Source organism: Micromonospora sp. NPDC005171, assembly GCF_040608575.1.
In the GTDB taxonomy this organism is placed as follows: domain Bacteria; phylum Actinomycetota; class Actinomycetes; order Mycobacteriales; family Micromonosporaceae; genus Micromonospora.
In genome coordinates, this window is record NZ_JBEXIM010000014.1 from 1 (window position 1) to 57,671 (window position 57,671).

Below are 57,671 nucleotides of genomic sequence, written 5' to 3' on the forward strand. Positions count from 1 at the left end.
CTTTTCTGCGCACCTCCTCCCGCCACTCCGCGACCCCCTCACACCCCCCACCACCCGCCCCGCCGGCCGACGTGCGGGGCGGGCGGCGCGCTCGTGGGTGCGGCGCTCGGCTATGCCGGCGGCTCGACCGCGTCGACGAGAACCTCGAGCACGTGCCGGTACGGCTGGCCGGTGGCCCGGCTCATGCCCATCTCGCAGGTGCGGTTGCAGGAGGCGTACGCGTCGTGGTCACGCTGATTGATCTCGGCGGCCTGCGCCGCGGTGGCGCCGGCGGTGACCTCGGGATGCAGCAGCCCCCGGTCACCGGCGAAGGCGCAACACCCCCAGCTGTCCGGCACGGTGACGGTGTCGGCGACCGCCTGGGCCACCGTGCGCAGGTCGTCGGTGCCGCCCAGGTGCACTGTGGAGCAGGTGGGGTGCAGGGCCAGCGAGCCCAGTCGTCGGGGCTGCGGCAGCGCCGGCAGGAGGTGCTCGGCGGTGAAGGTCACGCTGTCGACGAAGCGCAGCGCGCCGTACCGGGCCTGGTCCTCCTCGGCCAGCGCGGCGGTCAGCTGCGTCAGCCCGTGTGTGCAGGAGGACGCGTCGCACACGACGGGCAGGCGACCCTCGTCGCTGGCCGCCCAGAGCGCGGCCAGGGTCCGCTCGGCCATCTCGCGGTGACCGGCGGGGTAACCCTTGGACTGCCACGGCGTTCCGCAGCACAGGCCCGCCGTGCCGGTCGGTACGACGAGCGGCACCCCCGCCAGTTCGCAGAGGCGCAGGAACGCCGCCGCCGAACCGCCGGACGGGCCGTCCTCGGGCGCGAAGAGGCTGCCGACGCAGGCCGCGAAGAACACCGCCTGGGCGTCCGGGGCGCTGCGGGGGGTCGGGCGGGGCGCGCCGGCGCGCGGCATGTCGTCGCTCCACAGCGGCACGAGTTCGGTGGCGCCGAGCCCACGGATCACCCCGGTGGCGGCGCGGGTCACCGGCGTCGGGACGGCGTGCGCCGCGGTCAGTCCCATCCGGACGCCCGTCACGGCGGCCTGCCAGTGCCGGGCGGCGGTGCGGGCGGTGCGTTGGGCGCGAGGGGTGTGCCGCTCGGCGCGCAGCCGCTTCATCGCCGCCCCCGTGTCGATGCCGACCGGGCAGGCGGTGACGCAGAGGCTGTCCGCGGCGCAGCTGTCCACAGCGGCGTACGCGTAGTCGGCGGTCAGCTCCCGGCGGCGCTCCTCGTCCCCGGCTGCGGTGGCGAGGGCGATCTGCCGTTGCAGGACGATGCGCTGCCGGGGGGTGGTGGTGACGTCGGCGGTAGGGCAGACCGGCTCGCAGTAGCCACACTCGACGCAGGCGTCCAGCTCCTCATCGACCGTCGGGACGGCCTTGAGCTGCCGCAGGTGCACTGTCGGGTCGTCGTTGAGCAGCACACCGGGGTTGAGGAGGCCGCTCGGGTCGCACAACCGCTTGAGCTCGCGCATCACGTCGTACAGCTCGTCGCCGTACTGCCGGCGGACGAAGGGCGCCATGGCCCGGCCGGTGCCGTGCTCCGCCTTGAGCGTTCCCCCCTCGGCCAGCACCAGGTCGACCATGTCGTCGGTGAACCGGGCGTAGCGGTCGATCTCGGCGGGGGTGTCGAAGGACTGGGTCAGCATGAAGTGCAGGTTGCCGTCGCGGGCGTGTCCGAAGATCACCGCGTCCGGGTAGCCGTGCCTGTCGAACAGGCGGATCAGCCCGTCGCAGGTGCCGGTCAGGCGCGGCATCGGCACCGCGACGTCCTCCAGCAGGGCCGTGGTGCCGGGCGGGCGGGCCCCGGCGACGGCGGTGTAGAGGCCCTTGCGCAGGTGCCAGAGCCTGGCCCGCTCGCGCGGGTCGCGGGTCAGCTCGGTGCCGGTGACGGCCGGCAGTCGGTCGAGCACGGGCTGGGCGTCGGCCAGCGTCTCGGCCAGCCGCTCCGCGCTGTCCTCGGCGAACTCGACAAGCAGCGCGGCGTGGCCGGTGACCGTCAGCCCGCGCAGGGTCTGGCTCGCACCCGGGTCGCGCTGACTGACCCGCAGCGCGGCCGCGTCGAGCAGTTCGGCGGTACGGGCGCCGGCGGCGAGCAGGGCCGGCAGCGCGTCGGTGGCGTCGGTGAGACCGGGCAGGATCAGCAGGCCGGTGGCGGCGTGGTCGTGGATCTCGACGGTACGGAAGACGGCCTCGGCCACGAAGCCGAGCGTGCCTTCGCTGCCGATCATCAGGTGGGCGAGCATCTCGACCGGGGTGCTGTGGTCGAGCAGCGAGTTCAGCCCGTACCCCATTGTGTTCTTCATGGCGAACAGCCGCTCGATGGTGGCGCGCGACCCCGGCGCCGAGCGCACCCGGTCGCGTAGTCGCAGCAGCCCGGCGTGCAGCTCGGGCTCGTCGGCCCGTAGCCGGTCGTCGGCGTCGCGGGCGCCGGAGTCGACGACGGTGCCGGACGGGAGCACGAAGCGCAGCGACTCCATGGTGCGGTACGCGTTGTCGGTGGTGCCGCAGGTCATCCCGCTGGAGTTGTTGGCCACCATGCCACCGACAGTGCACGCGGCCTCGCTGGCCGGGTCCGGGCCGAGCCGGCGCCGGTAGCGGGCCAGCCGGGCGTTGGCCTGCCGGATGGTCAGGCCCGGCTGGAGCCGGATGCGGCGGCCCTCGTCGAGGACCTCGGCGTGCCGCCAGTCGGTGCGGACGTCGACAAGCACTCCCGCGCCGCCGGCCTGCCCGGCGAGGCTGGTGCCGCCGCCGCGCAGGGTCAGCGCCACGCCGGCCTCCCGGGCGCCGGCCATCAACGCCCCCACCTCCGCGGCCGAGGCGGCGCGAACCACTGCCTGCGGCTCGAACAGGTACGGCGAGGCGTCGTGCGCCGCCGCCAGTCTCCGGGGCAGCTCATCGCTGGCCCGGCTCGGATCATCGAGGCGCGAGCGCAGCAGCTCGGCGACCTCGCGGGCGCGGACGCCGGCCGAGGTCGGCGTGGGTACGGCGGTGCTCATGGGCGGTCCTCCCGGGAGGGTGGTCAGTCGGCCACCGGAGACGCGGCGATCAGCAGTCGGTGGGGCGCGGTGCCGGCCGGCGCCGGAAGCCGCAGTGGCTGCCGGCCGGGGGTGATGCTGCCGAGCACGGAGGCGTGCCGCGCGCCGGTGCCCGAGCGCAGGGTGCCGGGCAGTCCGTGCATGGTCAGGTAGCCCAGCAGCGCGAAGGCGAGCGCCTCCTTGGCGTCCGACGCGATGCCCAGGTCGTCGCTGGACGACAGTTGGACGCCCGGCAGCTCGTCGGCGATCATGCGCATCAGCGTCGGGTTGTGTGCGCCGCCGCCGGAGACGACGAGCCTGGTGACGCCGTGGTCGCGGCAGGCGCCGGCCACCGTGACCGCCGTCAGCCGGGTGAGCGTGGCCAACACGTCCTGCGCGTCCGGTGTGGGCGCGTCGGCGAGGGCGGCGAGCAGGTAGGGCTTGTGGAACAGCTCCTTCCCGGTGCTCTTCGGGCCGGGCAGCCGGTAGTACGGCTCGTCGAGCAGCCGGCGCAGCAGGTCCGGGTTCACCTGTCCGGCGGCGGCCCCGCGCCCGTCCCGGTCGTACTCCTCGGTGCCCCCGCTGAAGTGGCGCGCGGCGGCGTCGAGGAGCGCGTTGGCCGGTCCGGTGTCGAAGGCGAGCGGGTCCGCGTCCGGCGCGACGATTGTGATGTTGGCGATTCCGCCGAGGTTCAGCGCGGCCGGGACGCCGGGCAGGCCGCCCAGCAGCAGCGCGTCGAAGAGGGCGACCAGGGGAGCGCCCTGGCCACCGGCGGCCACGTCGCGGCTGCGCAGGTCGGACACGACCGGAAGGCCGGTGGCCTCCGCGATCCAGGCCGGCTGACCCAGCTGGAGGGTGCCCCGAACCGTGCCAGCCTCGACCCAGTGGTGCATGGTCTGCCCGTGCGAGACGACCAGGTCGGCCTGGCCGTCGCACAGCTGGGCGAGGGCCCGCACGCCGGCCTCGGCGAAGGCCTGGCCGATGCCGGTGTCCAGCACGCAGATCGCCTCGGTGCTGGTCGGCGCGGGCGGCAGGGCGGCGGCGATCTGCGTGCGCAGCTCGGCGGGGTACGGGTGGCTGAGCCGGCCCAGCGGGCGCATCCGCACTGTCTCGCCGCTCAGGTCGAACTCGGCAGCGGCGGCTTCGATGCCGTCGTAGGAGGTTCCGGACATCAGGCCGATCACGCGCATCACGTCCTCCTTCACGCTCGGCCGGCGGGCGTCGCCGCCGCGTCGTCGTCGACCTCGTCGCGACGTCCATGGTCGTACGGCGTCTCCGGGGCCGGGTGGAACCGGCTCGACACCGCGCCGACGACGAGGGTGATCAGAACGCCGATCGGGACCAGCCACTGCGCGGCGATGGCGGTGGCGGTGGTGGTCCCCGCCGTCGTCACATCGATCTTGACGTAGCGGACGATGTAGGTCATCACCGCCACTGTGACGAGGAAGGCGATCACCGCGTCGACCTGGTTGGCCCGCTTGACGAGGCGGCCGAGCAGGAAGGCCCCGAGCAGCGCCCCGTAGGTGTAGCCGGCGATGGTCAGACCGGTCAGGTAGACGTTTCCGGTGCTGGAGCTGAACGCGCAGGCGAAGATCGCCATCAGCACCGCCCAGACCAGGGTCATCACCCGGGCGAGTCGGAGCATGGTGTCGTCGGACGGGACCTTGCGGAAGAAGCTGTGGATGAAGTCAGCGACTGTGGAGTTCGACATCGAGTTCAGCGCCGAGGACAGCGAACCCATCGCGGCGCCGAGGATGCCGGCCACCAGCAGACCCGAGATGCCCACCGGCAGGGCGTGCAGGATGAAGCTCGGGTAGAGGTTGTCGCTGCTCGCCAGGCCGAGCTCCTTGAAGGTCTGACCCTTGTTGTACGACCAGAGCAGCGCGCCGACCAGGGAGAAGGCGGCGAACTGGATCACCACGAAGATGCCCGAGGAGATCATCGCCTTCTGGCCCTCGCGCAGCGTGCGGGTGGACAGGATGCGCTGGACGATCAACTGGTCCGACCCGTGGCTGGCCATCGCGAAGATCGCGCCACCGATGATCGCGGTCGGCAGGGCGAACGGGCTGGTGAGCACGTGCGCGAGGGCGAAGTTGGTGTCGAAGAGCTGGAACTTGCCGGCGTCCAGCGCCTGCGAGTAGCCGTCGAAGCCGACGGCGTGGCTGAGCACCGCGATGGCCAGGATCGCCCCGCCGAGGTACAGCCCCATCTGGATGGCATCGGTCCAGATGACCGCCTTGATGCCACCGAGGTAGGTGTAGACGACGGTGATGAGCGTCAGCACGACGATGATGGCCTGATAACCGACATTCAGCCCGAACTCGTCGAGGAGGAGCTTGATGGGGATGGCCGAGGCGAACAGCCGCACGCCCTCGGCGAGCAGCCGGGTGAAGACGAACGTCACCGACGCAAGACCCTGCAGTTTCAGGCCAAACCGCTCACCGAGGTACTGGTAGGCGCTGACGAACCCACCCCGCTTGTAGAGCGGGATGAGCACCGCGGCCACGACGACCCGACCGATCACGTAGCCCAGGGCCAGCTCGACGTTGCCGAAGCCCTGACCGCTGTAGGCGCCGCCGGGAACACTGATCACGGTCAGAACGCTGGTCTCGGTGGCGACCACGGAGAACGAGACGGTCCACCAGGGCAGTCGACCCTCGCCCACGAAGTAGTCCTTGGCGGACTTCTGTTTACCGGACAGGCGTAGTCCGACGAAGGCGATCACCACGAGGTACAGCACGATCACGACGAGGTCGAGTTGACGCACGGCTCGCTCCCAACCAGCGGTTGTCAATAAGTGACGTGGACCCAGGGTAACGCGAAACTTTTTGCCACCGCCCGTCCGGGCTGGTTACGCTGTGGCTTCAGCATGCTGATACGGGGACTGTTCGCAGCTGCGCCCTCGGCCTGGCCGCGGTGGCGGGTCGCGAGGACGCGCTCGACGGCGAGCCGTCGCCGGCCACCGGGCGACCGGAGACCGCCCTCCCCGCCGGCCGGCGACTGCACACCAGCGAGAGGAACGAGCACCCCGTGGACCTCAGCACCCTCGGCACCGAGACCCGCAACGACAAGACCAGCGACCTCGACCGGATGTCTCCCACCGAGTTGCTTCTCGCGATGAACGACGAGGACCGGACCGTCGCCGACGCCGTCCGCCGAGCCGTGCCGGACATCGCGGCCGCCGTCGACGTCATCGTGGCGTCGCTCCGCCAGGGCGGACGGCTGATCTACCTCGGCGCCGGCACCAGCGGCCGGATCGGCATGCTCGACGCCGTCGAGATCCCACCCACCTTCGGTACGACGCCCGACCGGGTCGTCGGTCTGCTCGCCGGCGGGGCACGAGCCTTCGGCGTCGCCGTCGAGGGCGCGGAGGACGACCCGACCCGCGCCGTCGCCGATCTCGACGAGGTCGGCCTGACCGCCCGCGACACGGTGGTCGGCCTCGCCGCCAGCGGCCGTACTCCGTATGTGGTCGGCGGGTTGGATCACGCCCGCGCCCGTGGGGCGGCGACAGTCTCCGTGGCCTGCAACACCGACGCGGTGACCAGCCGGCACGCCGACGTCGCGATCGAGGTGCCCACCGGCCCCGAGGTGCTCACCGGCTCCACCCGGCTCAAGGCCGGCACCGCCGAGAAGCTGGTCTGCAACATGCTCTCGACCGCCACGATGGCCCGGCTCGGCAAGGTCTACGGCAATCTGATGGTGGACATGAACGCCACCAACGAGAAGCTCGTCGACCGGGCGCGGCGGATCGTCGCCGAGGCCGCCGACACCGACCTCGACACCGCCGCGCGGGCGCTCGCCGCGGCGCACGGGCACGCCAAGACGGCCATCGTGCTGCTGTTGGCGAACTGCACCGCCGAGGAGGCCGCAGCCCGGCTGCGCGCCGCCGACGACGACGTCCGGGCGGCCGTCGCGGCCTGACCCAGGGGTTCGCCGGGGCCGTGACCGGGTCGGGGCGAGGGTGAGCGGTGGCTCGTCACCCGGCTCGGGTCAGTCGTCCAGGTCGAACGCGAAGGTGCCCGCCTCGATGCGGTCGATGAGCTGGCTGACATCGTCGGCTTGCCGGATGGCGGTGTCCCACCCGCCGCTGGCGATGTCGACCAGCAGCACCGGGGCGGGGTCAATGCCCAGGTCGAGGACGAGCTGTTCTCTGGAACCGTCACCGCCGATGATTGCGATACCGGGGTGCGCGACGGTGGCCTGGTCCCACGCCTCGTGCAGCTCGAGCATCTCGCGTGGCGAATTGAGCCACACGTGGGCCTGGGTGGTCATCCAGCCCCGCCGGAACCACGACTCGCCTTGCAGGTAGGTGCGCCACGCCTCGGGCAGCGCCCGACCCAGGGCCTCCTCCGCGTCGGTGAACTCCTCGTCGTCGACCGGGCCCCGGTACTCGGCCTCCGCGATGATCGCGCCGACGATGTGGGCGTTGAATTCGTCAAGCTCCTCGGCGGGGACCCAGTACTCCAGCACATCGCGGCCACCGGCCTGCCGCACCTCGTAGCGGTCCAGGTAGGAACGTCGCACCTCGAACCGGGTCACGTAACCGACGCCTTTGGCGGGGACGTTCCACTCGCGGGCGATCTTCGTGGCGTACCAGCGGTTGAGCACGGGGTAGAAGATCGGCTGGTCGGGCAGGCGTGGTGGCCAAGCTCGCCAGCCGGCCGCCGCCACGAGGTCGAGTTCGGCCTGCCCGGTGGGCCGCCACAGCGTGGTCGTGTCGGAGTTGCCGATGGTCTGCTCCCTGTCAGTCCCGTTGATGGCGGCATGATGCCACCATCCGACATTCTGGTGGTACGGGTTTCCAGGGTGGGCGCCGCAGCTCCTGCCGGCGGCGATCGCCGTGCTGTCGGCACGGATTAGCTGTCGGTCAGCTCGCCTAGAGTGCGCCGCATGTACTTCGTCTGCCGGTGGCGCGAGGAATCGCCGTTCAGCGAGCGGGTGGTCACCGTGCCCGACACGACCGTGCTCGACTGGTTCCGTCGGGGCTGGCACCGCGACGACCCCCGAGGGTGTTGATCAGCAGGGGGTCTGGACCAGGAAGCCAGATCGACGAAGCGCCCCGTCCATGGCGGACGGGGCGCTTCGTGGTGTCAGCCGAGCTGTGCGCCCGGAACCGTTCGGTCCTCGTCCGTGTCGACGCCGGGGGAGCTGGCCAGCTCGATCCGGGGGGACCGATCCGGCGGGAGGTGGGCGAAGTCGGCGATGACGACGACATCCACCTCCCCGTCGATCATCGGCTGTTCGACGGTCTCCCACGAGGCCCGCATGATTCCTGCGAACCGGTAGGAGTGTCGACGAAGGTGACTGAGGCAGTTCGCTACGGCGCGCTCCGACGGCTCGATGTCGGCGGGAACCCAGATAACGGCGATTTCCATGATCTTCTCCTGATCAACGTCGTGGACGCGAGTGGGTGATCAGGAGTTGTTGGGGTGGGGGAGGGCCCCGCTCCACGGGACGGCCGGTGGCGCGCATGTCGACGGCGCTGATGGTGAGCCCTGGGCGCAGCGGCGAGGTGGGCGGCGGAGCTTCGGCTGTCGACGTGGGTGGGTCAGCGCCGCCGGAGCCGACGCCGGTCGGTGCCGAGGCGAGCGCCAGCACGAACGCCGGCGGCCCCGGTGCGGGACGGGCGGGCGGGGTCGCTGCCCGGTGACCGTGGTCATCGTCGCCCGCGTCTGCTTCGACGCCCGGCCGACGGACGTGCCGTGGCCGGCGTACCAGGGCATCGTCGCCGGTACACGCGTCGATGGTGCCGGCGACGGGCGCGGGGCGACGTGCGCGCCGGAGGACGCCGAGGCCGACGGCGCGGGTCTGGCCCGGGGCGACGACGATGGGGTACGGGCCGGCCGACGTGGCGGGGCGGGGCGGGGCGGGGCGGTGGAGGGTGGGGCCGACGGCAGCGGCACCGCAACGGTCGACGGCAGCGGCAGCGGGTCGGTCGACGGCGCCGAGCGCCACCGCGCCGAGCGCCACCGGGGGGAGGCTGTGCCTCAGCCGCATCAGACGGAGGCCGCCGGCAGCGGTGTCGCCAGTCCTGCCAGGTCCGGCTCACCGGTGCGGTGCCGCTGGCCGCGCAGTCGCCCCTCGCGCCCTGCCGTTCCCTCCATGTGCGGGTTCTTGCCCCGGGGAACCGAGGGCTAGACCTTCTGTCGATATGTCGGTTGAGCGATGTGGACAGACCGGGAGCGCACCCTGCCGGCTCACACCCGGGCCTCGGTGGGTGTCGGCGGGGCGTCGAGCGGCAGGTCACGCAGCCGGCGGATCGGCGTCGACAGGTAGATGATCGGGGACAGCACGGTGAGCGCCCCGAAGATCAGCAGGGTGGTACGGGCGCCGAGTGGCCCGGCCAGGATGCCGGCAAGCAGACCGCCGACGGGGATGGCACCCCAGGAGACGAACTTGACAGTGGCGATCACCCGGGACAGCAGCTCCGGCGGGCTGGCGAGCATCCGGTACGTGCGAGTGGTCACGCTGAGCACCACTGTGGAGCTGGCGAAGATGAGGTTCCCGACGGCGAACGCGAGGTAGGCGGCGGTGCCGGTGCCCAGCGGGATGATGAGCGCGCCGGCCACACCGACGAAGGCCGCGATGATCAGGCCGCGGGCGGTGCCGAACCGATCGGTGAAGCGAATCGTCAACGCCGCGCCGATGAGCGAGCCGAGGCCGTCGGCGGCAAGCAGCAGCCCGACCATGAACGGCGATGCGTGCAGTTCGCGCACCAGGTAGAACGGGAAGAGGGCCAGCATGGCGCCGTTGACGAAGTTCGTCGCGGTGGCGTCCCACATGGCCGGTCCGATGATCGGGTGTCGGAGCACGAAGTGCCAACCCTCGCGGATCATCGTGACCATCGGTGGCCGCTCGGTCGGTCGCTGCACCCGCCGGGCCGGCAGGGTGCGCAGCAGCATGGCGGAGAGCAGATAGCTGACGGCGTCCACGAACAGCGTCGGCACCGCACCCAGCAGCTGCACCGCGAGACCGCCCAGGGACGGCCCGCCCAGCGCGGTGGCGGCATGCGTGCCGGAGGTGAGGCTGTTGCGGGCCTGCAACTGCGCGGCCGGCACGATCTCCGGCAGGAAGGTCTGGTTCGCCACGTCGAACAGCACGTTGGCGAAGCTCACCACCAGGGCGACAGCTATCAGTTGGGCAACCGTCAGCGTGTCGAGCCACCAGGCCAGCGGGACCGACGCGATGGCGAGGGCCCGGACCAGATCCAGGGCGACCTGCATGCCGCGCAGCGGCACGCGCTGCACGATCACCCCCGCCGGCAAACTGATCAGCAGGTACGCCAGGTAGCCCGCCGCCGTGATCAGTCCCATCTCGAAGGCCGACGCGTCGAGCACGGTCAGCGCGGTGAGCGGGAGCGCCACCGCGCCGACCGCCGAGCCGAGGTGACTTGTCGTGCCGGCTGTCCACCACCGCCAGAACGTAGTAAGTCCCATAATGGAACTCACTATAGGGCGCGCGGGAGACGGCGTCGACCCCGCCGACGCGGGCCCGCTGCCTATCCCGCTCTGCGCACCATTTCGCCGATCCAGACAGGCGCGAACGGAGACGTGCAGCCGGGGGAGGTGGGGTAGTCCTTGAGCACCTCCAGGCGTTCGCCGATGTCGATCGCCCGGGCGCGGTGCGCGGCGTGCGCGATGCCGATCTGCGCCAGGCAATGGTTCATCGCCCACTGCAGGCGATCCGGCGCGTCCTTCATCTCGGTCTCGATCACATCGAGCAGCCCCGGGAGGTCGAGACTCTCGGGCTTCTTCGTCACGCGTTCGGTGGTCAGCGCCCAGCCGGCACTCGCGACCACGGGATTCGGGTCGGCGAACCAGGCCAGCCGCAGCTCTTCGGAGTGCGGGCTCTTCTTCACGACGTAGTTCACGAGCCAGTCGTGCACCTTCGGGGTGCGCGCCTCGCGCACCATGGCGTCCAACTCGTCCCGCCCGAACGCCCTGGGCCGGCAGATCAGGATCGCCAGCAGCCTCGCCGCGGTCTCGCCCGTCGCCCAGAGTTGGCACGCGAGGTCGTGCTGCGTCTTCAGCCGCTTCGCCAACGCCCGAAGCGCGCCGAGGTGCACAGCATGATCGTCGCCGTGTCTGGCGTTCACCTCACGTGCCTTCGGGTCCTCCAATCCGGCCAGCTCGGCCATCACCTCGGCCAGCGCCGTCGTAGCCATCGCAGCCTCCTGCCACATCGGGACCGGACGTTTCACACTCGCGTAACGGGTATCCAGGCGTACCAGTGCGACCGGCGGTGAATAGCTTCACGGAGTGAGGGGGCACCAATCATGCCTGATCCACAGCCCACCATCGTGCTCGTGCACGGCGCGTTCGCCGAGTCGGCGAGCTGGAACGGTGTGCTCGAGCGGCTGGGGGCCGCGTACGACTCGGTGGCTGTCGCGAACCCGCTGCGGAGCGTCGCGGGCGACGCCGCGTACGTGCGGGATGTCGTCCGTTGGATCGGCGGGCCGGTCGTCCTCGTCGGCCACTCGTACGGCGGCATGGTGATCACCCAGGCCGCCGCCGGCGACACCTCGGTGCGGGCCCTCGTGTACGTCAACGCCTTCGCCCCGGACACCGGTGAGTCGGCGATGACGCTGTCCGCGAAGTTCCCCGGCAGCACCCTCGCCGACACGCTGGTCCAGTACCCGGTGTCGACAGGTGGGAACGAGGTGGCGATCGGCCAGGACCAGTACCACGCGCAGTTCTGCGCGGACGCGTCGGACGACATGGCCGCGCTGATGGCCCGGACCCAACGGCCGATCACCGAGGAGGGCCTGGGTGGCAAGCTCACCGGCGACCCCGCCTGGCGATCGCTGCCCAGCTGGTTCGTGTTCGGGGACGCTGACAAGAACATCCCCGCCGAGGTGCACCGCTTCATGGCCGAGCGGGCCAACCCCCGGGGACAGCGCGAGGTCGTCGGCGGCTCGCACGCGATGACGGTGGCCCGGCCGAGCGAGGTCGCCGAGACGATCATCGAGGCGGTCCGGGGCGTGAGCTGACGGTCTGGACGGACAGCTGACGGTGGGCCGACGACGAGAGGTCGCCGGCCCACCCCTGCTGGCTAGCGAACCCGCAGCTGCTGGTGGACCGCCGCGGTCGGGGCGTGGACCGGGTCACCGGAGTAGGCGACGTGCACCGGGTACGTCCCGGAGGGCAGCCCGTCGGTCGGCAGCTCGACGACTGCAGCGCCGTCGCGGAGGGGGACCACCCGGGTAGCGCCGCCGAAGGTGACGGCGACCTCGCCGGTCACCTGCGGAGCCTTCCGGTGCGGAGACTGTGCCCGCACGTCGACAGTCAGCGTGAATGTGCCGCCGCGGACGACCGAGGCGGGCATGGCCTTCGTCTTCACCGCGACTCGTGTCGTGCCCGGAGGTGTCAGGGTGACCTGGGCCGAGCGCGACTTGGTCGGATCGACCACCGACGTCGCCGCGACGGTAAGCAATGACGCGGTCTCCGCGGCGGCGACCGAGAGCAGACCCTCCGCGGAGATGGTGGTGCCGGTGGAGGTCGCTCCCTGGACCGACCAGGTCACCGCCGGGCTCACACCCTCGTTTGTCGTCACCTGGGCGGTGAACTGCCTGGTCCAGTTCCAGCCCTTCGTCAGGTTCACCGTCGCGGGCGTCACCGACACGGAGTCGACCCCCGACCAGAGGTGGTCCCGGGCGAAGATCGTGAACAGCTGGCCCGCCGTCATCCCGTCGTGCGCTCCGGGGACCTGGGTCGTCGCGGCGGCGTACCCCCGGGCCCGGAAGTTGTCCGCAATGGCGTTCTGGGCGTTGAGATTGCCCTCGAAGACGCCGTTGCCGAGGAAGACGGAGAGGTCGTCGTCCCCGACAGCGCTCGCGATGGTGTCGTAGTCCTGGGCTGTGAGGGACGGATTGCCGGAGAAGTGTCCGTAGAACGCGAAGGTGGTCGGGTAGTTCTTGATGACGACGCCGCCGGTCATCCCGCCGTAGGAGAAACCGGCGTAGGCGCGCCCCGAGCGCTCGGTCGAGACGTTGTAGCTGCGCTCGATGAGGGGAAGGATCGTCTGGACCAGGTTGTTGGCCGCGTTGGTCTGGTTGTAGGAGGCGAAGCCGAGGCTGGTGCCCGTGAAGTGGTTGCCCATGGTGACGACCACGGTGGGCTCGATCTCGCCCCTGGCGGTCATGTTGTCCAGGATGTTCGGGACGTTCGCCGGGACCATGAAGTCGGTCTCGTCGCCGAAGATGCCGTGGGCGAGGTACGCGATTTTGTACGGCTCCGCGCGGTTGGGGTCGTAGTTGGCCGGCAGGTAGACGCCGAGGTAGTGGCCGCTGTCACCCAGGATCGTGGTGTACGGGACATACTGGACGGTGCCCCGCTTCGCGCGGTCGGCCACCGGCAACTCGTAGGCCGCACGCGCCTTCAGCACCGGGTCGTTCTGCTTCTTGGCGTACGGCACGTACACGGCATCGAGGACGTCGTTGTTCCTGACCCGGAACGACGACTCGCCCGGCGGCCGAGGGTTCGTCGAGGCGGGATCCCAGATGCGCTTGTTCTCCCAGCCCTGGGTCGGGTCCCAGACGCGGTACCAGTAGCTGAGACCTCCGGCGTGCAGCGGGACCGAAACCGACCAGTTCCCCTTCGGGTCCCTCGTCATGTCCCGGAGAAACTCGGTTCCTCCGGCGTGGTAGCGCCCCGGCTGCCACTCTTCCGGCTGGTAGCGGGTGGCCGCCCCGGTGTCGACGTCGAGCAGGGTCAGGTCCCCGGCAAGGCGGACCTGGGTGGCGTGGGGATTGCGGTAGACGAACGTGACGGTGTATCCGGTCGGTGAGTTGCGGTCCGCCTTCACTGTCGCGCCCTGCGCGAGCGCGGGCCTGCCGGCGGCGGCCGGTGCGGGGACCACGGCCCCCGCACCGAGTGCCGTGAACGTGAGGATCGTGATCGCAAGCCGGAGCCTGCGTCTTCCGGTCGTTTCCCTCATGCGCGAAGACTCCTTTGTGGTGGTGGCTCGTCGCGGTCTGGTTCGTACTGGGAGTCGAGGGCTCCGGTGGCAGCTAAATCGAATTAGCATCGGGAGTGTGGCTGGGTGCCCCTTTCGATGTCAAGGGTCTCCACGGTCGGGCTGATGCCCGCCTCGTTGGGTTCGCCACCTGCGGCCCTCGGGTTTTCCCAGCTGGCCGCCGATTCGATGGCAGGGTGATGGCCATGGACAGGAAGCACGTCGAGGATTGGCTTGCCGCCTACGAGCGGCTCTGGCGGACCCCGGGAACGGACGCGCTGGCCACGCTCTTCACCGAGGACGCGAGCTATCAGCAGGGGCCGTACTGGACGCCCGTCGTCGGCCTGCCGGCCATCGCCCGGATGTGGGAGAAGCAGCGCAAGGGCCCCGACGAGGTGTTCCAGCTGACCACGGAGATCGTCGCGGTCGAGGGGGACACCGCCGTGTCGCGCCAGGAGGTCCGCTACGGCGACCCGGTCGACCAGGAGTACCGCGACCTGTGGGTCATGCGGTTCGCCGACGACGGGCGGTGCCGGTCGTTCGAGGAGTGGCCGTTCTGGCCGGGACAGCAGCCGGCCGACCCGCCGGACGGCTCCTGACCGCGACGGGTTGCGACGGGTTGCGGCGGCGACGCCCCAGCTGCCGGGTAGGAGACCGGACCGACACGTCGTCGGGCCACTCGCGCTACTACCGTGAGCTGGGGCGTCACCGTGACGCGACGTCGACGCGTCAGGCCGGGGCAGCCGGGCAGCTCGCGCCGACCGGCGGTGTGGTTCTGGTGATGAGGTACCGCTCCACCTGGGAACGGGTGCACTCGGTCCGTGGGTAGCTGGCGTGGCCGGACCCCTCGTAGGTGACGAGGTGGCCCCGGCTGCCGAGCTGGCGCACCACCCGCTGGGCCCCGTCGTACGGGGTGGCCGGGTCGTACCGCCCGTTTAGCACCAGCAGCGGCGCGCTCGTCCGTACCCGCAGCTGATGTTGCGGGTTGTTCGCCGTCCAGCCCAGGCAGATCGCGGCGAAGCGGACGGCCAACGGGGAGGCCCGCAGGTGCGGTGCCGCGGCGCGGGACAGTTCCAGATATTGGTTCCACTCGGCAAACTCGTCGACCGGCAGTGACCAGTCCTGGCAGAACGCCGGTAGCGCGTACTCGGTCAGGTCCGTGTCGGGGTCGACCGGCACCATCGGAGAGGCGAGTGAGGCGGGCTCGCCCCGCTCCAGCGCCAGCAGCATGTTCGCGAGATCGGCCCAGGTCGCGTCGAAGAAGTTGACGAATGTCGCGAACCCGAGCTCGAACCAGCTCAGCCTGGCGCCGGTGCCTGCGTCGACAAGCGTGCCGGCATCGGCGCGGCGCATCAGTCGGTCGTAGAGCGCCGGCACGTCACGTCCGTGCAGCGCGCAGCGAGGGCTCCGCTCGCACCAGGTCACGAACTCGTGGAACAGCGCCTCGTTACTGGCCGCCCCGCTGCGGAAGTACTCCCTGACGCCCTGGCTGTGGTCCATCACGCTGTCCATGACCAGTGCGCGGACGCGGTCGGGAAACAATTCGGCGTAGGACTGCCCGATCAGTGTGCCGTAGGACCACTGGTAGAAGCTCAGCTGTCGCTCACCGAGTGCGGCCCGGATGGCGTCGGTGTCGCGCGCGACGCTGACACTGTCCAGGTGGTCGAACAGTGGGCCGCTGTGAGCGCGGCAGTCGTCGCGCAACTGGCGGTTGTAGGCGCGCAGCCGCTCGTACTCGGCCGCGTCGGCCGGTGTCAGGGAGGGGTGCCGGGCCAGCAACGCCGATGAGCAGCGCACCGGTGCGCTACGGACCGTGCCTCGGGGATCGAAGCCGACGATGTCGAAGCGGCGCAGCACGTCCGGCCCGAGCTGACTCTCGGCCGTCAGCGCCACGTCCACCCCGGACAGGCCGGGACCGCCGGGGTTGAAGACCAGGACCCCGATGCGGGCGGCCAGGTCGGTGGCGGGACGCCGGGCCAGGGCCAGCTGGAAGGTCTCCCCGCCCGGTCGGGCCCAGTCGACCGGGAGGCGCAGGGTGCCGCACCGCGTGCCCGGATCGTCCGGCTGTTCCGCGCACGCCTGCCAGTCGATCCGACCGTTCCAGTCGCCCGTGGTGTCCGCGGTGACCGGCCCGTTACCGCCGGCCGTGGTCGGCGTGGTGCCCGCGAGCGACGGTGGGGCGTTGAGCGAGAGGGTGACGAGGACCGCGACGACGGCCGAGAGGCTGCCGAGGAGCCGCCGGTGTCGACGGGCGACCCCGCGGGGATGCCAGAAGGTGGTTCTCTTCGTGGTCAACATTCGTCCAGCCTGCCGACGCCCGGTCCACGTCGGATCCATGCCGGTCCGCAGACGGCTGGCGCAGGGCATTCATCGGTAAGCCGCAAGCCGCTCGGACAGCACCGCGGCCTGCGGATGACCGAGCCGGTCGAGGATCGCCAACGCCTGTCGCCACAGGTCGACCGAGGTGTCGTGGTCGCCCACCGCCTGATGGGTGTCGCCGAGGCGGACGAGTGTGTCAGCCCTTCCGCACTGGTCCTGGACGTCGGAATAGAGCGCCAGAGCGCGCCGGTAGCAGTCCGCCGCGCTCGGGTGTTTCCCGAGGCCGTGATAGGCGAATCCGAGGCTGTCCCAGGTGTGGGCCGCGCCGAGCCGGTCCTCGGCCTCCTCGTAGAGCACGAGCGCCCGCTCGCAGTAGGTGATGGCGCTGGCGTGCTCGTCCAGCCGCGCGTGGCTCCAGCCGAGCGCGTTGAGCGCTGCCGCCTCGCCGAGCCGGTCGTCGCTGCTGCTGGCCAACGTCAGCGCCTGCATGGCGTGCGGCAGCGCCGCCCCGGCGTCGCCCTCGATGTCGCAGAGCCAGGCGAGGTGCAGGTGCGCGCTGGCCTGCCCCGGGCGGTCGCCGGCCTGGTCGTAAAGTGCCATCGCCCGCCGAAGGTGATGGTGGGCCGCACCGAACCGGCGATGCTGGATGTGCGCCAGCGCCAGGTCCCGGTGTGCCAGCGCCTCGGCCCGCGGATCACCGCGACGCTGCGCGACAGTGATCGCGGTGGCCTGTACGGCGGCCAGGTCGTGCCACTGTGACAGCCTGCTGATCAGGGGAGTGAGGGCCTGGGCGAGTTGCCCGGCACGGTCGTCGAAACGGTGCGTGACCGCGTCGTCGACGGCGGCCAGCAGCACCCGCTGTTCGATGGTGAACCAGGCCAGCGCGGCCCGGTGGTCGGCGAACGCCTCCGGCGGCCCATCGGCGGGCAGCTGCGGCGGATCGAGCGGCTGCCAACCGGTGTCGACAAGCCTCGCCGCGGCACTGGCGACGCGCAGGTAGTGGTCGAGCACGCGCCTCCGGACGGCCCTGTGGTCGGCCGGGCCGTCGAGCGCGTACGCCAGCTCCTCCCCGTACGCCCGGAGCAGATCGTGACAACGGAAGCGGTTGGGGGACCCCTCAACCAGCAGGTTCGCCCGGGTCAACTCGTCGAGTACCGGCCGGATCACGTGCGGCGGCGCCCCGGCGAGGCTGGCCGCCGCCGACGCGCCGACGTCGGCGGCGGGGTGCAGGCTGATCTGCCGAAACAGCCGGGCCGCGTCCGCGCTGAGCAGTTGGTACGACCAGGACAGCACCGTCCGTACGTCGGTGGCGGCATCGTCGGTGGCCAGGGCGGCGAGCCCGCCCCGACTCGCCGCCAGGTCGTCGGCGATGGCCTGGAGCGGAAACGTGGGCCGGGCGGCAGCTCGCGCGGCCACGATGGCCAGGGCCAGGGGCAACCGCGCGGTACGGCTGATCAGCTCGTCCACCGCTGCCGGCTGGGCGGCGGCTCGCTGCGCACCCAGCCGGCGTACCAGCAGCTGGCGCGCTTCGTCGTCGCTGGGCAGGTCCAGCGCGAGGGGATGGGCGCCCTCGGCGGCGATCAGGCCGGGCAGTGTGTGGCGACTCGTCACGATCACAGCGCAGCGGGTCGACCCCGGCAGCAGCGGCCGCACCTGTTCCGCGTCGCGGGCGTTGTCGAGCAGTACGAGCAGCCGTCGGTCCGCGGTCAGGCTGCGGAACAGGCCGAACTGGGCCACCGGCTCGGCGGGGATCTCCAGGGGTTTCACGCCCAGGGCGGGCAGGAGCGAGCGGACGACGACTGCCGATGGTGACGCCTCCTGCGTCGCGGCGCCGAATCCACCCAGGTCGACGTGGAGCTGCCCGTCGGGGAAGTGATGCAGGTTGTCGTGCGCCCAGCGCAACGCCAGCCAGCTCTTTCCGACGCCGCCCGTGCCGGTGATGACGACGGTGCCGGCCGAGCCGGGGTCACCGAGCAGGTGTGTGGTGAGCCGGGCCAGCTCAGCGGTCCGGCCGGCGAACAGGGCCGGTGGGGCCGGCAGCTCCCGCGGGACCACCCGCGGTGGGCATTGGTCCGGTGGCTGCGCCTCGGATGTCAGCAGCTCCCGCTCGGCCCGCAGGATGCGGGTGTGCAGGAGTTGGAGATCGGGACCGGGCTCGACTCCCACCTCGTCAGCGAGGAGCTGGCGTAGCTGCCGGTAGGTCGCGAGCGCGTCGGCGCGTCGGCCCGCCCGCGCCAGGGCCACCATCAGTTGCCCCCATGGGCGTTCGCGCAGCGGATCGTCGTCGACCTGGGTCCGGAGCGGTTCGATCAGCTCGTGATGGCGGCCGGCGCGCAGCTGGAGGTCCACGACCTCTTCCACCAGGCTCGACCGTTGCTCCTGGAGCCGCGCTCGGACGGAGAGCAGCACCCCCCACCCGGGGAGGCCCGCGAACGGCTCCCCCCGCCAGAGCGCCAACGCGGCCTCGAACGCCTCCTGGGCAGCTGACCAGTGACCCTGCCGGAGGGCGGAATACCCGCGCTGGGCCAGGTCGTCGAAGGCCACGCTGTCCATCGTCTGCGCGTCGAGGTCGAGGTGGTAGCCGGTGGGTCCGGCGAGGATGGCGGGGTCGGGGAAGCCCGGCGACCGCAACGCCCGGCGCAGAGCCCAGACATAGGTCTTCACGTTGCCGGCTGCCGTCTTCGGGGGACGCCCGTGCCACAGCTCGTCGACGAGTTGGTCGATGGACCACCCGGTGCCCGGCTGCGACATCAGGACGGCCAGGAGGCGCACCTGCATCGGCGTGCCGAGAGCCAGCCGTTCCCCGCAGGCCGACCGCACCTCGACCGGTCCGAGGAGTTGGTACCGCATCGATGCCAGCGCCCCCGCGGGGTCCATCGCCTCATCGTAGGGGCCTGGCCCATCCTGTTTCATCGGCTGGACGGCCGCGGCCCGTGCCCGTGTCCCGGTGGTGTGCTCCGTCACGGAGCTGGGCATGGTCAGGACGTTGGGGTGCCCCGAGGCGGCTGCTACAGTCGAGATCGTTGCGGTCGCAAATTTATCAGCGGCAACTACTTTGGGAAGGATGCCTCCGATGACCAAGCTCTCCGTCATCTACTACTCGTCCACCGGTACCCTCCACGCCATGGCCAAGCGCCTCGCCGAGGCCGGCGAGAAGGCTGGCGCCGAGGTGCGGCTGCGTCAGGTTCCGGAGCTCGCCCCGGCAGAGGCCATCGCCTCCAACGCCGCCTGGAGCCAGCACTTCGACGCCACGAAGAACGAGCCGAAGGCCACCGCCGACGACGTCGTCTGGGCGGACGCGGTGCTGTTCGGCACGCCCACCCGTTACGGCAACGTCGCCAGCCAGCTCAAGCAGTTCATCGACACCCTCGGCCCGCAGTGGGCGCAGGGGCTGCTCGCTGACAAGGTGTACGCCGGCTTCACCGCATCGATGACCGCGCACGGCGGCCAGGAGTCGACCCTTCTCGCGCTCTACAACACCGTCCACCACTTCGGCGGCCTGGTCGTCGCCCCGGGCTACACCGACCCGCTGAAGTTCGCCGACGGCAACCCCTACGGCGTCTCGCACGTCACCGGCGGGAGCAACGACGCCCCGCTGGGCGACGCGCAGTTCGCTGCCCTCGACCACATGGCCGAGCGGGTCGTCAAGATTGCCGGGAAGCTCAGCGCCTGAGCGCTGCCGCCGTGCCGGACGCCCGCGTCGACGCGGGTGCTCAGCTGGGCGAGGGCCGGTCTCCCGCGACGGGAGGCCGGCCCTCGGCGCGCCCTCACACTGCGATCGCCGCGATGGCGGCAAGCGGCCGATGCTCGTCGGTGCCGGGCCGCCGGCGGCGTTCGACCTCCCGGAAACCAGCCCGGGCGAGTCGCTCCGAGATCTCGTCGGGCGGCCAGCGGTAGGCGGTCATGACCTTGTGGTCGAAGGCCCCGACCTCCTCGGCGTCGAAGACGCCCAGGACCAACCGTCCGGCCGGGACCAGCACCCGCCGGAACTCCTTGAGTACGTCGTCGAGCTCCGGTGGCGGAAGATGAATCAACGAATACCAGGCCAGGATGCCGTCGATGGAGCCGTCGGCGACGTCGAGGCGTTCCATCGAACCGAGTTGGAACTCGACGCCCGGGTGGGCCGCCCGTGCATGGGCGATGAACTCGGGGACCAGATCCATCCCCATTGCGTCGACGCCCAGCTCACGAAGGTAACCGGTGAGGTGGCCGGGCCCGCAGCCCAGATCGAGCACCCGGCCGGGCCGGCTCGCCAGGTGTCGCCCGATGAGGGCGAAGTCGTCGGCGTCCACCTGCTGGCCGGTGCCGAAGAGCTCGATGTAGAGGTCCGCGACGGACGTGTAAGCCTGCCGTACCGTGTCCGTTTCCATCGCGGCACTATACGGGTCACCAGACCTTGCTCAAACCTCCTACCGTGACGGCCATGACACGTCGAGCCGCACTGGCCGGCATTTCTGCGTGCCTGCTCCTGCTGGGTTGCTCCGTCGGCGCGCCGACGGAGAACGAACCCAAACCTCAATCCGCCCCGGTGTCGACCGCCAGCGCCGATGCCACCACGACGGCGGAGGCGGTCGGCCTGCTGCGGGCGGGCACGGCGTTCGTCAATCAGACGAGCTATCGCAGCGACGTCGACATCGCCAGCCAGATCACGTCGCTGTCGCACACCGACAACGCCAACAAACGCCTGAACGCACGGGTTTCGGCCCCGGCTGGGGTCATCGAGATCCGGATGATCGACGATGACGTCTACCTGAAGACCGGTCTGTTCCGCGGCGTCGGCGACGTTTGGATGGTCCTCGACCCGGCCCGGGTGCCGTCGGACTTCGCCCTGAGCTTCGCGCCGGGCAAGAACGACTCCGGCGGCTCCGGCCGCCTCATCGACGCGATCGTCACCGCACAAGCCGACGGCCCCGAGATCTCCGGGACGATCGACGCGACCCGGATCGGCGCAGGTAACGGGATCAGCTTCCGCCCCGGTCCCGGTGGTGTCTTCCCGGACAGCGCGCGCCGGCACGCGTTCCGGGCGACGCTGGACACCGAGGGCCGGCTGGTCAGCTTCCTGATGCCGGAGGCCAGTGGGCTGCCGAACGCGTCCCTGCGCTACAGCGACTTCGGTACGACAGTCACTGTCGCTCGGCCGTCCGGAGCGGTCGCCGCCCCCGGCGCCCTCTACCCCCAGCTCGGCATGGGTGGGGGCAGTTAGCGGCGGTGGACTTGCCCTCTGCGGCTAATGCGATTAGCCTCTAGCTAATCGCATTAGCTTCCTTGGAGGACGTCGTGATCGAACACCTCGGCATTGCCGGCAACACCATCGCCTACGAGGTGACCGGGCAGGGCCCACTTGTCGTGCTGGCGCACGGCATGGGCGACAGCAGGCACTCCTACCGGTTCGTCGCGCCGGCCCTGGCCGCGGCCGGATACCGGGTCGCCAACGTCGACATCCGCGGCTGCGGCGACTCCAGCCTCGGCTGGGACGGCTACAGCCGCACCGACATCGCGAGCGATCTCGTCGCCGCCGTGCGCCACCTCGGCGGTCCGGCCGTGATCATCGGCCAGTCGATCAGCGGCGGTGCCGCGACCATCGCCGCCGCCAACGCGCCCGAGCTGATCGTCGGCGTCGTCGAGCTGGCGCCATTCACCCGCGCACAGTCCTTCGACCTCGGCGGGTTGGTGCGGGTGAAGCGGTTCCGAGCCGGCTACCTCCAGTTGGCGCAGGTGCTCGTGCGGGGCAGCCAGGCGAACTGGCGCAAGTATCTGGACGTGGCGATTCCCACCAAGCCCGCCGACTGGCACGACGAGCTGGCGCGCATCGAGGCCAAGATGAGTGAGCCCGGCCGGATGAAGGTCCTCCAGGCCATGGCCAAGACCAGCCCGGACGACGCCGGCCGGCAGCTGCCCAACGTGACCTGCCCGGTCCTGGTGATCCAGGGCAGCGCCGATCCCGACTGGGCCGACCCGCGGGCCGAGGGCGAACGCATCGTCGCCGACCTGCCACGAGGGCTCGGCGAGCTGGCTGTCATCGAGGGGGCGGGCCACTACGCGCACGTCCAGACGCCCGACAAGGTCCTCGCCCTCGCCCTGCCCTTCCTCACCCGGACGCTGACCAATGCCTAAGGCCCGGCTCACCCCGGCATCGGTCACCGAGGCCGCAGCCGCGCTGGTCGACGAGGTCGGCTTCGACAACCTCAGCATGGGCCTGCTCGCCGAACGGCTCGGGATCAAGACCCCCTCGCTCTACAAGCACGTCACCAGCCAGGCCGATCTGGCGCACCGGATCGCCATCCTGGCCATGACCGAGGCCGGCGACACCATCCGCGACGCCATTCAGGGCCGGTCCGGCGGCGATGCCCTCGCCGCCGGCGCGCAGGCGATGCGGGCCTACGTGCGGGAACACCCCGGCCGGTACACGGCCGCCAACGCCACCCGCCCGACCGGCCCCGACGATCCGTTCATCCCGGCCAGCGAGCGGGTGCTCGCCTCCTGGGCGGCAATGCTGAGCGGGTACGGGCTGGACCCCGGCCAGGAGATCCACGCCATGCGGACGCTGCGCAGCGTCCTGCACGGGTTCGCGACCCTGGAGGCGGCCGGTGGGTTCCAAATCGACGCGTCCGTCGACGACAGTTTCGACTGGTTGATCAAATTCATCGATCAGGGCCTTCGCGTCGGCGCCAACAGCGCCGTCGCCCGCTGAACCCGGGGCCACCTCCCCGATCCTCCATTGAGGATGACGTACGTGAAAGTCGTGCGCAGACACCGGCGGTGCGTCGGCCGACGCACGGGTCGCCTGATCGTGTCGCCGTCGTGCGACGATTTCCCACGTGGCAGAGACTGCGGCGACGCTGACCGAGATCCGCGCTCGGATCGACGAGCTGGATCGGGACCTGGTCGGGCTGCTCGCCCGGCGGGAGGCGCTGGTCCGGCAGGCCGCGCCGCTCAAGAGCGACGGCCAGGCGGTCCGTGCGCCAGACCGGGTGGCGCAGGTGGTGGCCCGGGCCCGCACGTTGGCCGTCGAGGCCGGCGCCGATCCGGACCTGATCGAACGGATCTACCGGGGCATGATCCAGGCCTTCATCGACATGGAGACCGACGAGCATCACCGCATCACCGGCGGGTCGGCGCCGGGGACGCGGTGATCGCCCGGGACGTGCCCGGTCAGGTCGCGGAGCGGCTCTCACCGTTTGGGCTCGCCACCGAGGGCGGCGCGTAGCCGAGCTCGTACGAGATCTTGTTGGCGGTCTCAAGGAGCAGCGGAAGGTTGCTCTTGAGCTGGTCGAGGCTTGCGATGACCTCGATCGCCGTGATCGAGGCGGCGGCGATGACCTGCCCCCGCGAATCCCTGATCGGCGCGGCCACGCACATCACGTAGGCGTCGTGCTCGCCGTTGTCCACGGCCCAGCCGCAGTCGTGGATGCGGGCAAGCTCGGCTTCCAGGGCGTCGTGGTCGGTGAATGTGGTGTCGGTGAATCTCTCGAAGACGACGTGGGAGAGCAGGCGGTCGCGTTCCTGCCGGGGAAGGTAGGCCAGGATCGTCTTGCCCACGGCGCTCGCGTAGATGGACACCGCGCGTCCGACCCGCGACGGCAGCTTGACGGCGTCGAACGCCGGACTGTCCACCTTGTCGATATAGATGATCTCGTCGCCGGTCAGTTGCGCCAGGTGTACGGTATGGCCGGTCTCGCGTTGCAGCGCACGCAGGTGTGCGGCGGCGGGCTGGCGGAGGTCCATCGAGCCGAGCGCGAGTTCGGACAACTCGATCAGGCCGCTGCCGAGCACGTAGGTGCCCGCGCCGGTCCGGCGGACGAAGCGCGCGGACTCCAGTGTCTGCAGGATGCGCAGGGCTGTGGACTTGTGGACGCCGAGCACGTCCGCAGCCTCCGTAAGGGACAGCGGGTGCTCCGCGGATCGACGAATGAGGTCGATCGCGCGGCGAATCGATTGCGCCAAGGCTGTGTCTCCCCTCGCGCGACGGGAAGCGCCGTCGCTGTCATTGCATATTATGCAATATAGATGACGCGATGCGCAATCGCCACTTGACACCGTTGCACATGACGCTACGATCGTTGCAATTTCATCGGCTTGACGTCAATTCGTAACAGTGGAGTAACGATGGGTAATAAGCGCGCTCATTTCGGCATCGCCCGGGCGACATTTGCCCTCGGCCTGGTCGCCACCCTCCTCACCGGCTGCGGCTCGGACGGCGATTCCGGCGACGGCGTCACCAAACTGACCTTCGCCGCCTCGACCTTCGGCGACCCCGGCCGCGGGCCCCTGTTGACGAAGTGGCTCGACGAGTTCAATCAGAGCCAAACCAAGATCCAGGTCTCGGCCGCCGCGGTGCCGTACCCGACCTTCGGCCAGACCGTGCTCACGCAGATGGGCAGCGGCAAGGGCCCCGACCTGGTCCGCTTCGACATGCCCGAGTTCGAGGCCGCCTCGGACGCCGGCCTCGTCGCGCCGCTGGACAAGCTCGTCGACGCCAGCAAGTACGACCTGCTCAAGCAGCCGGACCAGTTCATGGTCCACGACGGCGTCCGGCACGGCGTCATCTTCGAAGCGTCCAACTACGCGATGTTCTACAACGCGGACCTGATCCCGACGCCGCCGACCACCTACGAGCAGTTCACCTCCACTGCCAAGTCGCTGACCAAGGGTGACGTCTTCGGGCTGGCGTTCCGCCAGACGGAGGCCGAGGAGGCCGGTGTCTGGCAGGACATCTTCAACTACGTCTACGGCTTCGGCGGAGCGTGGTCCGACGGGAAGAACCTGACGATCAACTCGCCCGAGAACCTCAAGGGCCTGCAGGCGTTCAAGGACCTGTACGACGCGAACGTGATCCCACGCGGAGCGGACGCGGCGACGTTCCGGCGGATGTTCGCCGAGGGCAAGGTCGGGATGGAGCTCAACAACGGCGGCTACGTGACCGCCACCCGCGGCCAGAACGCGAAGCTGAACTTCAACGTCGCGCCCATCCCGTTCCCGGTCCGCAAGCAGGGCGCGATCCTCGCACCAATCGTGATCAACGAGGCGAGTGAGGGCAAGGACGAGGCCGGCACCTTCATCAAGTGGGCGCTCGAGCCGCAGAACCAGGTCAAGCTGCAGGAGATTCTCGGCGCGAGCAGCGTCGCCACCGCCACGCAGCGCAGCGCGGAGAAGCTCAAGGAGACCCCGTTCCTGACCGTCTTCGACGGGCTCACCGAGACCAGCCTGCCGCAGATCGTGCTGGGCTTCGAGGCCAAGACGCCGGACATCCGCAAGGTGGTCGTGCAGAACGTGGTCGCGGCACTGCAGGGCAAGGCCGACCTCAAGTCGGCACTGGATCGCGCCCAGCAACAGGCGACCGAACTGGTCCGCTGACCGCTCGACACAGCGACGCTGCCGGCGCGACGATCCGTGCGCCGGCAGCGTCCTTCCCCCAGAAGGATCGAACCCGATGACTGTGGTCGAGCAGACCGGAGCACCAGAGACAACACCCCAAGGCCGGCCCCGGCGTCGGCCCAGCCCGCTGGGTAGCAAGTGGACGCCGTACCTGTTCCTGGCACCCGCCGCCCTGTTCATCCTCGTCTTCCAGGCGGTACCCCTCGTCCAGGAGATCTACCTCAGCTTCACCAGGACGAGGCTGCTCAACCCCACCCGCAGTGAGTGGGTCGGGCTCGAGAACTTCAACGAGATCTTCGGCGACCCCGAGTTCCGCCGCACCCTGCTGATCACCGTCGTCTACGTGATCACCTGTGTCGTGGTCGCGATCGGCGCCGGGCTCGTCGTCGCGCTTTTGCTGAACAGGAAGTTTCGAGGCCGGGGCGTGGCACGGGCGCTGGTGACAGTGCCTTGGGCCGCCCCGGGCATCGCCGTCGCGCTCATCGCCACCTGGATGCTCAACGCGCAGTACGGCATCGTGAACCGCTTCCTCGACGCCGTGGGACTCGGTGTGCCCGGCGGCGCCATCCTGGACAGCCCGCGCTACGCGCTCCCGGCGGTGCTCGCCACGACCATCTGGCAACTGTTCCCGTTCACGTCAGTGGTGCTGCTCTCCGCCCTGCAGTCCGTTCCGCAGGACCTCAACGAGGCCGCGACCGTCGACGGCGCGGGACGATGGGCCACCTTCCGCGCCGTCACCTGGCAGGTCATCAAACCGACAGTGGGTCTGCTGGCCCTGCTGATGACGATCTGGTCGCTGCGGCGGTTCGAGCTGATCTGGCTGATGACCAAGGGCGGGCCGGTCGGTGCCACCGAGACGCTCGTCATCGACCTCTACTCGCAGGCGTTCGACTCGAAGGAACTCGGATCGGCGGCGGCCATCGGAATGGTCGGCGTCGTCATCTCACTCATCGTCATCATCGGCAGCCGCCTGGTCGCCCGTGCCGTGGAGAAGGGGGACGTCCGATGAGGCGGTTCCGTTTCGGTGTCACCGCACGGATCGTCGCCGTGCTCGTCGTGCTGGGCATCGCGGTGTTCCCGCTGTACTGGATGTTCGTCACGGCGCTGTCCAGCAACAGCGACCTCTTCGCCGATCGGCCCCGGCTCACGCCCGACCTCGGCCAGTTCGGGGTCTTCGTGGACGCGCTCGCCGAGGGCAAGGCGGCCGGTTGGCTGCTCAACAGCCTGATCATCGCCGTCGGCACGATGGTCCTCTCCGTGGGCCTGGGCATCCCGCTCGGTTACGCGCTGTCCCGGTTCTCGTTCGGGGGCAAGGCCGTGCTGACCGTCGTGCTGCTGTTCACGCAGATGCTTCCCGAGGCGCTCATGGTCGTCCCGCTGTTCGCGCTGTTCCGCCGTTTCGAACTGCTCGACTCGCTGACCGGCCTCGTCCTGGTGAACTCCGCCTTCGTCCTGCCGATCGTCGCGCTGATCCTCAAGGGCGCCATCGACGGCATCCCGAAGGAGTTGGAGGAAGCCGCGCGCGCCGACGGCGCCCGGCCCTTCACCACCCTGACCCGCATCAACGTGCCGCTCATCGCGCCGTCGATCGCGGCCACCGCTGTCATCGCCTTCTTCCACGCCTGGAACGAGTACGTGTTCGCGGTGACGTTCATCTTCAACCCCGATCTGCAACCCGCCTCCGTCGGCATCGCGAACTTCATCGGTGAGCTGGGTACCCCGATCCAGACGGTGATGGCTGTCGCCTTCCTGTTCACGCTGCCTGCCGTCGCCTTCTACCTGTTGGTGCAGAAGTACGTGGTGTCGGGCATGACCGCCGGTGCGGTGAAGGGTTGAGCCGAAAGATGAAGATCGTCTCTGTCGACACACTTGTCGTCGACTTCTACCGCACGAACCTCGTCATCGTGCGCGTCCACACCGACGAGGGGATCGTCGGGCTCGGCGAGGCCACCCTGGAGGGCAAGGAACGCGCCGTCCAGGGTGCCATCGCCGAGCTGGCCGAGGCGGTGGTGGGCCTGGATCCCACCAGCATCTCGAAGATCCTCTACGAGACCGCGCGGGACTGGTACTGGCGCGGCGGCCCGGTCGTCATGACGGCGTTGAGCTCGCTGGAGATGGCCCTGTGGGACATCTCGGCGCGCGAGCTCGGCGTGCCGGTCTCCCGGCTGCTCGGCGGTGCGACCCGGGACCGGGTCCGGGCGTACGCGAACGGTTGGTTCTCCGGCGCCGTCACACCTGAGGACTACGCGGCCGCCGCGCGCCGAACGGTGGAGTCCGGTTTCCGGGGCCTCAAGTGGGACCCGTTCGAGAACTACGACCTCACCATCACCACCGCGCAGTTGGACCGGGTGCTCGCCCAGATCGACGCCGTCCGCGGGGCGGTGGGCCGCGAGGTGGAGCTGTTCGTCGAGGGGCACGGCCGCTTCGACGTCCGCCACGCCGTCAAGGTGGCGAAGGAGATCGCCCAGTTCGACCCGGTGTGGTTCGAGGAGCCCTGCCCACCGGACAACCTCGACGCGCTCGTCGACATCCGTCGCGCGTCGCCGGTGCCGATCGCTGCGGGGGAGCGGTGGTACGGCCGGCAGGGCTTCGCGCCGGCGCTGGCCCGCCAGGCGGTCGACTTCGTCCAGCCCGACGTAACGCACGCCGGCGGCATCGCCGAGCTGGCCTTCATCTCCACGCTCGCCGCGACCAGCTACGTGGGCTTCGCGCCGCACAACCCGAGCGGTCCGCTCAGCACTGCCGCGACGCTGCAACTCGGGGCGACGCTGCCCAACTTCCGCTACCTGGAGATCATGGCGACCGACGTGCCGTGGCGTCCCGAGATCACCAACGAGCGGCTGGTGCTGACCGACGACGGCGACATCCTCATCCCCACCGGGATCGGCCTGGGCATCGAGGTGGATCTCGCCGCGATCGAGCAGCACCCGTTCACACCGCACCCGCTGCGGATGTTCCAGGACACCGTCTTCGACATCCGTCCCCGCGACGAGCGGTCCTTCTTCAACCTGGAGAGCGACTCATGACCGTGCCACGGCCCCGAGGGCTGGCCGCGGACGCGGACTGGGTCGGTACCGCCGCCGAGGCGTTGCCGGACGACGCCGGCAGCGTCCTCATCGGCCGGATCTGGGACCCGGCCGGCGACGGCCCCTCGCCGGTGACAGTTCGCGACGGCGAGGTCATCGACATCAGCCGCCGGTTCCCGACCGTCCGCGACATCTGCGAGTTGCCCGATCCCGCCGCGACGGTGGCCGGGCTCGACGGTCCGCGGGTGGGTGACTTCGGGGAGATACTGGCCAACACGGGGGCCGCGACCCGGGACCCTAGCCGTCCCTGGTTGCTCGCCCCGGTCGACCTCCAGGCGCTCAAGGCCGCCGGTGTCACCTTCCCGATCTCCATGATCGAACGGGTGATCGAGGAGCGGGCGCGGGGAGACCTGGCGCTGGCGGCGGACATCCGGCACCGGATGCTCGCCGACGTCGGTGTCGACCTGCACAGCCTGGAGGCGGGCTCGCCGGAGGCGGACCGGCTCAAGAGCCTGCTGGTCGCCGAGGGCATGTGGAGTCAGTACCTGGAGGTGGGGATCGGCCCGGACGCCGAGATCTTCACCAAGGGGCAGATCCTCTCCGCCGTCGGCACCGCCGTTCCGGTCGGCGTGCTCGCCGCGTCGACGTGGAACAACCCGGAGCCCGAGGTAACGCTCATCGTCCAGTCCAGCGGCCGGATCGTCGGCGCCACCCTCGGCAACGACGTGAACCTGCGGGACATCGAGGGCCGCTCGGCGCTCCTGCTTCCGCTGGCGAAGGACAACAACGCCTCCTGCGCCCTGGGCCCGCTGATCCGGCTCTTCGACGACCGGTTCGACATGGATCGGGTACGCCAACTCGAGGTGCGCCTGGAGGTTCGCGGCGTGGACGGCTTCCACCTGGAGGCGGTCTCCGAGATGACGCAGATGTCGCGTGAGCCGGAGGAGCTGGTCCGGCAGCTGATTGGGCCGCACCACCACTATCCCGACGGCGCCGCCCTGATGCTCGGCACCATGTTCGCGCCCATCCAGGACCGGGACCGCCCCGGAGAGGGCTTCACCCACAAGGTCGACGACGTGGTACGGATCAGCTGCCCGGCGCTCGGCACCCTGGTCAACCGGGTGCGGCACGCGGAGGAGTGCGAGCCCTGGCACTTCGGCGTCCGCGATCTGATGGGCAATCTGGTGAGGAGAGGACTGCTGTGAACGTGGTCATGACTGTCGATCCGCGCGACGGTGAGCGTCGCGCGACGGAACTCACCGAGACCGACGAGTCTCGGCTGGAGGTGATTGCTGGTCAGGCGTCCCCTGCGGCGCAGTGGCTGGCCGCCCGCGGCAGGCTCGGCCGCGCGGAGTTGCTGGACGCGATCGCCGCGTCGCTGGAGTCCCGTCGGGTGGACCTGGTCGCTGCCGCCGAGGCGGAGACCGGCCTGAGTCACGCGCGACTCGACGGGGAACTCACCCGGTCGGCGCTGCAGTTCCGGATGTTCGGCGAGGTGCTGCGCGACGGAGCGTACGTCGAGGCGACAATCGACCACGCCGCCGACACACCGCTCGGACGCGGTCCGGACCTGCGGCGGATGCTCGTACCCCTCGGGCCGGTGGCCGTCTTCGGGGCCAGCAACTTCCCGTTCGCCTTCTCGGTCGCCGGCGGTGACACGGCCGCGGCGCTCGCCGCCGGGTGTCCGACGATCCTGAAGGCGCACCCGTCGCACCCGCTGACCTCACACGCCTCCGCCGCCGCCATCGAGTCGGCCGTCCGGGACCTCGGCGGGCCCGAGGGTGTCGTCGCGACCGTGTACGGGGAACAGGCCGGCCGTGCGCTGGTGCGACACCCGGCGATCCGCGCGGCCGCCCTGACCGGCTCGGTCAACGCCGCCCGCGCCATCCAGGCGGCCATCGACGAACGGCCCGATCCCATTCCCCTGTACGCCGAACTGAGCAGCGTGAATCCGATCGTGGTCCTGTCCGACGCGGCCGCCGCCCGGACAGACCAGATCGCCGAAGGGCTGTTCGGCTCCTTCACGAACTCGGGCGGTCAGCTGTGCACCAAGCCCGGCCTGGCGTTCATCCCGTCGGATCCGGGTGGTGACCGCCTGCTCGACGCGCTGCGGGCCAGAGTCGACGCCTCGGGTGGCGCGGTCCTGCTCAACGAGCGGATCCGGGACGCGTACGAGAGCCGGGCCTCGGAGTTCGAGCGGGCCGGCGCCCGGGTCTCGGCGCGGCCCACTGTCGACCCCGGCGCGGGGTTCACCGTGGCGCCGACCCTCCTGGAGGTCGGGCTCGTCGGCCTGACCCCGGAGATCGCTGACGAGTGCTTCGGCCCGCTCCTGGTCGTGGTCCGGTACGACGACGCGGCCGATCTCGACGCCGCGCTGGCCACCGTCCCGCCGTCCCTGACCGGCACGCTGCACCGCGGTCCGGGCGATGACGCCGACGTCGTACGCCGGCTGGTCGACGTGCTCGCCGCCCGCGCGGGTCGCATCGTCTTCGACGGCTACCCCACCGGTGTCCGGGTGTCGTGGGCCCAGCACCACGGCGGACCCTGGCCGTCGACAAACGCCGTGCACACGTCGGTGGGCGCCACGTCGATCCGACGGTTCCTCCGCCCGCTGGCGTGGCAGGACGCCCCGGCCTGGGTCCTCCCCGAGGAGTTGCGCGACGAGTACACCACCATTTCCCGGCGAGTCGACGGGAGGTTGCGGCCAGCGGTCGCATAACCGCGTCTGCCGATCCCTCCCCGGGTGCGTTTCAAGGCCACCTGCGACTGGCGCGCGAATTCCTTGACGATATCGACCCGACAGTGAATTCGCGCGCCAGTCGCTCTGGCGCTGCTGAAGCGTGCCCGAATAGTTTTCGACGCAATTTTGCGCCCCGATTTACGGACCCATCTTGACCGTCAATGCAATTCATGGTTCTGTTTTCGACAGGGAACGATGTTAGCGCTCGCACAGCTGCATCGCTCGTTACTGGCATGCCCGTCGCGCTTCCCCGTCCCCTGCGGCCGGCACCGGCACGCCGGCTGATGCTCGCGCTGCTCGCCGCGAGTCCCTGAGCGCACCTGTCGACGCCCGGTTAACGACAGGCTCGACCCCGTACTCCCTGTGGTGGGGAAGCCCCGGCCGCGCAGCCCTGGTGAAGCCAGGGTGTGCGCGGCCGGGGCGCGTCCGGAATCGGCGGGCCGGTGGTTCGTCAGCCGATCACGGGGTCGTGTCGGTGGCGCGGAGCCGCAGCATGGTCCAGGACGCGGGCGGAAGAGTCAGCTGGACGCTGGCGTCGGCGCCGCGTGCCGTGCCGTTGGGGCGCGGCGCGGCGTGGTCCGGACCGTCGGCCGTGTTCTTGGCGTGCAGGTTGGTGCCGCCGACGGTGACGCACTCGATGACGTCGCCCACCTGGGCGCCGGCGACGTCGATGGTCACCTCGGCAGCGGTGTCGAGGACCCGGTTGACGAGGAAGACGGTCATCTCCCCGGTGGTGTCGTCCCAGGTGGAGACCGCGTCGACAGCGTCGATCTCACCGTATCGGTCGGTGGTCGTCGTGCTGCCCTCGCGCAGCACGTCCAGCACGGCACCCTGGGCGTGCCGGGCGGTGCGGGCGAAGGGATGGAAGATGGTCTGGCGCCAGGCCGAGCCGCCCGTCTCGGTCATGATCGGCGCGATGACGTTCACCAGTTGGGCCTGGCAGGCCGCGCTCACCCGGTCGCTGTGCCGCAGCAGGCTGATCAGCAGGCCGCCGACGACGACCGCGTCGGCCACGCTGTAGTGATCCTCCAGCAGTGGCGGCGCGACCGGCCAGTCCTCGCCGCTCGGCGGCGTGGACGGGGCGGCGGACTGGTACCAGACGTTCCACTCGTCGAACGCGATCATGATCTTCTTGGTCGACCGGCGGATCGCTCCCACCGAGTCGGCGATGGCCGTGACGGCGTCGATGTACCTGTCCATCTCCTCGGCCGAGGCGAGGAAGCTGGCCAGGTCGTCGTCGACCGGCTGGTAGTAGGCGTGCAACGAGATCAGGTCGACGTCGTCGTACGCCTCGGTCAGCACGTCCCGCTCCCAGCTGCCGAAGGTCGGCATACCGAGGTGCGAGGAACCGCAGGCGACGAGTTCGAGATCGGGATCGAAGCGGCGCATGGCCTTTGCGGTCTGCGCCGCGAGCCGCCCGTACTCGGTCGCGCTGCGCTGGCCCACCTGCCACGGGCCGTCCATCTCGTTGCCCAGGCACCACAGCCTGATCCCGTACGGGTCGACCGCGCCGTTGTCGCGGCGCTGGTCGGCGAGGTGGCTCCCACCGCGGTGATTGGCGTACTCGAGCAGGTCGACGGCCTCGGCGGTGCCACGGGTGCCGAGGTTGACCGCCATGATCGGATCCACGCCGGCCTTGCCGACCCACCGCATGAACTCGTCGAGCCCGAACGCGTTGGTCTCCAGGCTGTGCCAGGCGAGGTCGAGCCTCGCCGGTCGTTTCTCGACCGGGCCGACGCCGTCCTCCCAGCGGTAGGAGGAGACGAAGTTGCCGCCCGGATAGCGCACAGTGGTCACGCCCAGCTCGCGCACCAGCTCGAGGACGTCGCCCCGGAAGCCGTCGGCGTCGGCAGTCGGGTGCCCCGGCTCGTAGATTCCGTTGTAGACGCAGCGACCCAGGTGCTCCACGAACGAGCCGAAGAGCCGACGCGGCACCGGTGCGACGCGTCGGCGGGGGTCCACTGTCAGGCGGGCCGTGTTCACGACGTTCTCCGGCGCGCTGTCAGGGTGGGTGTTCAGGGCTGGCTCCCTTCGTGCAGGTCCGACGCGGACAGCTCTGCCCGAGCGCCGGGACCGAGGGGTGGTGGAGGCGGTGTGAGCTCTGGACAACGTGATCGACTTCGATTACGTTCTCGATCTATGTAAACGTTACCGATTACGTTTACGTAAGGGAACACGGCACCTGGATCAATGTCTGGCTGCACGGCCCCTGGGGGAGCCTGCCGCCCCGGCTGGCCGGGTGTCTCGCGCCCACGCGCTGCGTCGCCCACCGCTTCCCGGCTGTCGTCCGCAGCGCGGCCAGGCGCCGGTGGCGTCGTGACCGACGGGGCCGAACGACCAGCTTGTCGCGGTGATTGGGGTGACCGGGTGACCACTGTTGAGCCGGAGATCGAGGCGACCTACACCGATCCGACCGCGTCCGTCGACGAACGGGTGGCGGATCTGCTGGCCCGGATGACCCGCGAGGAGAAGCTCGCGCAACTGGGCAGCACGTGGGCGTTCGCCCTGCTGGAAGGCGGTCGGTTCGCGGCAGAGCGGGCCCGGCCGATCCTTCGGCACGGCCTGGGACACGTGACCCGCGTCGCGGGCGCGACCAGCCTGAAGGCGGCGCAGGTGGCGCGGGTCGCCAACGCGATCCAGCGCTTCCTGGTGACCGAGACCCGGCTGGGGATCCCGGCGATCGTGCACGAGGAGGTCTGCTCGGGGGTGATGGCCCGCGAGGCGACCATCTTCCCGCAGGCGATCGGCGTCGCGAGCACCTGGGCGCCGGAGCTCAACCAGCAGCTGGCGGACGCCGTTCGCGCACAGATGCGTGCCATGGGAAGCCACCAGGGGCTCTCGCCGGTGCTGGACGTGGTGCGCGACCCACGGTGGGGCCGGACGGAGGAGACCTACGGCGAGGATCCGTACCTGGTGTCCCGGATGGGAGTGGCGTTCGTCCGGGGACTCCAGGGCGCCGACCTGACCGACGGCGTCCTCGCCACCGCCAAGCACTTCGTCGGCTACGGGGCGTCCGAGGGCGGGTTGAACTGGGCGCCGGCCCAGCTGCCGCCGCGTCTGCTGCGCGAGGTGTACCTGTATCCGTTCGAGGCGGCGGTCCGCGACGGCGGGCTCCGGTCGGTGATGGCCGGCTACCACGAGCTCGACGGCGTCCCGTGCCATGCCAACCAGGAACTCCTCGCCGACGTCCTGCGCGGGCAGTGGGGGTTCACCGGCAGCGTGGTGTCCGACTACTTCGCCGTCAACGACCTGCACTCGTACCACCACTTCGCGCAGGACAAGCAGCAGGCCGCGACGGTGGCCCTCAACGCGGGCGTGGACGTCGAGCTTCCGGCGACGGACGCGTACGCGGATGCCCTCACCCGCGCCCTGGACGCCGGCGAGGTCAGCGAGGCCCGGCTCGACGAGGCGGTCGCACGGGTCCTTCGGCACAAGGTCGAACTCGGGCTCTTCGAGAACCCGTACGTCGACGAGGACGCGGCCGCGACGTCGGCGAACGCCGAGCGGCACCGGGACGTGGCGCTCCAGATCGCCCGCCGCAGTCTCGTCCTGCTCAAGAACGACGGCGTCCTGCCGCTGCTCGCGGGAGCCGGAACCGTGGCTCTCATCGGCCCGAACGCCGACGACGCCCGACACCTGCTCGGTGACTACTCGTTCGCGGCCCACATCGAGGCCCTGGTTGAGGCGCGCAAGAGGCGCGGTCTGCTCGGCGAGATGATGACGATCCCGGACGATCTGGAGATCGACGAGAGCACCGACGGTGTGCCCACGGTGCGCGACGAGCTCGCGGCGCGGCTGGGCGACCGGCTGCGCTTCGCCCCGGGCTGCGAGGTGCTCGATCCGTCGACGGAGGGGTTCGCCGAGGCGGTCGCGGTCGCCGCGGCGGCCGACGTCGCGGTGCTGGTCCTGGGGGACCGCTCGGGGCTGACGCCCGGGGCCACCACCGGCGAGTCACGGGACCGGTCCAGTCTGGACCTGCCGGGCGTGCAGGAAGAACTGGTCCGTGCCGTCGTCGCCACCGGCACACCCGTCGTGGCAGTGCTCGTCGCCGGCCGGCCCGTGGGCAGCGACTTCCTGCACGAGGAGTGCGCCGCGGTGCTGATGGCCTGGCTGCCGGGGGAGACCGGGGCGCAGGCGATCGCCGAGGTCCTCCTCGGGGAGGTGAACCCGAGCGGAAGGCTGCCGATCTCGTACCCGCGTGGCGTGGGCCAGATCCCCGTCTTCTACGGTCACAAGGTGTCCGGCGGACGGTCACACTGGCACGGCGACTACGTGGATTCGCCCGTCGCGCCGCGATACGTCTTCGGCCACGGCCTCGGGTACACCTCGTTCGTCATCGACGACGCCACTGTGGGAAGCGCCGAGGTCCGCGCCGGGGACAGCGTCGGTGTCGAGGTCACGGTCACCAACACCGGGCACCGGGCGGGGGAGCAGGTCGTGCAGCTCTACGTCCGCGACCCGCAGGCCACCATCACCCGACCGGTGCTGGAGTTGAAGGCCTTCGCCCGCGTCGAGGCCGCCGCCGGCCAGCGGGTGGCGGTGCGGTTCGCGCTTCCCACGGGTCAGCTCGGGTTCTACGACCGGAGCATGGCCTACGCGGTGGAGGCCGGGCAGATCGAGGTGTACGTCGGCTTCTCGGCTGCCGACCGTACCCACGCCGGCACCTTTGTCATCAGCGCGGACCCGGACCGGCCGGCGTCGAAGGTCTTTACCGGAACCGCCGAAGTTCGGCAGCTGTGATCGTTCACCCGGGTCAGAGAATGGTTCTTGACGGAGCGTGCCGCCCCGTTGTCAACGGGTAGCACCAGCGCGGAAATCGTGGCTCCACTCCGACCGCCGGGAGAGTCGTCGATTGCGTTATTCGCAACGGCATCCGGGGGTCGACCGCGCCCATGTGAGCATCCAGTTTGGACGTTCTTCTCGGCGGTCGGGTAAGGGCGAAGAGGTCTTGTGTTCGTAATGGTTCTCAGTTACGTTGGCAACATCCTGGAAACGTAACCGATAACGATTGCAGTCCAGAGAGAGCGGCATGATTGAAGTCAATGCGCCGGTAACCATGAGTGATGTCGCCCGAGCCGCCGGCGTTTCCACCGCCACCGTCTCGCGCGTCGTCAACGGGCACTACGGCGTCAGCGCTCGCACTGTCGCTCAGGTGCGCTCCGCCATCGAGCAGCTCGGCTACGAGTCGAGCCTGGTGGCCACCAGCCTCCGGCGCAGCCGCACAAACGTTCTGGGCCTGGTGGCACACAGCTTCCAGTCGTACACGGCAGAGGTGCTCAAGGGCGTGATGAAGGCGCTGAGCCGCTCGGGCTTCGATCTCATCATCTACGCCAACAGCGACCTCTACGGTTCGTACTCGGAGGGTTGGGAGCAGCGGCACCTGACCCGCCTGTCGGGCACCCTCACCGACGGGTGTATCGTCGTCACGCCCTGGGGTGACATCCGGAGCCGGACGCCGGTCGTGGCCATCGACCCGGTGCGGGGCTCGACGGCGCCCTCGGTGATGGCCGACAACCTCGCGGGCGCCACCACCGCGGTGGAGCACCTGCTCGGCCTGGGCCATCGGCGCATCGGGTTCATCGCCGGCCGCGACAGCCTGGCCTCGGCCTGGTCGCGGGAGGAGGGATACCGGGCCGCGCTGGCCACCGCCGGCGTTCCGGTCGATCCGGCGTTGATCGGCCGGGGGGATTTCAACCCCGAGTCGGCCACTCCGCTGGCGCGCGTCCTGCTGCAACGACCAGACCCGCCATCGGCGATCTTCGCGGCGAGCGACGGGATGGCCCTCAAGGTCCTGGAGGTCGCCAGGGAGTTGGGGTTCTCCGTGCCGGGGGACCTGTCCGTCGTCGGGTTCGACAACATCCCCGAGTCGGCGTCGACCCAGCCGGGTCTGACCACAGTGGACCAGTCGATGTATCAGCTCGGATACGAAGCCGCGCGGATGCTGAAGTCACTGGTGACCGGCGAGTGGGACGAGCCACGCCAGATCGTGCTTCCGACCAGCCTCGTCGTGCGCGGCTCGACGGCACCACCGAAGAGCGCGGCACGACCATGACATCCGTCCACGGGCGCGCAAGCCTGGTCGCTCCGAACAGAGCGATCAGGTCGGGTGTGGCCGTGGCAGCAGCTTGAAGGAGGTGCACGCACCACACGGCAGATCCACCGTTGAGTTGAGCCGGTCAGTCGGGTCGCATCCGCTGCCGGCACATGAAAGGGAGTGGAGTGTGACTACCGAACAGTATCACGGGCGCTTACGCCGTCTGGGCGTACGTCGGCGGCTCTCGGCGGCGTTCACCGCCGGGGTCATCGCCACCGCGGCGGTGCTCCTCGCGCCGCAACCGGCAGCGGCGGACACACCGTGGCTGGACGTCTCCCCGGACCGCTACGCCACGTTCGCTGTCCCGGCGTCGTACGTACAGGAGAACCTGGGCACCGTCTCGCAGGTCGTCGTCGAGGGAAACTTCGGCCCGTCCGCCAGTTGGGCGGAGTTCGGTCTGACCCGCCGGGGTGACGTGTGGTCGGGTGTTCTCGGCGCGCTGGAGCCCGGTCTGTACACCTACCAGGTCACCGCCGACGACACCAAGACCATCAAGGACCCGACGAACAGCACCGGTGTCGCGTCCAACCCACTGCTGAGCACCTTCCTCATCGCGGGTGACTCGGCCCGGTGGCTTGTCGACGCGCCGGCCGGCACCGGCGGGAAGATCGAGACGCTGACCTACCGGACCGGGAACGCGCAGCGCTCCGCCCTGGTCTGGACGCCACCGGGTTACGCGGCCACGGGCCCGAAGGGATACCCGGCGCTCTTCCTGCAGTCGGGTGACGGTATGGCAGCCACCGACTGGCTCGATCTCGGCCGATCCAAGCAGATCCTCGACAACCTCTCGGCCACCGGCGCCATGAGCCCGATGGTGGTGGTGATCAACAACGTCGACGCCTCGGACGACAGGGAGTTGAAGGACCTCCGGAAGGCGGTCACCGACACCTACCGGGTGCTTCGCGATCCGGCGCACCAGGCGATCGCGGGTGTGTCCGACGGCGGTGCGCAGGCGCTTCGGGCCGCGCTCACCAAGCCGGGTCAGTTCGGTTACGTCGGTGGGTTCTCCGGCACGTCGGCCCCGGCGATCGACCGGAAGGACGCCAAGGCGATCAACCGCAGCGTCAAGCTGCTGCGCCTGTACACCGGTAACGTCACCGATCCCGCGTACAACACCACCTACCGGCTGACGAAGGCGTTGGCCCGAGCCGACGTCAGGTTCGAGTTCGACGGGGTCAACCCGGACGGCGGCGCGACCTGGACCACCTGGCAGGAGAACCTCGTCGACTTCCTGCCGCGGGTGTTCCGGCACGTGGCGGACCACGGGCCGAGCCCCGGGCACCAGCCGCTCAAGCGGGAGTTCACCCCGCCACCGGCCGGCACCACCCCGACGCCCTTCGTCAGCGAGGGCGGGTTCGTCACCTTCGAGACGACCACTGACTTCACCGACGCTCAGCACGTCACGGTATGGGGGAACTGGGCGCCGGGCGGCAGCTGGTTGCGCCTGCCTCTGACCCGCGACGGCGACCGGTGGCGGGCGACGGTGGGCCCGCTGAAGCCCTGGTTCTACTACTACCGGCTGATCGTGGACCGGGTCGCGGTCAAGGACGCCTCGAACCCGACGAAAGTCACCTCCGAACCGATGTGGAGCACCTTCTTCATCCCGGGGCCGGGTGCTCGACTGCTGTCGGACGTGCCCGCCGGTCAGGGCGGGAAGGTCGAGAGCATGACCTACCCCAGCACGGTGGCCGGCCAGGACCGCACCGCGCTGGTGTGGACCCCACCGGGCTACGACCCGGGCCGGGCGCAGCCGTACCCGGTCCTCTATCTCCAGCACGGCAGTGGCCAGAGCTACACGGACTGGGTCGAGATGGGGCGCGCCAAGCAGATCCTCGACCATCAGTTCCTCGACGGCGACCTCACGCCGATGGTCGTCGTGATGGGCAACGGCAACTCGTCGAACTTCAACCGGGAACTGCGGGAGAACATCGTTCCGACGGCCCGTTCCCGTTACAACATCTCCAGCGATCCGTCCCAGCAGGCCCTCGCCGGCCTGTCGATGGGCGGCGGCCAGGCGTTGGGTGTGCTGCGCGCCTACCCGGGCGAGTTCGCCTACGTCGCGGCCCTGTCGGCCGGGTTCGGCAGCGGCACCGGCGTCGACGTGGCGGCGATCAACAACGGCACCAAGATGTTGCGCCTGTACGTCGGTGACCAGACCGACTTCGTGTACCCGAGCTTCATGGCGTCGCTGACCACGTTGAACAACCTCGGTATCCGCTACGAGTTCGACGGGGTCACCCCCGGGCCGCACGGCTGGGACGTGTGGCAGAAGAACCTCATCGACCTGGCGCCGCGTCTGTTCAAGCGCTAGGAGCCTTCGCCGGCGACGCCACCGGGAGCAGGGGTTCCTGCCCCGGTGGCGCTCGCCAGCGCATGGATGCTGTGCACCGCCATCGCCGAAGGGAACCATCTCAATGAAGAGAAGACGAATACTCGCCACGGTAGCCATGCTCGCTGTGGGAAGCGGCCTCGCCGCCTGCTCCTCCGACGAGGGCGGCAGCGACGCGAGCAATTGCACGAACACCATCACCAAGAAGGACCTGCCGGTCGTGACGATGTGGGGGTGGTACCCGAACACCCAACTCGTCGTCGACAACTTCAACAAGCTGCACGACGACGTGCAGGTCTGCTGGACCAACGTCGGGCAGGGCGGCGACGAGTACGACAAGTTCCAGACGGCCATCTCGGCGGGCACCGGCGCGCCCGACGTGATCATGGTCGAGGCGGACCGGATCCCGACCTTCCAGATCCAGGGCGCGCTCGTCGACATCAAGCAGTACGGCTACGACGCGGTCAAGGCCAACTACGGCGAGGGCGCCTGGAAGGACGTGTCGGTCGGCGACGCGGTCTACGGCGTCCCGGTCGACGGTGGCCCGATGGGCATGATCTACCGGAAGGACATCTTCGACAAGTACAAGATCACTCCGCCGAAGACCTGGGCCGAGTACGAGCAGGCCGCGCAGAAGGTGAAGGACGCCGGTGGTCCGCTGTTCGGGGATCTCGGCGCGAACGTCCCGGCGGTCCTGATGGCGCTGCAGATCCAGAAGGGCGCCTCGCCCTTCACCTATGACCCGGCGCAGCCGAAGGCGATCGGCGTGAAGCTCAACGACCAGGCGTCCAAGGACGTGCTGGACTACTGGGGCGGCCTTGCCAAGAAGGGCCTGGTCGGTACGCAGGACCAGTTCACCCCGGAGTACATCTCCGGCGTGATCAACGGCAACTACGCGACGTACATCTCGGCGGCGTGGGCGCCCGGCTACCTCACCGGCGCGGGCGTCGGTAAGGGGCAGGACACCGGCAAGTTCGCGGTGGCGCCGCTGCCGCAGTGGGACCCGGCCAACCCGGTGCAGGTGAACTGGGGAGGGTCGGCCTTCTCGGTGACCAAGCAGGCGAAGAAGCCGGAGCTGGCCGCGAAGGTCGCCTACGGTCTCTACGCCGACAAGGAGTCGCTCACCGACGGCTGGACCAACCAGATCATCTTCCCGTTGAACCTCACGGCGCTCAAGGACCCCGCGTTCGCCGACCTGAAGGTGGCGTTCTTCGACGGCCAGCAGGCGAACAAGGAGGTCTACCTCCCCGCCGCCGAGGCCTACAAGGGTGTCGCCTACGCGCCCTTCGGTCAGTACTACCTCGACGCCATGACGAAGCAGGTCAGCGAGGTCATCAAGGGCTCCGTCACGGGTTCGCAGGCTGCGGACAAGCTCCAGGAGGACGTGGCGAAGTACGCCAAGGAACAAGGTTTCACCGTTCAGTGACCGGATGGGTGGGCCGCGCCGGCACCGGCCGACCGGCCCACCCGCCACCCTCAGCGTCCACGTCCCGGAGACCAAGATGACATCCCTGACCGAGAAGCGCGCACCGCGTACTCAGCCTGAGACGCGCAAGATCCGTGGCAAGGTGCACCTCCGCGAACACCTGATGGGGTGGCTCTTCGTCGGGCCGTTCGGGGTCGTGTTCCTGGCGTTCCTCATCGCGCCGCTGGCGTACGCGTTGTACCTCAGTCTCTTCCAGAAGAAGCTGATCGGCGGCACCAGCTTCGTTCTCTTCGACAACTACGTGAAGGCGTTCACCGACCCGAGCTTCCTGTCCGGGGCGTGGTTCGTCATCCGGTTCTCGCTCGTCTCGATTCCGCTGCAGATCGTCCTCGCGCTCGTGATGGCCCTCATCCTGGACGCGGTGACCACAGTGTTCGCGCGCTTCTCCCGCCTCATGATCTTTCTTCCGTACGCGATCCCCACCGTCATCGGGGCAGTGATGTGGGGCTTCCTCTACAGCAAGGGCTTCGGCCCGCTCACCGACATCTTCGGGCTGTTCGGCGCCACCGCGCCCGACTTCCTGGGCAGCGACCTGATCTTCTATGGCCTGCTCAACGTCGTCACCTGGCAGTGGGCCGGCTACTACATGATCATCCTGTACGCGGCGTTGCAGGGCGTCGATCCGACGCTCTACGAGGCGGCCCGGATGGACGGCGCCGGGCGGTGGCAGATCGCGACGCGGATCAAGATCCCGCTGATCGCGCCCGCCCTGATCCTGATCCTGGTCTTCTCGCTCATCGGCACTCTGCAGTTCTTCAACGAACCGCAGATCCTGCGATACCTCGCCGCGGGCACCATCGGCGCGGACTTCACCCCGAACATGTACGCGTACCAACAGGCGTTCTCGCTCGCCAACTTCAACTACGGGTCTGCGATCTCCTTCGCCCTCGGCGGCATCGTGTTCATCTGCGTGTACGCCTTCCTGTTCTTCACCCGCAAGCGGAGGAGCTTCCTCTGATGACCGACCACACCAGCGTCCGCGCCGGCGCCCGCCGGCAGCAGCGCTATCTCCCTCTGCAGATCCTCCTCGGCTTCCTGGTGATCTATTTCCTCGTGCCGTTCTGGTGGGTCATCGTCAACAGCTCCAAGGACGCGCCGGGCCTGTTCGGTGGCGGCAACACCCTCTGGTTCACCGACCAGATCGACTACCTCGGCAACCTCCGGCAGCTCTTCACCTACGACGGTGGCATCTACCTGCGGTGGATCCTCAACTCCACCCTGTACGCCATCGCCGGCGGAATCGGCGCCACGGTCCTGTCGGTCATGGCCGGTTACGGGTTCGCCAAGTACCGGTTCGCCGCGCGGCGCTTCAGCTTCGCCGTCGTGCTCGGCGCGCTGATGGTGCCCGCCACCGCCCTGGTCATCCCGACCTTCATCATGTTCTCCCGGCTCGGCATGACGAACACGGTCTGGGCGGTGATCCTCCCGTCGCTGCTCAACCCGTTCGGCGTCTACCTGATGCACGTGTACGCACGCGACGCGGTGCCGGACGAACTCCTGGACGCGGCGAGGGTCGACGGCGCGGGGGAGGTGCGGACGTTCATCCAGATCGCTCTTCCCCTGATGCGCCCCGCGGTGGTCACCGTGCTGCTCCTGTCGGCCGTGGCGTCCTGGAACAACTACTTCCTGCCCCTGGCCATGCTCTCCGACAACCGGCTCTTCCCGGTGACCGTCGGCCTCGGTCTCTGGCAGGGGATCGCCTCCGCGAACAACTCGGGAGGCACCTCGCTGTGGAGCCTCATCATCCTGGGCTCGCTCGTGTCCGTGATCCCACTGGTCATCGCGTTCTTCAGCCTGCAACGACACTGGCGCGGCGGCCTGTCCGTCGGAGGTCTCCGGTAGGTCGCCCTCTCCACCAGCTCGGCGGGCGGATGAACAGAAAGGTGTACTGATGTCGACGACGAATCGACCGCTGAGAAGCGGGGAGTGGTTCGGTGCGGAAGGCCGCAACGGGTTCATCCATCGATCCTGGATGCGCAACCAGGGGTTCGCGGACGACGTCTTCGACGGTCGCCCGGTGATCGGCATCGCCACCACCTGGTCGGAGCTGACACCCTGCAACGCCCACCTGCGCGACCTGGCCGAATCGGTGAAGCGGGGCGTGTGGGAGAGCGGGGGCCTGCCGCTGGAGTTCCCGGCGATGAGCCTGGGCGAGCCGCTGATGCGACCCACGACGATGCTCTACCGAAACCTGCTGGCGATGGAGCTGGAGGAGTCGGTCCGCGCCAACCCGCTCGACGGGGTGGTCCTGCTCTCCGGCTGCGACAAGACCACACCCGGTCTGCTGATGGGAGCGGCGAGCGTCGACCTGCCGACCCTGATGCTGACCGGCGGCCCGATGCTCAATGGCAAGTTCCGCGGCCAGGACATCGGCTCCGGCACTGTCGTCTGGCGCTTCACCGAGGAGATGCGGGCCGGCCGGATGACCGCGGCCGACTGCTCCGAGGCGGAGGTCGGCATGTCCCGCAGCCGGGGCCACTGCATGACAATGGGTACGGCCTCCACGATGGCCTGTGTGACCGAGGCGCTGGGCGTGCAGCTGCCGGGGGCGGCCGCGGTGCCGGCGGTCGACTCCCGGCGGTACGCGCTCGCGCACGCCGCCGGACGCCGGATCGTCGCCATGGTCGAACAGGACCAACGGTTGTCCTCGGTGCTCACCAGGCAGGCCTTCGAGAACGCCGTCCGGGTCAACGCCGCGATCGGCGGCTCCACCAACGCCGTCGTGCACCTGCTCGCGATCGCCGGACGCCTCGGCGTCCCCCTGTCGTTGGAGGACTTCGACATCCTCACCGCCGACGTGCCCATGCTCGTCAACCTCATGCCGTCCGGGAAGTACCTGATGGAGGACTTCGCCTACGCGGGCGGCCTGCCGGTGGTGATGAAGGAGCTCGCCCCGCTGCTGCACATGGACCACATCACCGTCAGCGGCAGGAGCGTGGCGGAGAACGTCGACAGCGCCCAGTGCTGGAACCGGGACGTCATCGGCACCCTGGAGGAGCCGTTCCAGCCCGCCGGTTCGGGCACCGTCGTGCTGCGCGGTTCGCTCGCGCCGTCCGGGGCGGTGTTGAAGGTCTCCGCGGCCTCCGCCCACCTCCTCACGCACACCGGCCCGGCGCTCGTCTTCGACCGGATCGAGGACTACGTCGTCGCCGCCGACGACCCGGACCTCGACGTCACCCCCGACACGGTGATCGTCGTGCGCAACGCCGGACCACGGGGCTACCCGGGCTTCCCGGAGGTGGGTAACGTGCCGATGCCGCGACGGTTGCTCGCCGACGGCATCACGGACATGGTGCGGATCTCCGACGCGCGGATGAGCGGCACCGGCTACGGCACCTGCATCCTGCACGTGGCGCCGGAGGCGTCCGTGGGTGGCCCTCTCGCGCTGGTACGCACCGGTGACCTGGTCGCCGTCGACGTCCCGACGCGCCGCCTGGACCTCCTGGTCGACGACGCGGAACTGGCCCAGCGCCGCTCCGCCTGGCAACCGCCGAAGCCGGTGGCCGACCGGGGTTGGGTACGCCTGTACAGCGAGCACGTTCTGCAGGCAGACAGCGGCGCGGACCTCGACTTCCTCGTCGGTGGCAGCGGCAGCGCGGTGCCCCGTCACTCACACTGACGGCCACCGACGGACGAGGCCCACGAGGAACTGATTCCATGGAAGAACGGACGGCCCGCCAGTGCGAGTTCACGCAAAGGCCGCTGTGACAGCGGCCGACCGGCCACCGGTCATGGCCGACGTCGCTCGCCTGGCGGGCGTGTCACACCAGACGGTGTCCCGGGTCATCAACGGGGCACCGAGCATCAGGCGCGAGACGCGGGAGCGGGTCCTCGAGGCCATCCGACGACTCGACTACCGCCCCAACACGGCCGCCCGTGCGCTGGTGCGGGGACGGTCCGGGATGATCGGCATCATCGGCACGGCCAGGACGCTGTTCGGTCCGACGAGCATCCATCGCAGCGTCGAGGACGCCGCCCGCGCCGCTGGTTACTTCGCCACCTCGGTGAGCCTGTCCGAGGTGACGGTACGGGCGCTCAGCGACGCCACCGAACACCTCATGCGTGTGGGCGTGGAGGGCGTCGTGATGATTGCCGGCAACGACGAGGCTCTCGAGGTGGTGCGGATGACGCGCTCGAGTGTCCCCTTCGTCGTCGTGGAGGGGGATCTGTCCAGGGCCAGCGTGACCGTCGGCGTCGACCAGGTGCTCGGCGCCCGGATGGCCACCGACCACCTCCTCGAACTCGGACATCGAGAGATCGTGCACGTGAGCGGCCCGCTCAACTGGGCGGAGGCCCGCGCCCGCCTCGAAGGTTGGCGTCAGGCGATGAGTGCCGCGGGCCTACGCCCGCCGGAGCCGGTCGAGGGCGACTGGAGAGCGCACAGCGGCTACGCCGCCGGGCTGCGGATCGGTGCGATGCGCGGGACCACAGCGGTGTTCGCGGCCAACGACCAGATGGCCATCGGCGTGTTGCGCGCGCTGCACGAGCGCGGGCGGCGGGTGCCACAGGACATCTCCGTCGTCGGGTTCGACGACGTCCCCGAGGCGCCCTACCTCATCCCGCCGTTGACCACGATCCAGCAGGATTTCGGCGCGGTCGGTCGACGGGCCATCACCGCCGTCACCCAGGCCATCGACGACACGGTTCCGCAGCGCCTGCCGCTGGTCGTTCCCAAGCTCGTGGTGCGGCAGAGCACGGCACCGCCGATCGCAACCTGAACGCCGACGATCTGGGCTGGCTGACCGCCGACGGGCGGGAGCCCCAGCTGTGGCCGGGGCTCCCGCGCAGTCGAGTGCTCGGGGCGAACGGTTGTCAGAGGGTGAAGACGAGCGTGGAGATGCTGCGGGCGCCGACGTTGATGGTGGCCTGCCCGCCGTTCACGCTTGTCGGCTGGCTGGCCGCGTTGGCGTTCTGCGAGGTGAGGTAGTGCTCGGCCCGGCTGACGTTCTGCGGGGCCTGGATCACGGCGTTGTTGACCGCGCTGTTCGAGCGGTTGAGGATCACCAGGGTGATCTTCCCGTCTCCCTGGTAGGCCGTCACCTCCAGCGGCGAGGCTTTCGAGCTCTTCGTCAGGGCGACCCGCTGGTAGCCGGGGCGGACGTACTTCGCGTACTGCGAGAAGGCGTACCCCCGCTTGAGCGGAGCGCCCGCTGTGGTGCCGAACGCGGCTTCGCCGTCACCGATGAAGGAGTAGTAGCGCTTGCCGTACCACCAGATGTAGGCGTTCCAGTTGGCTTCCATCGACTTGTGCACGGTGCGCATGATGTCGTCGAGGGTCTCGTTCCAGACCGCCGCGTTGGCGGGGTTGCCCCAGATGTTGGAGCCGCCACCGTCGGCGGCGTGCAGGTTCCACTCGGTCATCCACACCGGTTTGTTGTGCTGCTCCGCCAGCGAGTACGGCCGCAGCCGGCCCGACTCCTCGGTGCCGTACAGGTGCCCGCCGATGTAGCCGATGTTGGTGCGGGCGGTAATTCGTATAACAATTTCTGTCAATGCGATCGACCGGGGACCAACCGTGCCGTCACCGGCCGCAGGCGCCGCACTGCCGGCGAGTGCGCAGGTGGTAGTCGCTGGAAGCGACGAGCAGACCCAACCCCATGACGAGGTACGCCGACATCGCCACCCACAGGAACGCGTCGGAGAACTCGCTGTGCGAGCCCGACGTCACCTGCACCATCCCCATGCCGAAGTAGGCCACGATGCCCGCGCCGAGCCCGAAGCCGGGCACCAGCAGCAGCGGACGAGGAATCGTGCGGCCGGCGAGCAGCGGCACCCACCCCGGCCACACCTCACCCCAGTGGTGCACCAGCGCCAGCGGCAGCAGCACCCCGGCCAGCACCAGACCGACCTCCAACCCGAGCAGGCTGGCGCTCTGGTCGACGCGGTCGAATCCCACCACGAACTGGGCAGCGAAGCGGGTCACCAGACCACCCACCGCGGCCCACGCGGCCCAGCGCGCCCACCGCGCGGGTGTCGAGCGTCGCGTACCAGGTCGGACGGTCCGGCAGCAGTCTGGGCAGTCGCCCCGGGTGCGCCGTTGATAGCGCGCGGTGGCCAGGCTGAGCACTGCCGCTCCGGTGACACAACCGAGCCGGCTGGCGAACGCCAGCGGGTCGAAGAACGGGCCGACGCTGAACAGCAGGAAGCCCACCAACTCCGGCAGCAGGATCGCGGCCGCCGCGACGAGCGACCCGGCGACCGTCCAGGCGAGCCCCGCGAGCGCGGGCCGCCAGGTCGCCACCCGGTCCAGGGCAACCGCCAGCCCGCCCGCCGCCGCGCACAACGCCACCGACCACCAGCCGGTGAAGCCGAGCAGGTCCAGCCCGAGCTGCCCGAACTCCGGTGCCTCGCCGACGGTCCAGACCAGACGCACGCCCCCGTATGCCACGGCCCAGCCGAGCACCGCGTACGTCAGGCCATGGAAGCCCCGACCGGCGATCGGTGTCATTGTCGATGTCGCCATGCGGCCGATCCTTCCGGCGTCGCAGGGCGGACAGGCCCCGCTGGGAGGGGAAGGCGCTCCCTCGCGGGAGGGAAGTGCCGGCCGCAGGGACGGCGATCAGAATCGGGACGGCTGTCGCTGTCGTGTCGCGACGCCCGTTGTGCCCATCGGGTGAGTCGATGGTCTTTTGTCGCCTGTGGAGCGACCGGGTGTGGTGTGGATCCCCGGCCTTCTATACCGTGGCACGGTCACGGGTGGTGACTTCCTCGACTGGGTTGTCCCGCGACGACATCGCGTACGCGTTGGATATGGGGGGTACGTCGTGACCATGGAATCGCCGACGACCGGCCGGCCGGAGGCCGGTGAGGCTGGTGCGCAGCAGAAAATCGACACGTCGGTGCCGCATTCGGCGCGGATCTGGAACTACTGGCTCGGTGGCAAGGACAACTTCGCGGTCGACCGCGAGGCCGGCGACCAGTATCGCCAGGTCTTCCCCGGTGTCGTCGACGTGGCCCGGGCCTCCCGGCAGTTCCTGGTCCGCTCGATCATGTTCCTCGCCGCCGACGCCGGCATCCGCCAGTTCCTCGACGTCGGCACCGGCCTGCCGACCGCCAACAACACCCACGAGGTGGCCCAGCGGATCGCGCCGGACGCGCGGATCGTCTACGTCGACAGCGACCCGCTGGTGCTGGTGCACGCTCGCGCGTTGCTGGTGGGCACGGCCGAGGGCAGGACCGCCTACATCGACGGGGACCTGCACGACCCGGGCGCGGTCATCGTCGAGGCCGGCAAGACGCTCGACTTCACGCAGCCGATCGGTCTCATCCTCAGCGGCGTCATGGGGCACATGCCCGACTACGAGTCGGCCCGGTCGATCACCAGGCAGTTGGTGGCGGCGCTGCCGAGCGGCAGCTACCTCTCGCTGAACGACGGCACGAGCCTGATCAGCGCCGAGATGCAGCAGGCACAGGACGACTACAACGACAGCGGGGCGACCCCGTACACCCTGCGCTCGCCCGACGAGATCGCCGGTTTCTTCGACGGCCTTGAGCTGGTCGAGCCCGGCGTCGTGCCGTGCCCGCAGTGGCGACCGGACGACGCGGTCGACACTCCGGCCGACATCGACGCCTTCGGCGGGGTGGGCCGCAAGCGCTGACGCTGTCTCCCGGCGGCGCTCGGCACCGGGCGGGTCGCCCTGCTGTCGAACGCCGCCGGACAGGACCGAGGGTCACCTCGACGGCATGTACCTCAGCGTCGAGAGCCGCGCCGGCCGACTAGACGGCACCGGACAGGTAGTCGCGGCGACGCTGCGGTTCGAACTTCTCGATCGCGTACCGCAGCATGACCCGTGGCATGACCCGGTAGCGGCGGGCGAGGAACTCCTCCTCCGCCGCTCTGTCCCGGTTGCCCACCTCGCGCAGCATCCAGCCCACCGCCTTCCGGACGAGGTCGTGCGGGTCGCGCAGCAGCCGGTCGCCGAGGCGGAACGTCCACTCGAAGTCACCGGCCCTGATGAAGGCGAAGGTCGCCATGATGGCGATGCGCCGCTCCCACATGAGGCTCGACTCGGCCAGCCGATCCAGGACGCTCCGGTCCCTGTCGATCAGCCAGGGGCCGACGATGTACGGCGCGGACGAGTCCACCAGGTCCCAGTTGTTGATCTGGCTGGTGTTGGCCAGGACGGTGTCAAAAATCTGCCCCCGCTCCCGCTCGTCGCCCTTGGCGAACTTTCGCACCAGGATGAGCAGCGAGGTCAACCGCTCCTCGTGCGCGCCGCCGGCGAGCAGCTCCGTCGTCTCAGCCAGCGAGAGGTCGCGCCAGTACCGGGCGGCCACCGTGCGCTGGTCGGGCACGGAGACACCGAGGGCCCGGTCGCCCTCGCCGTACCCACCAGGGACCATCTGGAGGAACCGGCTCGATGCCTCGGCTCGCCGAGGATCGGCGAGGCTCGCGAGTTCCCGACGCACGTCGGCGCTGGTGGCCATGACCGTGCACGCTACCCGGGGTCAGCCGGCGCGGCGTAGGCGTCCGAGCATTCCGTTGAGGTCCTGGACGAACAGGTCGTGGCGGAAGACGTGGCCACCCGGCACCTCGCGCCACTCGTGCGGGATGCTGGCTCGCGCCAGTGCCGCGCGGAACTCGCGCTGACCGGCGAGCACCTGGGTTTCGTTTGCGGTGTCGAACCAGTTGATCGAGTCGGGTGAGGTCCCGGCCGGGCCGTACCCGTCACCGGCGGCCTGGGCGGCTGACGACCCGGCGAGGGCGCCGGTGAACAACCCGGCGGCGGCCGCCGCCGAGGCACCGATGAGCCGGCGTCGGCTGATCGATGCGGGCGGGGGAACGTCGAACATTGCGGACTCCCTGGAGGTCAGAGGGTGGTCTCGTTGGGCAGGCCGAAGAAGTCGTGCCACTTCACGCCGCCGAGGAAGCTGGTGCCGGTGGAGAGGCCGACGTGGACGTCGTTGAGGTTGCCCTTGGTGAAGACGACGACGTCGTCAATGCCGTCGCCGTTGTAGTCGCCCAGGTAGGGGAACTCGCCGGGCAGGCAGAAGAAGTCGTTCCACTTGACGGTGGTGCCGACGAACGAGGTGCCGGTGGAGACGGCGGCGTAGACGTCGGCATCGGCGTTGCAGGTGAACGTGACGATGTCGTCGCGGCCGTCACCGTTGATGTCCCCGACGCGCGGCAGTTCGGTGCCGACCGCGAACAGGTCATGCCAGGTCTGCGCCGCCCCGAACACGGTTCCGGTGGACAGGGCGACGATGACGTCGGACGCCGCGACCGGCCCCTGGGTGAAGGTGATGATGTCGTCCCGGCCGTCGCCGTTCACGTCGCCGAGGGCCGGGTACTCACCGGCGATCGAGAAGTACTCGTGCCACTTGAGCGCTGTTCCGGCGAACGACGAACCGGCGGACAACGCGACGTACACGTCCCCGGCGCCGTCGTGGGTGAAGGCGATGATGTCGTCGCGACCGTCACCGTTGACGTCCCCCACCGCGGCGACCTCGGCGTTCGGCGCGAACCAGTCATGCCACTTGGTGGCGCCGGCGAACGACGACCCGTTCGACAGCGCCACGTAGACGTCGGCGAGGGTGCCGTGCGTGAACGCCACGATGTCGTCGCGCCCGTCGCCGTTGAAGTCCCCGGACAGCAGCGTCTCGTCGTTGAGCCCGAAGAAGTCGTTCCACTTCACCGACGTCCCGGCGAACGAGGAGCCGGTGGACGCCGACACGTACACGTCGTTGAGCGAGCCGCGGGTGAAGGCGACGATGTCGTCGCGGCCGTCGCCGGTGAAGTCCGTCGGCGACCCGGCCAGGTACCGGCCTCCCGAGCCGCCGGCGTTGACCAGGGAGATGTAGTAGTTCCAGTTCCAGTTCGGGCCGGGGTCGGTGTGGTCGTTGCCGGGCATCTCGTTGTGGCCCCTGATCGACGCGCGGGTCTTCGGCAGCCCGTACCTGTCGCAGAGGTAGCGGGTCAGCGCGGCGGACGACCGGTACATGGCGTCGGTGAACCAGGCCGGGTTGTCCACGAACCCCTCGTGTTCGATGCCCACCGAGTACGGGTTGGCCGAGCGTGCGTGGTAGGCCGTGTCGCCCTCGCGCACCATCTGAGTGATCTCGCCGTTGCTCGACTTCACCACGTAGTGCGCGCTGACCCCCGCCGACGGGTTCTGGAACCAGCTCACCGTGCCGGCGTACGACCCCTGGGTCACGTGCACCACCACAGTGGTTATCCGCGCCGACCGGCCGGCCTGGTAGTTGCCGCTGTAGGCGGGCACCCACCGGGCCAACGCGTACTCCGGCACCGCCGCCGCGATGTTCGCACCGGCGGCGCCTGCGGGGGCGACCCCCGCGTAGCGGCCGAGTTCGGGTCGGAGCGGTCGCGGCGCGACCGGTACCGGTCCGGCGGCGATACCGGTGCGCAGCAGGTCGTAGACGTGGTCGGCGTAGAGCCGGGCGGTCGAGGGGTCGACGGCTGCGCTGTAGCGCGCCACCACCGGATACCAGGCGGAGAGCCGGTCGCGTGCTCCGCCGGTCAACCCCTCGGCGTCGGCCAGGTCGCGGAGCACCGCCGCACCGCCACGGATGTTGGCGGCGGTGACCGAGCGCAGGCGGTCGACCGGTTCGCCGGTGAGCGTGGCCGCCCGCTCCAGGCTGTGCTGGGTGGGGTTGCTGACGAGGTGCATGACCCCGTACCCGTTGGCCTGACTGGGCAGGCCGCCGTGCCCGTCCAGCCGGGACTCACCGTAGCCGACGGCGACCAGCAGGTCCCGGGGCACGTCGAACTCGGCGGCGGCCCGGGTGAAGTCAGCGGTGATCGAGCCGGGTGCCGCGGGTCCGGCCGCGTCGGCCGGCGCGGCCGCGACCTGACCGGCAAGCGTCGCCGCCAGGAAGAGGGCGCACGTGCCCCTGGTCAGTCGCATGGGGTCTCCAATCCGCTGATCACAGCGTCGTCTCGCCGTTGAGGCCGAAGAAGTCGTGCCATCTGGTGGCGCCGAGGAAGCCGGTGCCGGTGGAGAGCGCCACGTGGACATCGTTGGTGGCGCCCTTGGTGAAGACGATGAGGTCGTCCCTGCCGTCCCCGTTGGCGTCGCCGAGGTAGGGGAACTCGCCGGCCAGGCAGAAGAAGTCGTGCCACTTCACTGTGGTTCCGGCGAAGCCGGTGCCGGTGGAGGTGGCGGCGTACACGTCGGCGTTGGGATCGCAGGTGAAGGTGACGATGTCGTCCCTGCCATCGCCATTGATGTCACCGACGCGGGGTAGTTCGGCGCCGACGGCGAACAGGTCGTGCCACTTCTGGGCGGCGCCGAAGGAACTGCCGCTCGACAGCGCGACGATGACGTCGCTGGCGGTGGCGGGGCCCTGGGTGAAGGTGATGAGGTCGTCGCGGCCGTCGCCGTTGACGTCACCGAGCGCGGGGAACTCGCCGTACGGGCTGAAGAACTCGTGCCACTTGAGGCCGGCGCCGAAGCCGGTGCCGGTGGAGAGCGCGACGTACACGTCGCCGGCGGGGTTGTGCGTGAACGCCACGATGTCGTCGCGTCCGTCGCCGTTGACGTCGCCCACCGCGCCGATCTCCGCGGCCGGGGCGAACCAGTCGTGCCACTTGAGGCCAGCACCGAACGAGGTGCCGGTGGAGAGCGCGACGTAGACGTCGCCGGTGTTGCTGTGAGCGAAGGTGACGACGTCGTCCCGGCCGTCGCCGTTGACGTCGCCGGTGGTGGCGGTCTCGCCACCGAGGGAGAAGAAATCGTTCCACTTCGCCGAGGTGCCGGCGTAGGAGCTGCCGGTGGACGTTCCCACGTAGACGTCGGCGAGGGCGTTCTGGGTGAAGGTGACGACGTCGTCGCGGCCGTCGCCGGTCACGTCGGTGTGGGATCCACCGGCGATGGCGTGGGTGCGGGCCGCCTCGTTGAGCTGGGTCCGGGCGGTCGCGGCTGCCTGGTCGTACCGGTCGGGGAAGCCGGACCGTTGGACGCACTGGGCGACCTGGCCGGCACTGTAACCGGGGTTGTCGCGGTCGCAGACGATGGCCCGGGTGACGTACTGGGTGCTGGCGTAGACCGGGTCCATGATCTGCTCCGGAGTGCCCCACCCGTAGTCCCAGCGCTGCTGGAACACCCCGAGCGACGACTTGTCGCCACACGGCAGGTTGTTCATGTGTGACTCGACCCAGCCCGCCTCGAACGCGGACAGCGTGACCTTGTCGTTGGCGTTGTACGCCCGGGCGACCCGGTAGACGACCAGGGTCACCGCCGGGTCGCGGTTCGCGGGGATGGAGGGGCAGGCCAGGGTGCCGACCGGGTCCGCGTGCGCCAGCGTGGCCGGGACCGTCGTGCCAGCGACGCCGAGGGCCATCAGCAGGGCCAGGAGAGTACGTCTCACGCTGCTCCTCGTCGGGTCGGGGATGGTCAGCTGGTGGCGTCAAAAGACCGCCACTGACCGGGAACCGAATGCTGAGAGTTTCTTCAGGGCGATGATGGCTGTCAATCTTCTATGAAGAATTCCTTCAATGCATCGTTCAGGGCGGGCAGGTATTGACAGTGGCGATTGCCGGCGGGTTTACTCGCCCGCAACCGCTGTTCATCCACACGGCACCGCCGTGACGAGTGCGACAGGAAGGGGCAGCCATGGGGGTACGTCGTCGCTCGTTGCTCGGCCGCGCCGCCGCGATCGGGGCTGCCAGCGCGGTCGGTTCCGTCGGCGCGATCCTGGCCACTGCCGCTCCAGCCCAGGCGGCGGTCTGGAAGAAGCGGCTGACCGGCGCGGACCTGGACACCAGTAGCCGATGGCGGGTGGCCGGCACCGATCTGGGCATCCCCTACGTGCTGGAGAACGGGTCGATCGGCTACCTCTTCGGCGACACCTTCGACACGCCGTGGCCCGAGGGCCCGCCCCTGCCGAACGACTGGCGGTCGCCGGTCATGTTGCGCTCCGCCGTCCACCCCGGCGCGCCGGGCGGAATCGTCTTCGACAGCGCCGCACGGGTCGCCGGCAACGGACGGGCACCGGAGCTGATGCACAACGGCCACCACGGCATCGGCATCGACGGTCTTCCCGAGGTGACTGTCATCCCCAACGACGGCATCAGCTTTCCGGAGACCGGTCGGCAGCTCATCTCCTACATGAGCATCGAGAACTGGAACTCCGCCGGCCCGGCCGGGCCGCAGTGGAAGTCCCGCTACGCGGGGCTGACCTTCTCCGACAACGGCAACGACTTCATCCGTACTCCGTTGAAATGGTGGAACAGCCCGGACAACAAGGACCCGTACCAGATGTGGACCATGCAACGCGACGGCGAGTACGTCTACGTCTTCTCGGTCCGGTCCGGGCGGCAGGACGGCCCGATGATGCTGCGACGCGTCCGGTGGGACCGGCTGTTCTACCCGGAGTCATATGAGGGCTGGGGCTGGAACGGCGCCAACTGGGGCTGGGGGAGACCCTGCACACCCATCCTCACCGGCCGCTTCGGCGAACCGTCGGTGCGCCGGCTGGCCGATGGAACCTGGGTGATGTCCTACCTCAACTGCCAGAACGGATGCCTGGTCACCCGGACCGCGTCCGGACCCGACCGGTCCTGGACGGCGGAGAAGGTTCAGCTGACCAGCTGGCAGGAGCCCGCCCTCTACGGTGGTTTCATCCATCCCTGGTCGAGCCGGAACGCCGACGACCTGCACCTGATGGTCTCCAAATGGACCCGCACCCCGGACGGCCGCAGCACCGCCTACCACGTCAGCCAGTTCACCGGCTCGGTGTGACACGGCCGCTGACGACCGTCGTCGCCCCCGACCCCGCTGGAGCTGATCCGCGGTGACGCAGGCCGCCACGCCCTCAGCAGGGTGTGAGCGGGTGGCTCAGAGGGTACGACCACGATTGCTGACGACCGCCCCGGGGCGGAGCTGCCGGCATCTGACGGGATGCCGGCCGTGCCGGAATGTTCCCATCCGGCCGACGCCGATCGAGGAGGGCGTACTGCGATGACGCAGCCGACGATGGATCCCGCCGACGCGTTGGCCGAGCTGGGCAGGGTCAGACTCGACGAGGTCAGCCTCGACGACATGCTGCTCCGGATCGCCGAACTCGCCAAAGGCAGCATTCCCGGGACGAGGGAGGTGACCGTCACTCTGGTTCGAGGTCAGGTCGGCTGGACCGGGGCATTCACCGGCGAACTCGCCCGTCAGCTGGACGAGTGGCAGTACGAGCAGCACCGGGGGCCCTGCCTGGATGCCTCCGCCAGCGGTGACACCATCTCGGTGCCGGACATGGCCACCGAAGATCGCTGGCCGGTATGGGCGGAGAGGGCTCGCGCCGCCGGTGTGCGGAGTTCCCTCTCCATCGGGCTTCCCGTCCAGGGGTCGGTGGTCGGGGCGCTCAACGTCTACAGCGATTCGGCGAACGCATTCGACCCGCCCTCGATCGCCAGCGCGGAGGGCTTCGCCGCGTACGCCGCGGTGGCACTGGCCAACGCGCACCTGTACGAGAACGCCGCCACGCTGGCCGGGCAGATGCAGCAGGCGATGCGGAACCGGGCCGTGATCGAGCAGGCCAAGGGGATCATCATGGGGAGCCGGCGGTGCTCGCCGGATGAGGCGTTCGCGCTGCTGTCGAAGATCTCCCAGGACACCAACCGGAAGGTGCGCGAGGTCGCCGAGGCCCTGGTCGCCCAGGCGGTGGGCAAGACCAAGGGGTGAGTGTCGCCCTGACTGCCGGGTTACCCGACAGGGCGCGGGGATGTGGCCGTGCCGCCTAGGGTCGAGCGGCGACGGAGCGGCCGAGGGGTTGAGGTGTCTGTGCCGCGCGGCGGGGGCGCTGCGGAGCCACGTCGCTTCCTGGCGGGCCGGTTGGTGTCGGCACGTCGTCGCGTTCGAGGTGCCGCAGCACCCCGGCGACGCCAAGGACACGGCTGGCGAACGGCGAGAGGGCGCGAAGCGTCAGCCGACCGCCCGCTTCGGCGGCCAGCCGTCCGGAGGTGAGCAGGGCGCCGATGCCGTGCGCGCCGATGAAGCGGAGCGCCGACAGGTCCACCGCGATCAGCGGCGTCGGGGCGCGGCACAGGAACTCCACCAGTTCGGTCAACAGGTGGGCATTGCTCAGGTCGATCTCGCCGGCAACGCTGATCACGCTGACGGCGCCGTCGTGGCTCAACGTCAGCGACATGATCGGTTCGCCGAGGCTGCTGTGCTGATCCTCAGGGGCGCCGTGCGGCTGCGGCCGGAGCAGGGGGATCTGGTCGGTCACATGCTGCCTCCGGCCTCGACGAGGGTGGCCGATCCGCCGCGCGTGCACGGCAGGGTTGACCACTGGAGGGCGCATGTCTTGACCCGAGCACCAGCGTACCCACCCCGGACGGTGGCAAACCAGGCGGTCGTCCGGAACGAGGTCCGACGACGATTCGCGGGTGTGGGTGCCTGACCGGTGGGTAGGGCCGAATCATGCTGAAGCGAGCGGTGTGGCAGGGAGTGGTGGCGGGGCTGGCCGGCGCGGCGGTGATGACGGGCGCGGAGAAGATCGAACAGCGGATGACCGGTCGGCCCGACTCCTACGTGCCGGCCCGGGTGCTGGCCAGGCTGACCGGCCTGCCGGAATCCTCCGGTCAGCAGCCCCGGTGGCAGAACCTGGCGATGCACTACGGCCAGGGCGCGCTGGTCGGCGTACTGCGCAGCGTCATGGCGCAGGCCGGGCTGCGCGGCGTGTGGGCTTCAGCGATGTTCACGGCGGTGCGCTTGACCAACGACCAGATCCTGGAGAACGCCACAGGTGTGGGGGCGCCTCCGCTCACCTGGCCCCGCCCAGAACTCGCCATCGACATGCTGCACAAGTCCATCTACGCGTTCTCCACCGGAGCAGTGGCCGACGCGCTCGCCGCCCGCGACGGGGCGGGTCCCGGGCAGCGGCACGCGGCGCTCCGCCCCGGACGCCACGCGGACGTCGGCCCGCTGCCCGAGGCAGCAGCCCGTCGGGCATAGCCGACGAGGGCTGACGAGGGCCGGGAAGCTGCGTGCGGGGCGGCGGAGTGCTTAGCTGCATGGATGATCACACCCGTTCCCCTCGGTACCTGGCCGACGCCGCTGGAGGCCGCGCCCCGACTCGCCGCCCGGCTGGGCCTGGCCGAGCTCTGGTTGAAGCGAGACGACCTCAGCGGCCTCGGCGGGGGCGGCAACAAGATCCGCAAGCTGCGGTACACCTGCGCGCAGGCGATCGTCGCCGGCGCCAGCACGGTCATCACCTCGGGGGCGCCGCAGAGCAACCACGCCCGGCTCACCGCAGCCGCCGCCGCGCGGCTCGGCCTCTCCTGCGTGCTGGTGCTCGCCGGCCCGCCCCCGGAGAGCCCGCGAGGCAACCTGCTGCTCGACGGGCTCGCCGGGGCGGAGATCGTCTGGGCCGGGGACCGTCCGCTCGCCGAGGCGG

The 57,671-nt window shown here is 70.0% G+C and carries 46 protein-coding genes and 2 pseudogenes (1 of these 48 running past the window's edge); 27 read left to right on the forward strand and 21 right to left on the reverse strand.

The features are described from left to right. Positions 1 to 110: 110 nt before the first annotated feature. The 3 genes from ABZU74_RS18520 to ABZU74_RS18530 are packed head-to-tail and all read right to left on the reverse strand — an operon-like array spanning position 111 to position 5,763. Complete coding sequence (locus tag ABZU74_RS18520; RefSeq protein WP_355425030.1) at positions 111 to 2,978, reverse strand: FAD-binding and (Fe-S)-binding domain-containing protein; 2,868 nt, start codon at positions 2,976 to 2,978, stop codon at positions 111 to 113. A gap of 23 nt (positions 2,979 to 3,001) precedes the next feature. Continuing rightward, a complete protein-coding gene (locus tag ABZU74_RS18525) occupies positions 3,002 to 4,186 on the reverse strand; it encodes an anhydro-N-acetylmuramic acid kinase (protein ID WP_355425033.1) in 1,185 nt (394 codons plus the stop codon). Between the two features lie 11 nt (positions 4,187 to 4,197). Then, entirely contained in the window at positions 4,198 to 5,763 is a 1,566-nt protein-coding gene (locus ABZU74_RS18530; protein WP_355425036.1) for a sodium:solute symporter, read from the reverse strand. Between the two features lie 149 nt (positions 5,764 to 5,912). Here ABZU74_RS18530 and murQ point away from each other — a divergent pair, with 149 nt between their 5' ends. Further along, entirely contained in the window at positions 5,913 to 6,920 is a 1,008-nt protein-coding gene (gene murQ, locus ABZU74_RS18535) for an N-acetylmuramic acid 6-phosphate etherase (protein ID WP_355425039.1), read from the forward strand. A 483-nt stretch (positions 6,921 to 7,403) separates the two neighbouring features. Here the strand turns inward: murQ and ABZU74_RS18540 are convergent. The 5 genes and pseudogenes from ABZU74_RS18540 to ABZU74_RS18560 form a co-directional block, all read right to left on the reverse strand. Further along, positions 7,404 to 7,730, reverse strand: a pseudogene (locus ABZU74_RS18540) (ADP-ribosylation/crystallin J1); the annotation flags it as partial. 359 nt (positions 7,731 to 8,089) lie between these two features. After that, complete coding sequence (locus ABZU74_RS18545; protein ID WP_355425042.1) at positions 8,090 to 8,374, reverse strand: hypothetical protein; 285 nt, start codon at positions 8,372 to 8,374, stop codon at positions 8,090 to 8,092. 13 nt (positions 8,375 to 8,387) lie between these two features. Next, a complete protein-coding gene (locus ABZU74_RS18550) occupies positions 8,388 to 8,969 on the reverse strand; it encodes a hypothetical protein (RefSeq protein WP_355425045.1) in 582 nt (193 codons plus the stop codon). A 227-nt stretch (positions 8,970 to 9,196) separates the two neighbouring features. Continuing rightward, a complete protein-coding gene (locus ABZU74_RS18555; RefSeq protein WP_355425048.1) occupies positions 9,197 to 10,435 on the reverse strand; it encodes an MFS transporter in 1,239 nt (412 codons plus the stop codon). 62 nt (positions 10,436 to 10,497) lie between these two features. Next, positions 10,498 to 11,163: a DNA alkylation repair protein gene (locus tag ABZU74_RS18560; protein WP_355425051.1), complete on the reverse strand. Its 666-nt coding sequence runs from the start codon at positions 11,161 to 11,163 to the stop codon at positions 10,498 to 10,500. Positions 11,164 to 11,274: 111 nt separating this feature from the next. Between ABZU74_RS18560 and ABZU74_RS18565 the strand changes: the two genes are divergently transcribed. Continuing rightward, positions 11,275 to 11,988 carry an alpha/beta hydrolase gene (locus ABZU74_RS18565; RefSeq protein ID WP_355425054.1) on the forward strand — a complete coding sequence of 238 codons (714 nt, stop codon included), beginning with the start codon at positions 11,275 to 11,277 and terminating at the stop codon, positions 11,986 to 11,988. Positions 11,989 to 12,050: 62 nt separating this feature from the next. Here ABZU74_RS18565 and ABZU74_RS18570 read toward each other — a convergent pair whose 3' ends face one another. Continuing rightward, positions 12,051 to 13,856, reverse strand: a complete 1,806-nt coding sequence (locus ABZU74_RS18570) for an Ig-like domain repeat protein (RefSeq protein ID WP_355425057.1) — start codon at positions 13,854 to 13,856, stop codon at positions 12,051 to 12,053. A gap of 302 nt (positions 13,857 to 14,158) precedes the next feature. On the opposite strand from ABZU74_RS18570, the gene ABZU74_RS18575 reads away from it, so the two are divergent. Then, a complete protein-coding gene (locus ABZU74_RS18575; RefSeq protein ID WP_355425059.1) occupies positions 14,159 to 14,551 on the forward strand; it encodes a nuclear transport factor 2 family protein in 393 nt (130 codons plus the stop codon). 130 nt (positions 14,552 to 14,681) lie between these two features. Here the strand turns inward: ABZU74_RS18575 and ABZU74_RS18580 are convergent, their stop codons facing one another. Both ABZU74_RS18580 and ABZU74_RS18585 read right to left on the reverse strand, forming a co-directional pair. Further along, positions 14,682 to 16,250, reverse strand: coding sequence for an alpha/beta hydrolase (locus ABZU74_RS18580; protein WP_355425062.1), 1,569 nt, complete (start codon positions 16,248 to 16,250; stop codon positions 14,682 to 14,684). A 69-nt stretch (positions 16,251 to 16,319) separates the two neighbouring features. Next, a complete protein-coding gene (locus tag ABZU74_RS18585; RefSeq protein ID WP_355425065.1) occupies positions 16,320 to 19,148 on the reverse strand; it encodes a BTAD domain-containing putative transcriptional regulator in 2,829 nt (942 codons plus the stop codon). A gap of 196 nt (positions 19,149 to 19,344) precedes the next feature. On the opposite strand from ABZU74_RS18585, the gene wrbA reads away from it, so the two are divergent. Further along, positions 19,345 to 19,944 carry an NAD(P)H:quinone oxidoreductase gene (gene wrbA, locus ABZU74_RS18590; RefSeq protein ID WP_196923813.1) on the forward strand — a complete coding sequence of 200 codons (600 nt, stop codon included), beginning with the start codon at positions 19,345 to 19,347 and terminating at the stop codon, positions 19,942 to 19,944. Between the two features lie 94 nt (positions 19,945 to 20,038). Here wrbA and ABZU74_RS18595 read toward each other — a convergent pair whose 3' ends face one another. After that, the gene (locus ABZU74_RS18595; RefSeq protein ID WP_355425069.1) at positions 20,039 to 20,641 is read right to left on the reverse strand and encodes a class I SAM-dependent methyltransferase; all 603 of its coding nucleotides are present in this window, start codon (positions 20,639 to 20,641) and stop codon (positions 20,039 to 20,041) included. A gap of 53 nt (positions 20,642 to 20,694) precedes the next feature. Between ABZU74_RS18595 and ABZU74_RS18600 the strand changes: the two genes are divergently transcribed. The 4 genes from ABZU74_RS18600 (at position 20,695) to ABZU74_RS18615 (ending at position 23,404) form a co-directional block, all read left to right on the forward strand. After that, positions 20,695 to 21,474, forward strand: a complete 780-nt coding sequence (locus ABZU74_RS18600; protein WP_355425071.1) for a hypothetical protein — start codon at positions 20,695 to 20,697, stop codon at positions 21,472 to 21,474. A 74-nt stretch (positions 21,475 to 21,548) separates the two neighbouring features. Next, positions 21,549 to 22,385, forward strand: a complete 837-nt coding sequence (locus ABZU74_RS18605; protein ID WP_355425073.1) for an alpha/beta hydrolase — start codon at positions 21,549 to 21,551, stop codon at positions 22,383 to 22,385. Continuing rightward, positions 22,378 to 22,962 carry a WHG domain-containing protein gene (locus tag ABZU74_RS18610; protein ID WP_355425076.1) on the forward strand — a complete coding sequence of 195 codons (585 nt, stop codon included), beginning with the start codon at positions 22,378 to 22,380 and terminating at the stop codon, positions 22,960 to 22,962. The genes ABZU74_RS18605 and ABZU74_RS18610 overlap by 8 nt, the downstream gene beginning before the upstream one ends. A gap of 127 nt (positions 22,963 to 23,089) precedes the next feature. Then, positions 23,090 to 23,404, forward strand: a complete 315-nt coding sequence (locus ABZU74_RS18615) for a chorismate mutase (protein ID WP_355425079.1) — start codon at positions 23,090 to 23,092, stop codon at positions 23,402 to 23,404. A 19-nt stretch (positions 23,405 to 23,423) separates the two neighbouring features. Here ABZU74_RS18615 and ABZU74_RS18620 read toward each other — a convergent pair whose 3' ends face one another. Then, positions 23,424 to 24,308 (reverse strand): IclR family transcriptional regulator, encoded by an 885-nt coding sequence (locus tag ABZU74_RS18620; RefSeq protein ID WP_355425081.1) that lies wholly within the window; start codon positions 24,306 to 24,308, stop codon positions 23,424 to 23,426. 69 nt (positions 24,309 to 24,377) lie between these two features. Between ABZU74_RS18620 and ABZU74_RS18625 the strand changes: the two genes are divergently transcribed. From ABZU74_RS18625 to ABZU74_RS18650, 6 genes are all read left to right on the forward strand, one after another. Next, positions 24,378 to 25,625: a sugar ABC transporter substrate-binding protein gene (locus ABZU74_RS18625; RefSeq protein WP_355425084.1), complete on the forward strand. Its 1,248-nt coding sequence runs from the start codon at positions 24,378 to 24,380 to the stop codon at positions 25,623 to 25,625. Positions 25,626 to 25,701: 76 nt separating this feature from the next. After that, positions 25,702 to 26,655, forward strand: a complete 954-nt coding sequence (locus tag ABZU74_RS18630; RefSeq protein WP_355425087.1) for a sugar ABC transporter permease — start codon at positions 25,702 to 25,704, stop codon at positions 26,653 to 26,655. Then, a complete protein-coding gene (locus ABZU74_RS18635; RefSeq protein ID WP_355425090.1) occupies positions 26,652 to 27,482 on the forward strand; it encodes a carbohydrate ABC transporter permease in 831 nt (276 codons plus the stop codon). The genes ABZU74_RS18630 and ABZU74_RS18635 overlap by 4 nt, the downstream gene beginning before the upstream one ends. Before the next feature lie 8 nt (positions 27,483 to 27,490). Then, the gene (locus ABZU74_RS18640; RefSeq protein WP_355425093.1) at positions 27,491 to 28,672 is read left to right on the forward strand and encodes a mandelate racemase/muconate lactonizing enzyme family protein; all 1,182 of its coding nucleotides are present in this window, start codon (positions 27,491 to 27,493) and stop codon (positions 28,670 to 28,672) included. Next, on the forward strand, positions 28,669 to 29,877 hold the full coding sequence (locus ABZU74_RS18645; RefSeq protein ID WP_355425096.1) for a fumarylacetoacetate hydrolase family protein: 1,209 nt from the start codon (positions 28,669 to 28,671) through the stop codon (positions 29,875 to 29,877). Before ABZU74_RS18640 ends, ABZU74_RS18645 begins: the two co-directional genes overlap by 4 nt. Continuing rightward, positions 29,874 to 31,391: an aldehyde dehydrogenase family protein gene (locus tag ABZU74_RS18650; RefSeq protein ID WP_355425099.1), complete on the forward strand. Its 1,518-nt coding sequence runs from the start codon at positions 29,874 to 29,876 to the stop codon at positions 31,389 to 31,391. Before ABZU74_RS18645 ends, ABZU74_RS18650 begins: the two co-directional genes overlap by 4 nt. A 480-nt stretch (positions 31,392 to 31,871) precedes the next feature. On the opposite strand, the gene ABZU74_RS18655 is transcribed toward ABZU74_RS18650, so the two are convergent. Continuing rightward, on the reverse strand, positions 31,872 to 33,395 hold the full coding sequence (locus ABZU74_RS18655; protein ID WP_355425102.1) for an alpha-N-arabinofuranosidase: 1,524 nt from the start codon (positions 33,393 to 33,395) through the stop codon (positions 31,872 to 31,874). 384 nt (positions 33,396 to 33,779) lie between these two features. Between ABZU74_RS18655 and ABZU74_RS18660 the strand changes: the two genes are divergently transcribed. The 8 genes from ABZU74_RS18660 to ABZU74_RS18695 all read left to right on the forward strand — a co-directional run bounded on the left by ABZU74_RS18660 (position 33,780) and on the right by ABZU74_RS18695 (position 46,039). Continuing rightward, the gene (locus ABZU74_RS18660; RefSeq protein WP_355425105.1) at positions 33,780 to 36,152 is read left to right on the forward strand and encodes a glycoside hydrolase family 3 N-terminal domain-containing protein; all 2,373 of its coding nucleotides are present in this window, start codon (positions 33,780 to 33,782) and stop codon (positions 36,150 to 36,152) included. Positions 36,153 to 36,441: 289 nt separating this feature from the next. After that, positions 36,442 to 37,464, forward strand: a complete 1,023-nt coding sequence (locus tag ABZU74_RS18665) for a LacI family DNA-binding transcriptional regulator (RefSeq protein WP_355425109.1) — start codon at positions 36,442 to 36,444, stop codon at positions 37,462 to 37,464. Positions 37,465 to 37,633: 169 nt separating this feature from the next. Continuing rightward, entirely contained in the window at positions 37,634 to 39,817 is a 2,184-nt protein-coding gene (locus ABZU74_RS18670; protein ID WP_355425111.1) for an alpha/beta hydrolase-fold protein, read from the forward strand. A 103-nt stretch (positions 39,818 to 39,920) separates the two neighbouring features. After that, positions 39,921 to 41,261, forward strand: a complete 1,341-nt coding sequence (locus ABZU74_RS18675; protein ID WP_355425114.1) for an extracellular solute-binding protein — start codon at positions 39,921 to 39,923, stop codon at positions 41,259 to 41,261. Between the two features lie 76 nt (positions 41,262 to 41,337). Continuing rightward, the gene (locus tag ABZU74_RS18680; RefSeq protein WP_355425117.1) at positions 41,338 to 42,279 is read left to right on the forward strand and encodes a sugar ABC transporter permease; all 942 of its coding nucleotides are present in this window, start codon (positions 41,338 to 41,340) and stop codon (positions 42,277 to 42,279) included. After that, the gene (locus tag ABZU74_RS18685) at positions 42,279 to 43,163 is read left to right on the forward strand and encodes a carbohydrate ABC transporter permease (protein ID WP_355425120.1); all 885 of its coding nucleotides are present in this window, start codon (positions 42,279 to 42,281) and stop codon (positions 43,161 to 43,163) included. The genes ABZU74_RS18680 and ABZU74_RS18685 overlap by 1 nt, the downstream gene beginning before the upstream one ends. Positions 43,164 to 43,212: 49 nt before the next feature. Next, entirely contained in the window at positions 43,213 to 44,940 is a 1,728-nt protein-coding gene (locus ABZU74_RS18690; RefSeq protein ID WP_355425123.1) for an IlvD/Edd family dehydratase, read from the forward strand. A gap of 112 nt (positions 44,941 to 45,052) precedes the next feature. After that, positions 45,053 to 46,039 carry a LacI family DNA-binding transcriptional regulator gene (locus tag ABZU74_RS18695; protein WP_355425353.1) on the forward strand — a complete coding sequence of 329 codons (987 nt, stop codon included), beginning with the start codon at positions 45,053 to 45,055 and terminating at the stop codon, positions 46,037 to 46,039. 94 nt (positions 46,040 to 46,133) lie between these two features. On the opposite strand, the gene ABZU74_RS18700 is transcribed toward ABZU74_RS18695, so the two are convergent. Then, the gene (locus tag ABZU74_RS18700; protein WP_355425126.1) at positions 46,134 to 46,814 is read right to left on the reverse strand and encodes a glycoside hydrolase family 30 beta sandwich domain-containing protein; all 681 of its coding nucleotides are present in this window, start codon (positions 46,812 to 46,814) and stop codon (positions 46,134 to 46,136) included. Positions 46,815 to 46,842: 28 nt separating this feature from the next. Next, positions 46,843 to 47,784: a hypothetical protein gene (locus ABZU74_RS18705; RefSeq protein WP_355425129.1), complete on the reverse strand. Its 942-nt coding sequence runs from the start codon at positions 47,782 to 47,784 to the stop codon at positions 46,843 to 46,845. Between the two features lie 307 nt (positions 47,785 to 48,091). Between ABZU74_RS18705 and ABZU74_RS18710 the strand changes: the two genes are divergently transcribed. Next, complete coding sequence (locus ABZU74_RS18710; protein WP_355425356.1) at positions 48,092 to 48,919, forward strand: SAM-dependent methyltransferase; 828 nt, start codon at positions 48,092 to 48,094, stop codon at positions 48,917 to 48,919. A gap of 118 nt (positions 48,920 to 49,037) precedes the next feature. Here the strand turns inward: ABZU74_RS18710 and ABZU74_RS18715 are convergent, their stop codons facing one another. The 4 genes and pseudogenes from ABZU74_RS18715 to ABZU74_RS18730 form a co-directional block, all read right to left on the reverse strand. Beyond that, entirely contained in the window at positions 49,038 to 49,748 is a 711-nt protein-coding gene (locus tag ABZU74_RS18715; protein ID WP_355425132.1) for a DNA alkylation repair protein, read from the reverse strand. A gap of 21 nt (positions 49,749 to 49,769) precedes the next feature. Beyond that, positions 49,770 to 49,976: pseudogene (locus ABZU74_RS18720) on the reverse strand (alpha/beta hydrolase-fold protein); the annotation flags it as partial. A gap of 155 nt (positions 49,977 to 50,131) precedes the next feature. Then, a complete protein-coding gene (locus tag ABZU74_RS18725; RefSeq protein WP_355425135.1) occupies positions 50,132 to 52,186 on the reverse strand; it encodes an N-acetylmuramoyl-L-alanine amidase in 2,055 nt (684 codons plus the stop codon). Positions 52,187 to 52,205: 19 nt separating this feature from the next. After that, positions 52,206 to 53,648, reverse strand: a complete 1,443-nt coding sequence (locus ABZU74_RS18730) for a VCBS repeat-containing protein (protein ID WP_355425138.1) — start codon at positions 53,646 to 53,648, stop codon at positions 52,206 to 52,208. A gap of 245 nt (positions 53,649 to 53,893) precedes the next feature. On the opposite strand from ABZU74_RS18730, the gene ABZU74_RS18735 reads away from it, so the two are divergent. Both ABZU74_RS18735 and ABZU74_RS18740 read left to right on the forward strand, forming a co-directional pair. Then, on the forward strand, positions 53,894 to 55,021 hold the full coding sequence (locus ABZU74_RS18735) for a DUF4185 domain-containing protein (RefSeq protein ID WP_355425141.1): 1,128 nt from the start codon (positions 53,894 to 53,896) through the stop codon (positions 55,019 to 55,021). A gap of 219 nt (positions 55,022 to 55,240) precedes the next feature. Further along, entirely contained in the window at positions 55,241 to 55,954 is a 714-nt protein-coding gene (locus tag ABZU74_RS18740) for a GAF and ANTAR domain-containing protein (protein ID WP_355425144.1), read from the forward strand. A gap of 55 nt (positions 55,955 to 56,009) precedes the next feature. On the opposite strand, the gene ABZU74_RS18745 is transcribed toward ABZU74_RS18740, so the two are convergent. Then, entirely contained in the window at positions 56,010 to 56,501 is a 492-nt protein-coding gene (locus tag ABZU74_RS18745) for an STAS domain-containing protein (RefSeq protein WP_355425147.1), read from the reverse strand. A gap of 194 nt (positions 56,502 to 56,695) precedes the next feature. On the opposite strand from ABZU74_RS18745, the gene ABZU74_RS18750 reads away from it, so the two are divergent. Beyond that, positions 56,696 to 57,229: a hypothetical protein gene (locus tag ABZU74_RS18750; RefSeq protein ID WP_355425150.1), complete on the forward strand. Its 534-nt coding sequence runs from the start codon at positions 56,696 to 56,698 to the stop codon at positions 57,227 to 57,229. Positions 57,230 to 57,292: 63 nt separating this feature from the next. Continuing rightward, positions 57,293 to 57,671: the 5' portion of a pyridoxal-phosphate dependent enzyme gene (locus ABZU74_RS18755; protein WP_355425153.1), read on the forward strand. It continues 506 nt past the right edge of the window; only the first 379 of its 885 coding nucleotides appear in the window; the start codon lies at positions 57,293 to 57,295; its stop codon lies off the right edge, out of view.

What these genes read in the sequence shown, in the direction of transcription:
- ABZU74_RS18690 (WP_355425123.1), top strand. Translation starts at nt 43,213, where the DNA reads ATGTCGACGACGAATCGACCGCTGAGAAGCGGGGAGTGGTTCGGTGCG.
- ABZU74_RS18725 (WP_355425135.1), bottom strand. Translation starts at nt 52,186, where the DNA reads ATGCGACTGACCAGGGGCACGTGCGCCCTCTTCCTGGCGGCGACGCTT.
- ABZU74_RS18630 (WP_355425087.1), top strand. Translation starts at nt 25,702, where the DNA reads ATGACTGTGGTCGAGCAGACCGGAGCACCAGAGACAACACCCCAAGGC.
- ABZU74_RS18600 (WP_355425071.1), top strand. Translation starts at nt 20,695, where the DNA reads ATGACACGTCGAGCCGCACTGGCCGGCATTTCTGCGTGCCTGCTCCTG.
- ABZU74_RS18525 (WP_355425033.1), bottom strand. Translation starts at nt 4,186, where the DNA reads ATGCGCGTGATCGGCCTGATGTCCGGAACCTCCTACGACGGCATCGAA.
- ABZU74_RS18685 (WP_355425120.1), top strand. Translation starts at nt 42,279, where the DNA reads ATGACCGACCACACCAGCGTCCGCGCCGGCGCCCGCCGGCAGCAGCGC.
- ABZU74_RS18750 (WP_355425150.1), top strand. Translation starts at nt 56,696, where the DNA reads ATGCTGAAGCGAGCGGTGTGGCAGGGAGTGGTGGCGGGGCTGGCCGGC.
- ABZU74_RS18715 (WP_355425132.1), bottom strand. Translation starts at nt 49,748, where the DNA reads ATGGCCACCAGCGCCGACGTGCGTCGGGAACTCGCGAGCCTCGCCGAT.
- ABZU74_RS18710 (WP_355425356.1), top strand. Translation starts at nt 48,092, where the DNA reads ATGGAATCGCCGACGACCGGCCGGCCGGAGGCCGGTGAGGCTGGTGCG.
- ABZU74_RS18545 (WP_355425042.1), bottom strand. Translation starts at nt 8,374, where the DNA reads ATGGAAATCGCCGTTATCTGGGTTCCCGCCGACATCGAGCCGTCGGAG.
- ABZU74_RS18560 (WP_355425051.1), bottom strand. Translation starts at nt 11,163, where the DNA reads ATGGCTACGACGGCGCTGGCCGAGGTGATGGCCGAGCTGGCCGGATTG.
- ABZU74_RS18740 (WP_355425144.1), top strand. Translation starts at nt 55,241, where the DNA reads ATGACGCAGCCGACGATGGATCCCGCCGACGCGTTGGCCGAGCTGGGC.
- ABZU74_RS18585 (WP_355425065.1), bottom strand. Translation starts at nt 19,148, where the DNA reads ATGGACCCCGCGGGGGCGCTGGCATCGATGCGGTACCAACTCCTCGGA.
- ABZU74_RS18565 (WP_355425054.1), top strand. Translation starts at nt 11,275, where the DNA reads ATGCCTGATCCACAGCCCACCATCGTGCTCGTGCACGGCGCGTTCGCC.
- ABZU74_RS18665 (WP_355425109.1), top strand. Translation starts at nt 36,442, where the DNA reads ATGATTGAAGTCAATGCGCCGGTAACCATGAGTGATGTCGCCCGAGCC.
- ABZU74_RS18645 (WP_355425096.1), top strand. Translation starts at nt 28,669, where the DNA reads ATGACCGTGCCACGGCCCCGAGGGCTGGCCGCGGACGCGGACTGGGTC.
- ABZU74_RS18735 (WP_355425141.1), top strand. Translation starts at nt 53,894, where the DNA reads ATGGGGGTACGTCGTCGCTCGTTGCTCGGCCGCGCCGCCGCGATCGGG.
- ABZU74_RS18595 (WP_355425069.1), bottom strand. Translation starts at nt 20,641, where the DNA reads ATGGAAACGGACACGGTACGGCAGGCTTACACGTCCGTCGCGGACCTC.
- ABZU74_RS18695 (WP_355425353.1), top strand. Translation starts at nt 45,053, where the DNA reads ATGGCCGACGTCGCTCGCCTGGCGGGCGTGTCACACCAGACGGTGTCC.
- ABZU74_RS18520 (WP_355425030.1), bottom strand. Translation starts at nt 2,978, where the DNA reads ATGAGCACCGCCGTACCCACGCCGACCTCGGCCGGCGTCCGCGCCCGC.
- ABZU74_RS18575 (WP_355425059.1), top strand. Translation starts at nt 14,159, where the DNA reads ATGGACAGGAAGCACGTCGAGGATTGGCTTGCCGCCTACGAGCGGCTC.
- ABZU74_RS18580 (WP_355425062.1), bottom strand. Translation starts at nt 16,250, where the DNA reads ATGTTGACCACGAAGAGAACCACCTTCTGGCATCCCCGCGGGGTCGCC.
- ABZU74_RS18675 (WP_355425114.1), top strand. Translation starts at nt 39,921, where the DNA reads ATGAAGAGAAGACGAATACTCGCCACGGTAGCCATGCTCGCTGTGGGA.
- ABZU74_RS18610 (WP_355425076.1), top strand. Translation starts at nt 22,378, where the DNA reads ATGCCTAAGGCCCGGCTCACCCCGGCATCGGTCACCGAGGCCGCAGCC.
- ABZU74_RS18555 (WP_355425048.1), bottom strand. Translation starts at nt 10,435, where the DNA reads ATGGGACTTACTACGTTCTGGCGGTGGTGGACAGCCGGCACGACAAGT.
- ABZU74_RS18705 (WP_355425129.1), bottom strand. Translation starts at nt 47,784, where the DNA reads ATGGCGACATCGACAATGACACCGATCGCCGGTCGGGGCTTCCATGGC.
- ABZU74_RS18625 (WP_355425084.1), top strand. Translation starts at nt 24,378, where the DNA reads ATGGGTAATAAGCGCGCTCATTTCGGCATCGCCCGGGCGACATTTGCC.
- ABZU74_RS18635 (WP_355425090.1), top strand. Translation starts at nt 26,652, where the DNA reads ATGAGGCGGTTCCGTTTCGGTGTCACCGCACGGATCGTCGCCGTGCTC.
- ABZU74_RS18640 (WP_355425093.1), top strand. Translation starts at nt 27,491, where the DNA reads ATGAAGATCGTCTCTGTCGACACACTTGTCGTCGACTTCTACCGCACG.
- wrbA (WP_196923813.1), top strand. Translation starts at nt 19,345, where the DNA reads ATGACCAAGCTCTCCGTCATCTACTACTCGTCCACCGGTACCCTCCAC.
- ABZU74_RS18680 (WP_355425117.1), top strand. Translation starts at nt 41,338, where the DNA reads ATGACATCCCTGACCGAGAAGCGCGCACCGCGTACTCAGCCTGAGACG.